The sequence below is a fragment of the Phenylobacterium sp. genome (genome assembly GCF_041913825.1).
In the GTDB taxonomy this organism is placed as follows: Bacteria; Pseudomonadota; Alphaproteobacteria; order Caulobacterales; family Caulobacteraceae; genus Phenylobacterium.
On the sequence record NZ_JAYSEO010000027.1, the window covers coordinates 1 to 51,947 of the forward strand.

A 51,947-nucleotide genomic window follows, 5' to 3' on the forward strand; every position below is an offset into this window, starting at 1 on the left:
TGGTGGGCGTCTCGCCGGAGGGCCTCACGGCGGCCCAGGTGTTCGGCGGCCAGACGACCACGCCGCCGCCGGCCACGGGCGGCGACACCGGGAACGGCGGCGTCGCCAACCCGCCGCCGGCCACGGGTGCGGGCCAGGTCCTGACCTGGACCGCCCACGGCGACACGCTGGCGGGCGGCGCGGGGGCCGACACGATCAACGCCAGCCAGGGGGCGGACAAGCTCACCGGCGGCGCCGGCGCCGACACCTTCGCCTTCCAGGCGATGCCGTGGAGCGCGGGCAAGATCACCGACTTCCAGGTGGGCGTCGACAAGCTGGACGTCTCGGCGCTCTACGCCGGCGGCTACAATGGCGCGAACCCGATCGCCGACGGCTACGTCCGGTTCGAGAGCGACGGCCAGGGCGGCACGAAGGTGATGCTCGACACCGACGCGGCCGGCACGGCGAACCCGTGGTCGTTCCACGTGGTCACCCTGGTGGGCGTCTCGCCGGAGGGCCTCACGGCGGCCCAGGTGTTCGGCGGCCAGACCGCCCCGCCGCCGTCTCCGGTGGTTCCCGGGGTGGTGCTGACGTCCACGAGCTACGCCGAGACCCTGACCGGCGGCGCGGGCGCCGACACCCTGACCGCCTGGAACGGCCCGGACCGGCTGGTGGGCGGCGGCGGCGACGACCACTTCGTGTTCGACAAGCTGCCCTGGAGCGCCGGCCGTGTGGCCGACTTCACTCCTGGCGAGGACGTGATCGACCTGCGTCCGCTGTTCGACCAGGCCGGCTACCAGGGGACCAACCCCCTGGCCGACGGCTACCTCAAGCTGGAATCCGACGGGAACGGCGGCACCCGGGTGCTCGTCGACACCGACGGCGCTGGAACGGCCAACCCGTGGCCGTTCCACATCACGACCCTGGAGGGGGTGTCCCCGTCGAGCCTCACGGCTTCCGACTGGCTCTTCCAATAGGGTCGGAGCGGGCCTCCTCCCGACACAGGGGGCCCGTGTCCTGCGCAGGGCGAAGGCGCCGCTCCGGGTCCGGGGCGGCGCCTTTGTCGTGTCAGCGCCGCTGGCGTGTCAGGCGATCACCAGGCGCCGAGTTCGCGCAGCTGGCGGACGAGCTCCGGCGGCGCCTCGTCGAAGCCTTCCGCCGCCAGGTCCTCCGGCGCGTCCTTGGGCTCGAGGTAGCGCCAGCCCTGGAAGGCGCGGCGGGGCGTCGGCGCCACGCGGACGATCTCCTCGTCCAGGGTCACCTCGCAGCGGGCGTTCACCCCGTCGCCGACGGTGTCGACCGCGAGGATCCTCTGCCGGCAGAGGATCACGCCCTTGAAGACGCGGTAGAGCGATCCGCCCTCGATCATCTCGGCCGCCCGCTTCGGCGTCTGGCGCGTACGCAGCGTCCAGGGCTGGCCGGGCGCAGACTGGGTGCGCCGCCAATCCAGCAGGTCCTCGATGGTGTCCGCGCCGACGCAGAGCTTGATCATGTGAAGGGGCATGGCTTCCGCTTAGGCCCCGGCGGCGCGCGGCGCCAGTGCGGCGCCCCGCCTCACTCGGCCCAGCGCGGCTTGCGGCGCTCGAGGAAGGCGCGGACGCCCTCCTGCCCCTCGTCGCCCACCCGGGCGGCGGCGATGCGGTGGGCCGTGAGGTCGAGGAGCCCATGGTCGATGTCGCGGCCGTAGACCTCGGTGACCAGCCGCTTCGAGCCGGCGACCGCCTCCGGGCCACAGGCGAGGATCTCGCGGGCGATCCGGTCGCGGGCGGCCTCCAGCGCGGCGGCGTCCGGCACGACCTCGGTGACCAGGCCGACCTTTTCGGCGTAGGCGGCATCGAACACCCGGGCGGTGGCGAACAGGCCACGCGCGCTGCGGGGGCCGATCGCCTGGACGACGTAGGGGCTGATGGTGGCCGGCACGAGGCCCAGCCGGGCTTCGGAGAAGCTGAACTTCGCGTCCGCGGTGGCGATCGCCAGGTCGCAGGCCGCGGCCACGCCGGCCCCGCCGCCGAACGCGCCGCCCTCGACCAGCGCCACGGTGAGCATGGGCATGTCCCAGAGCTGCTTGAGCATCACCGCGAGGTCCATGGCGTCGGCGCGGTTGTCCGATTCCGAGCGGTCGGCGGCGGCGCGCATCCACTCGAGGTCGGCGCCGGCGCTGAACGTGCCGCCCGCGCCGCGGACGAAGACCACCCGCACGCCTTCGGCGCCGGCCAGCGTCCGGAACGCCTCTTCCATGGCCGAGATCAGGTCGGAGTCGAAGGCGTTCTTCCGCTGCGGCCGGTTGAGGGTGACCGTCGCCGCGCCCTGCATCGTGGCGTCGATGTCCACGAGGTTGCTGGTGGCGCTGGTGTCGGGGACCTCCACCAGGGGATCGACGATGGGATTGGTCATGACGGGCTCCTCGCAGGGCCAAAACACCGGTGGGCCCGCGCCGATGGTCGCGACCCAGGGCCAAGCCATAGCCGGGGCGGTGCGGCGGCGCTAGGCTCCGCTCCCGTGGGCAGACTCCCGGAACTCCACGATGATTCGGCGCTCGCCCGGCTGTTCGGCCAGGAGCGTGCGGAGGGCGACGCCACCTGGTTCTCCCTGCCCGGCGGCCAGACTCTCTATTCGGCGGGAGACCCGGCGGACCAGCTCTACTTCGTACGCGCCGGCCGGCTCGGCGCGTTCCGCCGCGAGGAGGGCCACGAGCCGCAGTTCCTGGGGGTGATCCGGCCCGGCGAGCCGGCGGGCGAGATGGCTCTGATCGCCGGCGCCCCGCACTCGGCCGACGTGGTGGCCCTGCGCGATTCAGAGATCTTCGCCCTGCCCCGAGACGCCTTCTTCGACGCCGTCGAGGCCGATCCCGCCGTCATGACCGAGCTTGCCCGGCTGATGATCCTGCGCACCCGCCAGGCGGCGCGCAGCGGCGCCGCGGGCGAACCCTCGGTGTTCGGCTTCACGCCGGTCGGCCAGCCCGGGCTGCTGCGGCCGCTGGTCGAGCGGCTGGCGGTGGAGATCGGGCGGCTCGGCTACTCCGTCACCTGCGTCGGTTCCGAGGCGCAGAGCGCGCCCACCGAATGGTTCTCCGAGGTGGAGCGGACCCACGACTTCGTCCTCTATCTCGCCGAGACCACCGACCTCGGCTGGCGGCACACCGTCTCGCGCCAGGTGGACCGACTGTTCCGGGTAGGCCGCGGCGACCGCCGCCCGCCCCGGGCGACTCCGAACGCCTACTTCTCCGCCCCGCTGCAGGCCCAGCAGCTCGTCGACCTGATCCTGCTGCAGCCCGCGGGCGCCGCGGCTCCGAGCGGCTCCGAGGCCTGGATGGACGCCGTCCAGCCGGCCCAGGTCTACCACCTGAGGCGCGACCATGAGCCCGACCTCGCCCGCATGGCCCGCGTGCTCACCGGCCAGTCCGTGGGACTCGTGCTCTCGGGCGGCGGAGCCCGGGCCTACGCCCACGTCGGCGCGATCCGTGCGCTGCGCGAGCGCGGCGTGCCCATCGACTATGTGGGCGGCGTCTCCATGGGCGCGATCATCGCGGCCGGCGTGGCCATGGGCTGGGACGACACCGAACTGCACCGCCGGATTCAGGAGGCCTTCGTCACCTCCAGCCCGCTGGACGACATCGCCCTGCCGATCCTGGCCATGACCCGGGGCGAGAAGGTGGGCCATCGCCTGGCCGAGCACTTCGGCGACACCCAGATCGCCGACCTGTGGCTGCCGTTCTTCTGCCTCTCGTCGAACCTCACCACCGGGACCTACCACCTCCACCGGCGGGGCCTGCTGCGGAAGGCGCTCAGGGCCACGATCTCGCTGCCCGGCGTGCTGCCACCGGCCACCGAGGGCGACCACGTGCTGGTGGACGGCGCGGTGCTGAAGAACTTCCCCGCCGACGTGATGCGCGCCGCCCAGCCCGGGCCGATCATCGGCGTGGACGTCACTGGGGGCCGCAGCATCACCGCCGAGCAGGTGGCCCGGCCGGAATCGGCCATGCGCTGGCTGATGTCCGGCCAGTGGCGAAAGGGCCCGCCGATCGTCTCGCTGCTCATGCGGGCGGCGACTGTCTCGTCGGGTCGCGACCTCGCCGCGGCGCGGGAGGCCACCGACGTGCTGGTCACCCCCGAGGTGGCGGCCGTGGAAATCCGTGACTTCGCCGCCTACGAGCCGGCGGTGGCCGCGGGTTACCGAGCCATGTGCGAGGCGCTCGACAAGCTAGAGCGGCCCGTCCAGGCGCTGCGCCGCCGCCCCAGCCTGGACGAGCGCGCCCACGCCGGGATGCTCATCGCCTCGGCAGGTTGATCACGCCTGCGACAAACCCGACAGCTCCGTTTGCGGTGCGCGCGGGAGGCCCCCATATTGGCCTTCCCTGTTCAACAGTTGAAAGGAGGTGATCCAGTGTCTCATAGTTTCATCCGTAGCTCGGTGACCGTGACCTGGACCTCCGCTGAGGTCCGCGCCTAACCACCGGTTCGGTGAAGGTTCGGGACCGTTCTGCGGACCGACTATGGAAAGGCCGCCCCAGCGATGGAGCGGCCTTTCGCTTGTCTGGTCCCTGCCCCCGGTCAGTAGGTGTAGCGGTTGCGCAGGACGGCCAGCTCCGTGGCGTCGATCCCCAGCTCCACGTCGAGGTAGCCTTCCACCCCGCCGTAGCGCCGATCCAGCTCGTCGAAGAAGGCCTCGAGATAGGCCCGGTCGACCCCCATCAGCACCTTCAAAGCGTCCGGCGGGACCGCGCTGACCATCGACGCGCCGCCGCGGCTGACCGGCGGCCGGTAGTAGGCGTTGGACAGTTCGAAGTCCTGAAGCACCGTCTCGCGCGGCACCCGCAGGGCCGTGAGGATCAGGGCGCTGAGCACGCCCGTACGGTCCTTCCCCGCGCTGCAGTGGTAGAGCACCGCCCCGTCCTCCGGCGCGATCAGCTTCTCGAACACCGTGCGAAACTGGTCCCGGTGGCTTCCGACGAGGGCCGGATAGAACCGGGTCATAAGCCGGCGCGCGCTCTCCGCGGTGGGGTTCGGGCCGAGCGCGGCCAGGAAGCCCGACTCGTCCATGCCGTAGTCCTTGGCCAGGATCGGCGGCGCGCCTGCGCCGACCCAGCGCGTCGGCTCCCGCGTGCGCTCGCCTGTGGAGCGCAGGTCGTAGATCATCCTCAGGCCGAGGCTCCGGACGAACTCGTAATCCGCAGGCGTCAGCCCGGAGAGTTCCGCGGAGCGGTAGATCGCGCCCCATCGCACCTGCCGGCCGTCAGCGGTGCGATATCCGCCGATGTCCCGGAAGTTGCTGGCTCCGGCCAGCGGCTGGACCCGCTCGGCCAGGCGGTAGACCTGGCCGTCCCGGGTCGAGAGCACGACCTGCACGGCCTTCGGCGACGCCGGCAGGAGGTGCCGGCCGTCGGCGTCGGCGGCCGAGCTGACGGTCATCAGCGGCCGGGGCGTGGTCGGGCTCGGCGCCGTCAGGACGTCCACCGTCTCGCCCGGCCCGGCCGTCCAGGTGACCAGCAGGCGGCCGTCCGCCTGCCGCACCAGATCCGCCTCGGTGACGGCGCAGAGGGCCGCCGGGGGAGCCGCGGCCGCCAGGGCCAGGCCGATGAGGAAGCTGCGAAGATCCATGTCAGTCCACCTCGCGGTCAGAAGGAAACCCGGACGCCCGCCATCCACCGGCGGCCGATCTGCTCCACCTCCGAGGGGTGGCTGACGTCGCCCTCGTAGGCGACGTAGGTCTCGTCGGTGAGGTTGTTCGCGTCGAGGTAGACGGACACCTGCTCGTTCACCGCGTAGCGCACGGACAGGTCGACGCTCTCGTAGGCCTTGCGGAATTCACCGCTGCCCAGGCTGTTCAGGGTGTCGATCCAGTCGTCCCGCCACTGGTGGCTGATGCGGACCGAGAGGCCGTGGTTCTCGTAGTAGAGCGAGGCGTTGGTGATCGTCTTGGACGTGCCGGGGAAGTCCTCCTTGCGCCCGTCGCCGGTCTCGAACTGCCCGTCGAGGAAGGTCACGCTGCCCTGGAAGCCGAAGCCGTCGAACGGGCCCGGCAGGAAGACGAACTGCTGCTGGTAGGCCAGCTCCAGACCATAGAGCTTGCCCTCGTCGCCATTCAGGGTGGTGGCGTACTGGTAGCCGGTGCGGTCCACCCCCGGCGTGTCGTAGAGGTCACCTTCCACCCGCGTGGTCGCCTCGTAGAGAACCTTGTCCACCGCGCGGTAGAAGGCCGACGCGGACACCACGCCCGAGCCCGGCAGGTAGCGCTCGAGAGAGACGTCGAAGCCCAGCGTCTTCTCCGGCTCCAGCGTCGGATTGCCGCCGGAGACGATCTGGCTGACGTCGTTGATCGACGCGCCCGCCCGGACCACGCCGAAGGAGGGTCGGGAAATGCCGGTCTGCACCGCGAGGCGCAGCAGCAGGTCTTCCTGCAGCTCGATCCTCGCGTTGATCGAGGGGAACAGGTCGGTGTCGGTGGTGGACACCGAGACCCGCGTGAGCGCCGCGCCCGCGCTCAGGAAACCGTCGATGGTCTGCTCCATCCACTCGACGCGCAGGCCCGCGACGATCTGGGCGGGGCCCAGGTCGAACTTGGCCGAGCCGTAGCCGGCCAGCAGCTTCTCGCCGATCTGGTAGGCGTTCGGCCCGCCCTGCGCCGGCGGTGTGTAAAGCCCCGCGGCCTGCAGCGCCGCGAGCGCCGAATCCAGATCCGCGCGAAGGCGCTTGTTGTCGATGTAGGTGGGGGCGAAGCCGGACGGGAAACCGGTCTCCCAGGGCTTGTCGGTGATGTAGTCGCCATAGTTCAGCGAGCGGCCCACCCGCGGCAGGAGCTGGGTGAGGACGGTGGTCGAGCCCGCCCCGAGCAGCGTGCCGTCCACGTCGCGGTCGTCGTACTGCAGGCCGAGCTTCAGCTCGACGTCCCGCCCGCCGAGCACGAAGGTCCGGGCGGCGTCGGCCTTGTAGACCATGGCCTCAGAGCGGGTGACGCCGGCGTACGGCAGGTAGAGGGCCAGGGGAAAGTTCGCCCCGGTGAGCGCCGCGACCGGCGCGCCGCGCACGAAGGATCCGGACGCCGCGCCCGGCGCCGTGGTCGCCAGGGAGAGGATCGGCAGGTTCACGTCGGAGCGGTCATAGCGGAGGGAGATCCGCTGGTTCGCCGCTGTCTGCTGCGCCATCACCAGCGGCAAGTCGGTGCCGTTCTCCGTCTCGGTGTAGTTGATCCGCCACTCGAGGCGCCAGCCGGCCACGTCCTCGTGGTCGCCGCCGAGCGTGTTGATCCAGTTGGAGTTGTCGTAATAGGCGTCGTTGACGGTGGCGCGGACCGGCACGCCGACGAGGTCGCCGGCGTCGGCGCCGCGGGTCCCCGAGAGGGCCGAGCCGATCTGGAAGACGTACTGGTTGCGCCGCTCGTTGTCCTTGAACTCGGTGTAGATCGACTTGGCGAAGAGGCGGTGGCCGTCCGCCGGGCGGAACTCCAGGCCGAGGATCCCACCGTTGCTCTCGCGGTCGACCAGGTAGTTGCGGACATCGATGGTGGTCGGCAGGCCCGCGGCGTCGTAGGCGAACTCGCGGTTGTCGGTGACCTGCTCACGCAGATAGTGCGAGGCGCCGGCGATGACGCCGAACCGCTCGCCGGACCAGGACGCGCGCGCCGCGAACTGCCGCTGGTCGCCGTCGCCGAGCTCCATCCGGCCCAGCCCCGCGTCGCCCTGGAAGGCGAAGCCCGCCTGGTCGAAGGGCGAGAAGGTGCGCAGGTTCACGCGCGCGACGATGGCGTCCGCGGGCAGGTCGGGCGTGATCGACTTGTTCACCTCGAGGGCCCGCAGGATGACCGCCGGCACCGCGTCGAAGCGGAAGGCCCGCTGCGTCCCGCCCTCATCCACCCCAATGATGTTGATCCCGTCCACCGAGACGCTGGTCCACCGGTTCGGCGCGCCGCGGATCTGCAGGTAGCGCTCCTGGCCCTGGTCGCGCTGGACGGCCACGGACGGCAGGCGCGCCAGGGCGGCGGCCGAGTTCTGGTCTGGGAACTGGCCGACGGTGTCCGCCGCGATCACGCTGATCAGATTGTCGGCGTTCCGCTGCTGGGCCACCGCCGCCTGCTGGGCGCCGACGATCGGGGCGGTGACGACGAGTTCCTCCACGGTGTCGTCTGCCGCAGCCGCCGCGGCGGCCATCAAGGCCCACATGGAAACTCCGCCCGCGAGCGCGACGGCGCCCTTGTTCCTCATCCGCATCGCCTATCCCCCGACTGTGCTGGACCGATGCGCGCCCTTAGCAAGCCGAACGGATGTCCGCGGTGACAGCCAGAAGAATTTCTAGTGACGCGTAGATGACCCGTTGTGTTTTCAATGCCTTATGCGACACCGCCGCTGTCCACGCGCGCGGTCTTGCGCGCTCACCGAACACTTGTTCCCATTCGGGCGGGGTCTGGTAGGCTGGTCGGCATGACGGACCCCGCCGCTTTCGAGGACCTGCCCGCGCGCGGGCGGCTTCTGGCGGAGGCCACGCACCTGCTGGCCCTCGAGGGGGCCGGCGCCATCACGGCGCGCGCGCTGGCCGCCCGCACCGGCCTCAGCTTGTCAGCCACGAACTATCACTTCGGCGGACGCGAGGGCCTGCTCGCCGCCTGTTTCGCGGAGGCGTGCGCCCGCGCCCGGGAGAGCCGCGCACGCTGGCTGGACCAGCTTCCCGCCGGTCCGGCGCCGGACGCCTGCCTCGGCTGGCTGCAGAGCCTGGCCCTCGAACCGCCGCACGGCGGCGACCATCCGCTTGCCCTGCTGCGGGAGCTGAGGCTCGCCGCCCGCCGCGACGCGGGCCTGCGCCCCCTCGCCGCCGCGGATCTGGAAGACGAGTCGCGGTTCTGGCGGGCGGCCGTCGTCCGCTTCGGCCGGGATACGGCGGAGGCGCCGCTGTTCGCCCACTTCGTCGCCGGGCTCGGCGGGGGCCACGCCGGCCCGCGGCTGGAGCTCGCCGAGCGCGCCTGGATGTTTGAGACCTGCCGCCGCTTCCTCGGCCGCCTGGACCACGACCGGGCGCGGACGTCCGGTTGGGACGGCTGGCGCCAGGCCAGGCTGGCGGCCGCGAGCGACTCCCGGCCGCCGGAGCAGATGTCGGAGGCCCGCCTTCGGCTGCTGGAGGCCTGCGTCGCCGTGGTTGGGCGGGGCGGACTGCCCGGCCTCACCCACCGGGCCGTCGCAGCCGCGGCGGGCGTGCCGCTCGCCACCGTGACCCGGAACTTCCCCACCCGCTCGGAGCTGGTGCGGGGAACGTTCTCGCACCTGCATGGGCGGGTTCAGACCCGAAGCCGCGCCCGCCAGGCTCCGGCCGGTCGGCTCTCGCCCGCCGCCCTGGCCGAGGAGATCGCCGGGGCCGTGTTCGACGAGGCGGGCGCGCCGGCCGCCGAGGTCATCGCGCTCGAGGAACTGATCGCCTACGCCCAGCGGGTTCCCGAGCTGAGGCGCGCGGCGGACTTCCTGCGGGCGTCGAGGGGCGAAGGCAGCGCGAGCGCCCTCGGCCGGCTCGAGACCGTCCGGCCCGACCTGGACACACTCGACGCCTACTTGCTCTCCACCGTCCTTCAGGGCGCGATCCGCGCCAGCTATGCGCGAGCGCCCGGCGCGCGGCGGGCCTGGCTGGAGCAGCAGGCCGAGCTGGCGCTGGCCCGGCTGTTCGCCTGACCGGCGGTCTCAGGGCCTCGTAGGGTCCCGGCGGTAGTCGCGCTCCTCGTAGTCGAACCAGTCGAAGTCGGCGCGCCGCCGGGTTCCCGCCGTATCCTGGCAGGCGACGCCCACGAAGGCGCCGGTGAAGTTCGGCTGCCCGGGCGCGGTGGCCTCGTCGGAAAGGATCGAGGCGTCGAACACTTCCGGCAGCCAGGCCCATTCCGCCCCATCCGACGAGAAGCCGAACCGCAGGCGTTCGTAGTCCACCTCCACGCGCAGCCGGATGGGCCCGTCCGGAATGGGGAGCGGACGGGTGAAGGCGTCGGCCTGCGGCTGATCCGGCAGGGCCGACATCACCTGCAGCACACGGCCGAGTTCGGCGTCGTGCGTCACGTGCAGGTAATGGAACTTCGTCCCGCCGTAGTAGCAGACGAGGCCGGCGGCCTGCTGGAAGTGCTCGGGTGCGAACTCCATCAGGGTCTCGGCGGAGTAGCAGAACGCCTGCTGCCGCCGGGCTACCAGGGCCTGGCGGAACAGGCTGCCCAGGCTCTCCCGGCCAAACAGGCGCAGCCAGCCCGGCCGCTCCGTCAGGCTGAACAGCTCCTCCGGCCACGGCGAGCGCAGCCACTGAAAGTCGATCGGCAGGTCTGGGCCGTCGAAGTTGGCGCGCACGGGCGTCGCGGGCCAGGAATGCGGCGCAAGGCCCGGCGGCTCGGCTTCAAGTTCGGGGGCGCCCTGCCCGTCGCGCGTCCGCAACCAGCCGTCCTCGCTCCAGACCATGGGTTGGAGCGCCGTCTCGCGGCCCAGCACGCACCGGCCGCGGTTGGGCAGCGGCCGGCCGCAGAGGTAGGCCGCCCAGGTGGTCCCGTCGGGCATCTCCAGGAGGTCGGCGTGCCCGGCCCGTTGCAGCGGCGCGTCCGGCCGGTCGCGGCTGGTGATCACCGGCCCCTCGGGATGGAGTTCGTAGGGGCCGAAGAGATCGCGGGACCGCGCCAGGGTCACCGCATGGCCGAAGCCCGTGCCGCCCTCTGCGGTGACCAGATAGCACCAGCCGTCCCGCCGGTAGAGGTGCGGCGCCTCTGTGAGGCCCAAGGACGTGCCTTGGAAGATCACCCGGCGCTCGCCGACCAGCGCCCGGGCGGCGTGGTCGTATTCCTGCAGCACGATGCCGGCGAAGCGGTTGTGGCCCGCCCGATGGTCCCACAGCATGTTGAGCACGTAGCGGCGGCCGTCCTGGTCGTGGAAGATCGACGGGTCGAAGCCGCTCGAGTTCAGGAACACCGGATCGGACCAGGGCCCCTCGATCGCGGGCGCGGTCACCAAGTAGTTGTGGAAGTCGCGCAGCGAGGCGCCCGACGCGCCGCCGACGGTGGTCCGGCCGTAGCGCTTCACGTCGGTGTAGATCAACCAGAAGAGGCCGTCGGACCAGGTCAGGTCGGGCGCCCAGACGCCGCAGGAGTCCGGGTTCCCCAGCATGTTGAGCTGGCTTGGACGGGTCAGCGGCCGCGTCAGCAGCCGCCAGTTCACCAGGTCGCGCGAGTGGTGAATCTGCACGCCCGGGAACCACTCGAAGGTGGAGGTGGCGATGTAGACGTCGTCGCCAACCCGACAGACCGACGGATCGGGGTTGAAGCCGCGCAGGATCGGGTTGCGGATCACCGGGCGGTCCTCGCCGGGTCTCGGACGAGCGTCCAGAGCACCACCGCGCCCAGCAGGTCGAGCACCCCCAGGGCGACGAAGAACGGGTCGTAGCCGACGCTCGCCACGAGCCCGCCGATCAGCAGCGAGAAGATGAGCACGCCGAAGTTACCCATCATGCCTGCGAGCCCGGCCACGGTGGCCACCTCACTGCGGCGGAACAGGTCCGAGGACATGGTGATGACCGTCACCGACAGCGTCTGGTGGGCGAAACCGCCCAGGCAGAGCAGCGCGATAGCCGCGTAGGGGCTCTCCACCCGGCCGACGAACATCATGCCGGTCATCAGGATCGCGCCCAGGGTGAAGGCTCCGCGCCGGGCGTTGATCAGGCTGACGCCGCGTTTCTGCAGCCACAGCACCACCGTCGGACCGAACAGGCACCCGAGGTCGGCGGCCACGAAGGGCAGCCAGGCGAAGAGCGCGATCTGCTTCAGGTCGAAGCCGCGCGTACTGACAAGGTAGAGCGGGATCCAGAAGGACAGCGTCCCCCACGTGGGATCGGCCAGAAACCTCGGCAGGGCGATGCCCCAGAAGTTCCGCTGCCGCAGGAGCGACAGGATGGCCGGGCGGGTCGCGCTCTCGGTGAGGTGGGCCTCCTGCCCCGCCGCGATCCGCCCGCGCTCCTCGTCCGACAGGGCGGGATGTCGGTCGGGCGGCTGATAGAGCCTCAGCCAGAGGGCCACCCAGACGAGGCCGAGCGCGCCGGTGATCACGAACGCGGCGCGCCAGTTCCAGGTGAGGATCGCCCAGGCCACCAGCGGCGGCGCCAGCATCGAGCCCAGCGACGCGCCGATGTTGTAGACCCCGCCGGCCAGCCCCCGCTCCTTCGCGGGAAACCAGGTGGCGACAGCCTTCATGCCGGCCGGCTGGGCGGAGCCCTCGGCCAGCCCGAGCAGCGCCCTCAGCGCCGCGAATCCCTGCCAGCTCGAGCCCAGGGCGTGGGCCATCGAGATCACCGACCACGCCCCGGCGAAGATGGCGAAGCCCCACTTCAGTCCGATCGCGTCGAGCACGTAGCCGCAGACCGGCTGCAGCATGATGCCGAGCTGGAAGGCGCCGGTGATCCAGCCGTACTGCTCGGTGGTGATGTCGAGGTCGCCCATCAGGGTGGGCGCAGCCACGCCCATGGTCGAGCGGGTAAGGTAGTTGATGATCGCGCCCAGCATGACCAGGCCGATGATCCACCACCGCAGGGCCTTCAGTCGCGGCATGGCGCTCCCTCGCGCCGCTCTGCCGGCGGCTGCGTGGTAGCGGTATCACCGGAATGGCGGAGGCGTCTAGGGCATCCAGCCGCGGTCGCGGGCCGCGCGCTCGCCAGCCGCGTCCAGGGGATCGCCGGCGATCAGCTCGTCGATGGCCGACAGCACCAGGGGCGGCAGCTCCGAGGAGGCGGTCCGGTACTGGGTGGCGGCGGCCGGCCGCCAGGCCGTGGTGGCCCGCGCCACCCAGCCCTCAGGCTCGCGGCAGGCGACGCCGGCCAGCCGGTCCGGCGTACTCTGGAAGGCCCGGCAGTAGGCGCCCTGCTCATCGCGGAAGCTGAGCCCGACGCGTATCGGCGACGCCTCGGACGACAGGCGGCTGTCCAGGGCGTCGGCCAGGCCGCCGCGCGCCACCAGCCCGCCCTCGCCGGGCGCGAGCCCACCGGCCGGGCCGTGCGGGACCAGGAACCCGACGAACGCGCCGATCACCAGGGAAGCGGCCATGGCGGCGAACTGCACCTTGCCGAAGCGGCTTCGGTTCTCGTTGGCGGCGCAGGCGGCGAGAATCAGGTGATCGGGCGTGGGTTCGTCGGCGACCGGGCCGTAGACGGCGGCGATCCGCGCCCGCAGTCGGCGCTGCTGCTCCACCTCGGCGGCAAGGCGCGCGTCGGCGGCGAGTTCGGCCTCGAAAGCGGCGGCGTCGGTCGGGGGAAGCTCGCCGTCCACATAGGCGATCAGGCGTTCCTCACGGCTCATTGGGGGGCCTCCTGCAGATGGCCCATCAGGGCCTGTCGGCCACGCACGAGCCGGCTGGTCAGCGTGCCCTCCGGCACCTCCAGCACCTCGGCGGCCTCGCGGTAGGACAGCCCCTCTACCAGCACCAGGGCCACCGCCAGCCTCTGGTCCTGCGGCAACTTGGCCATGGCGGCCTCCACCTCGCGCGCGGCGAGCCGGGCCTCCATGTCGCCGGCGCCGTCCGAGCCGACGCGCGTTCCGTCCTCTTCCGGCGCGAGCACGGCGCCGCGTCGGGTGCGGGCGCGGCTCTCGTCGATCCAGGCGTTCTTCATGATCCGGAACATCCAACTGTCGAGGCGGGTGCCCGGCCGGTACTGATCCGTCCGCACGAGCGCCCGCTCCACCGTGAGCTGAACCAGGTCGTCGGCGTCGACGGTGTCCCGGGTCAACACCCGCGCCAGACGGCGCAGGCGCGGCAAGAGCGCGACGATCTGACTCCGGATGTCCGGCAAGGTCTCGCCTCGTCAGGGATGAAACGAACCAGAAGCTGCGTTTCATCCGTTAAGGTCCAAAGAACAAGAACGCTCGGCGATCCGGGCGGAGCCATGGGAAGATCGCAGGCATGCCGCAGCGCCGCCCGCAAAACCTGAGCCGCACAGCCCTGGCCCTCGGCGCGGCCGTGGCCCTGGCGCTGTCCGGGCCGGCCGGCGCCCAGAACGGCGGCGGGCAAGGCGGCGGCGGACCTCCGGGCGGGGGACCTCCCGGTGGCGGCCCTCCGGGTGGCGGCCCTCCTGCCGTCGGCGGGGGAGCCCCTCCGGGGGTCGGCGGCGGGGGACCTCCCGGCGTCGGCGGCGGTGGCGGACCGCCCGGCGCAGGGGGCGGCGCGCCTCCCGGTGTGGGCGGCGGCGGACCGCCCGGCGTCGGCGGTGGCGCGCCTCCGGGGGCCGGAGGCGGCGCACCGCCCGGGGTCGGCGGCGGATCTCCCCCCGGTGTGGGGGGCGGACCGCCCGGGCTTGGTGGCGGCGGGCCTCCAGGACAGAGCGGCGGCGCGCCCCCGGGGCTCTCCGGCGGCGCCCCCCCGGGCCTCGGCGGCGGAGCCCCTCCGGGCCAGGCCGGCGGCGGCCCTCCAGGACTCGGAGCAGGCGGACCGCCCGGCCAGGCGGGTGGCGGCCCGCCCGGGCTCGGCGGCGGCGGTCCTCCAGGACAGAGCGGCGGCGGGCCACCGGGTCAGGCCGGCGGCGGGCCGCCTGGGCTGGGCGGGAACGCGCCTCCGGGCCAGGCGGGCGGAAATGCGCCTCCGGGTCAGGCCGGAGCGCCCCCCGGCCTCGGCCAGGGTCCTGCGTCGGGCGCCCCAGGCCAGGCGCCTTCCGGCCCGCCCGGCCAGGCCCGCGGCGGACCGCCGGTCTTCGGCGGGCCGGACCCGATGGCCGCGCCGCCAGGCGGGGTCCGCGCCGCCGAGGCGCGCAGCGCCCGCGCGGAGGCCGCCCCGGGAGCGGCTGTGCAGGATCTCCAGGCGGCGGCGGTCATGGCCCGGCCCGTGGCCGAGGCAGCCCCCGTGGCGAGCCGCCGCGAACAGGCCCAGCGGCTGCTGCGCGACCATCCCGGACAGATCGAGCCGGATCCCCTCGGCCAGCCGATCGTCCGCGGCATGGTGCTGGCCATCGCGCCGACGGCCGAGGCCCTGGCCAAGGCGCGGCGGGCCGGCTTCGGCGTCGGCGCGCCCACCAAACACGCGACGCTCGGCATCGACGTCGTAGTGCTGACCGCCCCGCGCGGCGTGTCGGCCGTGGAGGCCGCCCGCCGGCTGCAGGCGCTGGACCCCGAGGGCCGCTACGAGTTCGAGCACGTCTATCAGCTCGGCGGCGGCGTGGGGATGGCGCAGAGCGCGCCCGCCGCCGGCGCGGCCGCCCGGGCGGCGGCGACGCCGGGCGTGCGGGTCGGCCTGCTGGACGGCTCGGTGGCCCGCGGTCAGCCGACGCTGGCCGGCGCGCGGCTCGTGCAGCGGGCCTTTGCACCGGGCGGCGCCAAGGCGACGGCGCACGCCACGGCCGTGGCCTCGCTGATCGCGGGCGCATGGGGACCGTTCGAGGGCGCAGCCCCCGGCGCCACCCTCTACGTGGCCGACGTCTACGGCCCCTCCCCGGTCGGCGGATCGGTCTCGGCCCTGGTGCGGGGCCTGGCCTGGATGGCCGAGAACCGCGTGCCGGTGATCAACATCAGCCTGGTGGGGCCGCCGAACCGGCTGCTGAGCGCCGCGATCCAGGCCCTGGTGGCCCGCGGCCACATCGTGGTGGCGGCCGTAGGCAACGATGGGCCGGCGGCCGAGCCGCTGTACCCGGCCGCCTATCCCGGCGTGGTGGCGGTGACCGGCGTGGACGCCCGGCAGCGGGTGCTGCCGGAAGCCGTGCGCGGGCCGCACGTGGACTTCGCCGCCCCGGGCGCCGACATGGCCGCCGGCGGCATGGGGACGGGCTTCGTGAAGGTCCGCGGCACCTCCTTCGCCGCGCCCATCGCCGCGGGCCGGCTCGCCCGCCTGCTGCCGCGGCCCGATCCCGCCGCCGCCGCCCGGGCCATCGACGCCCTGACCCGCCAGTCCGCCGACCTTGGGCCGAAGGGCCGCGATCCGGTCTACGGCCAGGGGCTCGTGGCCTTCGACGTGCGCACCGATCCGGCCAGCGTCGGCGCCCAGCGCACGGCCCTGCGCGGCCGCTGAAAATTCCGTCGCCGGGCGGGATGGAAGACGCCCGCCGCGTCGTTCGTGAGGACGGAGGGTTCGACACGCCCCTCGAAACCGCCTGCGGACGGAGCCCTTGCCGCCCGCGGGGCGACTGGCGCCGACGCGACGGACATGGAGAGACTCGGGGAGAGTCGTCTGGCGCGAGCCCAGCAGCGGGCCGCCGGCGGGGGCCGGCGGCCCGCGACGCGCGGGGACCATGACCTGCGAGGTCATGGACGAGGCGCGGCGGCGGGCTAAGGTCCCGCCATGCTCGCAACGCCCCGATCCGTCGGCGACCACCTGCGCCAATGGCGCCAGCGCCGCCGCATGAGCCAGCTCGACCTCGCCCTCGAGGCCGAGATCTCCACCCGCCACCTCAGCTTCGTCGAGACAGGACGGGCCCAGCCCAGCCGCGAGATGATCCTGCGGCTGGCCGAGCAGCTCGACGTGCCGCTGCGCGAGCGAAACGTGATCCTCGTCGCCGCGGGCTTCGCGCCGGTGTTCCGCGAGCGCGGACTGGACGACCCGGCCATGGCCGCAGCGCGACGGGCCGTCGACGTGATCCTGGCCGGTCACGAGCCCTACCCGGCGCTGGTGGTGGACCAGGGCTGGAACCTGGTGGCCGCCAACCGCATGGTCGCGCCGCTGCTGGAGGGCGTCGATCCGGGGCTTCTCGCACTGCCCACCAACGTGGTGCGGCTTTCGCTGCACCCCAGAGGGCTCGGCTCGCGCACGGTCAACGCCGGCGAATGGCGGGGCCACATCCTGGAGCGGCTGCGTCGGCAGGCGGAGCTGACCGCCGATCCCGCGCTGCTCGCCCTCTTGGACGAGGTGAAGGCCTACCCGGTCCCGCCCGCGCCCGACCGGCGGCCCGAGGACCTGGGCGGCGTGGCCATCCCCTTCCAGCTAATGCTAGGGGACCGCATGCTCTCGTTCTTCAGCACCACCACGGTGTTCGGTACGGCCGTGGACATCACCCTCTCCGAGCTGACCCTGGAGACCTTCTTCCCGGCCGATGCGGCGACGGCGGAGGCCCTGCGCGAGGCGCACGCGGCGCTGTCGCCCGCATGAGCGAAGCGGTCTTCGTCGTCGACGGCCCGACGGCGCGCGCGACCGCGCGCGCCGCCGGCCCATGGAACCCCGGCCTGATGCACGGCGGAGCGCCGTCGGCGCTGATCGCCTGGGCCGCCGAGCAGGTGGAGACGCCGGCGCCCATGCAGGTGGCGCGCCTCACGATCGACCTGCTGCGGCCGGTCCCGGTCGGCGCGCTGACGGTCGAGACCGAGGTGCTGCGGCAGGGTCGCAAGATCCAGCTCGTGCAGGTGCGGCTGCTCGCCGGTGGCGTCGAGGTCACCCGGGGCGCGGTGCTGAAGGTGCGGCGCGCCGAACTGGACCTGCCGGCGGAGGTCGGCGCGCCGGCCCTGGATCATCCGCGGCCCGAGGACCTGCCGGAGCCGCCGCCGTTCAACGGCCCAAACGCCTTCGGCTCCTGTTTCGAAATCCGCAGCGCCTTCGGCGGCTTCGGGCATCTGGGGCCGAGCGCCTCGTGGTTCCGGGTGACGGCGCCGATGATCGCCGGCCAGGCGAACAGCCCGGCCATGCGCGCAGCCGCGATCGCCGACTTCACCAATGGCATCTCCTCCGTCCTGCCGTTCGAGCGCTGGACCTACATCAACGGCGATCTGACGGTGAGCCTGTCGCGGCCGCCGCAGGGCGAGTGGATCCTGTCGAACGCCGAGAGCTGGATCAGCCCGGAGGGGGTCGGCCTGGCCACGACCCGCCTGGCCGATGTTTGCGGCTATTTCGGCCGCGCCGTGCAGACCCTGGTGGTCGAGGCTCGCTAGCGGCAGGACGCACTCGGTCATGCGCCCCCTGCCCGGCTCCGGACCCGATCAGAACGAGACGCAGGCCGCCTGGGTGATCAGCAGCACGGCGTCCTGCGAGAACCGCTTCTTGTAGGCCTCGCGCACCGCCTCGATGCGGGCGGGTGCGTCGCCGTTCTTGGGCAGCACGATCAGCACCACCTTGGCCGCCTCGCGGATCAACTGGTTCTCCGAGCCGCGCCACTGGCCGCCGCCGTCCATGATCGTCAGGCCGTCAGGGAAGCGCGGGGTGATCTCCTCGTCAACGAAGCGGGTGAAGACGGCGTCGGAGACCCGGGCCTGCTCGCCCACGTTGCGGCCGAAGAACAACTGCGCCGTGCGCAGGTGCTCCTGCCCGACCGGGCACGGCGAGGCGGCCTCCGCCATCGGCACGGGCGCGCTCGCGCACCCTGCCAGAAGCAGCGCCAGTCCGATGCCCCCTGCCCGCCTCATCCGCCGATCAGCTCCCGCCCGATCAGGAAGCGCCGGATCTCATTCGTTCCAGCGCCGATGTCGTAGAGCTTGGCGTCCCTGAGGAGCCGCTCCACGGGAAACTCCTTCGTGTAGCCCGCCCCACCTAACGCCTGAATCGCCTCGAGCGCCACCTTCACGGCGTTCTCGGACGCCATCAGGATCGCGCCGGCGGCGTCGAAGCGGGTGGTGAGGCCCGCGTCGCAGGCCCGGGCCACGGCGTAGACGTAGGCCCGCGCCGAGTTGAGGGCGACGTACATGTCGGCGACCTTGCCCTGCATGAGCTGGAAGGAGCCGATGGGCTTGCCGAACTGCTTGCGGTCGCGGACGTAGGGCAGGACCACGTCCAGGCAGGCCTGCATGATGCCGAGCGGGCCGGCGGACAGCACCGCGCGCTCGTAGTCGAGGCCGCTCATGAGCACGCCGACGCCGCCGTTCTCGGGGCCCATGACGTTCTCTTCCGGAATCTCGCAGTCCTCGAACACCAGCTCGGCGGTGTCAGAGCCGCGCATGCCCATCTTGTCGAGCTTGGGACTGACCGAGAACCCCTTGAAGCCCTTTTCCACCAGAAAGGCCGTGATGCCGCGGGAGCCGTCGTCCGGCGAGGTCTTGGCGTAGACCACCAGGGTGTCGGCATGCGGGGCGTTGGTGATCCAGAACTTCGTGCCGTTCAGCACGTAGCGATCGCCGCGCTTCTCCGCCCGCAGGCGCATGGAGACCACGTCGGAGCCCGCGCCCGCCTCGCTCATGGCCAGCGAGCCCACGTGCTCTCCGCTGATCAGCTTGGGCAGGTAGCGCTGCTTCTGCTCTTCGGTGCCCCAGCGGCGGATCTGGTTCACGCACAGGTTGGAGTGGGCTCCGTAGCTCAGGCCGACCGAGGCCGACGCGCGGGACACCTCCTCCATGGCCACCACGTGCTCGAGGTAGCCCAGGCCCAGGCCGCCGTAGGCCTCCTCGACGGTGATGCCGTGCAGGCCGAGTTCGCCCATCTCGGGCCAGAGCTGGCGGGGGAAGCTGTTGGTCTGGTCGATCTCGGCGGCGATCGGCGCGATCCGGTCGGCGGCGAAGCGCGCGGTGGTGTCGCGGATGGCGTCGGCGGTCTCGCCGAGGCCGAACTCGAGGGTAGGTCCGTGGTTCGGGATCATGCGGCGAGCGTTAGCATGCGCCGCCGAAGCCCGCGAGACGGCAGGCGCCCTAGCCGCGCGGCTCGGGGTCGCCCCGCTCGGCCGCCTGGCCGAGCCGCTGGAGCAGCAGGAACAGCGCGATGGAGAAGAAGCCCACGCCGGCGACGCAGGCGAGCGCGCCCACGACCTTCGGCGTCATCCAGGCCGGCTCACCGCCGGCCGCCTGGGCGTTGACGGCCCAGAAGAGGCCGCCGGCGAAGAATGCCAAGCCGAGCACCGCCAGGCTGACGAGGGAGAGGTAGCCCTCCTTCGGCTTGCGGAGCGGCTGGACCGGAGTGGGCGCGAAATCGAATGGGGCCAGATCGTCGATGACCACCCGCTCGCCCTCGCGCGCGGGCTCGGCCGGAGCGTCGGCCGCCTCGTCGTTGGCCGGCATGGGCGGCGCGAACAGGTCGGCCCCCGGTTGGGCGTCGGCCGCGGTTGCTGGCGTCGATTCCGGCTCGGCCGCGTCCGGGGCCGCCGGGGCGTCCTCCGGCGGCGGAGCAAGCTCGAAGGCCTCTGCGGCGGGCGCGGCCAGAGGCGCGGCCGCGGGCGCCTGGTCGTGCAGCGCCTCGACGCTGATCGGCGGGGCGAAGTCGGCCTGCGGCCGCGCCTCCTCGGGCGCAGGCTCCGCGATCGCGGGCTCTGGCGCGGGTGCGATCGCCGGCTCGGATTCCGGCAGGGTCTCCAGCCGCGCCTCGGAGGGCGGAGCAAGCTCTGCCGTCTCGTCCTTGAACACGGTGGCGAGCCGGGCGGTGACCGCCTCGGCTGCGGCGGTGACGGGGCTTTCGTGGGTCTCTGGCGGAACCGGCGGCGGCGCGGCCTCGTCCGCGCGCAGCACCCGCACCGCCTCGCCGTCGAGCGAGGTCACCACCGGCGCCGGCGGCTCGGCCGGGACCAGGGCCTCGGCGGCCTCGTCCAGGTCGGGCTTCAGGATGGCGGACGGGACCGGCACCCAGCCGTCGTTCGGCGGAGTGAGGAACAGGGTCTTCTCGGCCGAGCGGCGGCGGACCAGGGCGTCGATGACGATCACCTCGCCCTCGAACTCGGCCTTGCGCCACAGCTCCATGCTGCAGGCGGCCTGGATCAGCGCGCCCTCGTTGACCAGCTTCAGCACCCGGCTGCGGCGGAAGTTCAGGAGGCCGATGTTGAAGGCGAAGGCGCAGAGCGCGTCGAACTGGTTCTGGGTGAGCGGAGTGAAGGTGAGCTCGTTGACCGCCTTCGAGACCGTCAGCAGGTCGTACAGCAGCAGAGCCTCGGCGTCGGATTCCGACACCTCCGCGCCCTGGCGCGCCGTCAGGGTGTGGCCGTAGCCGATCGTCCACCGCCCGTCGGGCAGTTGGGCGGCCTTGCGGCGATAGCCCTCGAACCGCTTGGTCAGCTCGATCGCGGCCCGGGAGACCTGGTGGCGCGGCGTCATACCCTCACTGACCCATTTCGACACAGACGCCGGGGCGTCCCGCCGGGACCAGCAAGGCCCGGACCGTCAGCTTAACCCGCTAAGGGTTTACAACAGGATGAGCGCGGCGAGGCCCAGGAAGGCGAAGAAGCCGGTGAAATCCGTGAGGAAGGTGACGAACACGGACGAGGAGACCGCCGGGTCGCGGCCGGCTCGTTCGAGGGCGAGCGGGATCAGTGCGCCGCCCAGGGCGGCGACGAACAGGTTGATGACCAGCGCCATGCCGAAGGCCACGGACAGGAGCACGTGGCCGAACAGCAGGTAAATCACGACGCCGGTGAGGACCGCCAGCGCCGCGCCGTTCATCAGGCCCACCAGCATCTCTCGCAGGACCGTACGGCCGGCGTTGACAGCGGAGAGCTCGCGGCTGGCCAGGGCGCGCACGGCGACCGCCAGGGTCTGGGTGGCGGCGTTGCCGCCGAGCGAGGCCACGATGGGCATCAGAACGGCCAGGGTCACCAGCTTGTCGATCTCGCCCTCGAAGCCGCGGATCACGCTGGACGCCGCCGCGGCCGTCACGGTGTTGAGCAGCAGCCATGGCAGGCGCGAGCGGACGATACCGAACACGCCGGCGTCGCGGCCGGCGTCGGACACGCCGGCGAGCGCGAGGATGTCCTCCTCGCGCTCCTCCTGGATGACGCCGACGATGTCGTCGACGGTGATCTGGCCCACGAGCCGCCCGCCCGCCTCGACCACCGGCGCCGAGATCAGGTGGTACTTGTCGAAGATGTAGGCGACCTCTTCCTGGTCCATGTCGACCGCGATCTCGGTCACCTGCTCCATGATCTGCGCGAGCGGCGTCTCGCGCCGGGCGCGCAGCAGGTGGCTGACCGGGACGGCGCCCACGGGCTTGTAGGCCGGATCCACCACATAGACGTCGAAGAACAGCTCGGGCAGATCGTCCTCTTCCCGTCGGAAGTGGTCGATGGCCTGGCCGACCGTCCAGAACTGCGGCGCCGCCACCACCTCGCGCTGCATCAGCCGGCCGGCGGTCTCGTCCTCATAGGCGAGCGAGGTCTCGATGGCCGCCCGCTCCACCTCGGGCATGGCGGCGAGCACCTGCGCGCGCATGTCCTCCTCGAGGTCGTCGACCACGTCGGCGGCGTCGTCGGAATCCATCTCGCCGAGCGCCTTGGCGAGCGTGGCCGGCGAGACGTGCTCGAGGATCTCCTCGCGGATCTCGGTGTCGAGCTCGTTGATGACGTCGCCCAGCACCTCGGGATCGAGGTGCGGGAGGAGCTCCTCGCGATCGTCCGCGGAGAGGAAGCCCATCAGGTCGGCGATGTCCTCGGCGCGCAGGGCGCCCAGCAGCTCGCGCAGGCGCTCCGAATCGCCGCGGTCCAGCGCGTCGGCCACCATCCGGACGAATTCGGGATTGAAGGCGTAGTCCTCGCCGAGCGCGAGGTCTTCCAGGTCTTCCTCGGCCTCGTTCGCCTTGTCCATCCGCTCGGGATCGTCATCGCGTACCATGCGGACCTCCCTGCGCGACGTGATGGACGGACTCTGGCTTAGCCGATCGAATGATCCTGATTCACTGGCGCCGTCGAGAAGCCCTGCTTCGCAGGGCTCCCGCTTCGACGCGAAGCGCCTCCACTAATCCTGCGCAGCCCGGCGGGCGAAGCAGGATGGTGCGGTCGAGAAGACTCGAACTTCCACGGGTTGCCCCACAGCGACCTCAACGCTGCGCGTCTACCAATTCCGCCACGACCGCTCGTGGTGAGGCGCGGCAGGTAGCAAACGCCGATGGGTTTGTGAAGGGCGGCTTTCGCCCCTATTGGCCGCCGCCCGCCATGAAGTCGTAGACATTGGCCTCGCGGGTCACCGCGATGGAGATGCGGTCTTCGTTGATCTGGATCTCGCCGCGCGCCACCGGGTGGTTGTTGGCCAGGATCCAGACCTCTTCGTTCACCGTCGCGTCCAGGGGAATCACCGCACCGCGGCCCATGCGCAGGAGCTGCTGCATGGGGAGCTGCGCGCGCCCCAGCACCACCTGGATATCGACATTGACCGCCTTGACCTGGCTCACGAACCCACGCCCTCGACGACAGCGAAAACCCGACTCGATGGACGGCTTCCACTCCGCCGCCCGGACGCCCACATTCGTTCAACATGCTTGACCACGTGTTAAACCCCGAACCGAACGCCGTGCTTTTCGGCCGCGAAGACGCCGCTCCGGCGGGCTGGGCCGTTTCGGCGGGATACGTGCCCTACCCCGAGGCGGTGGCGGCCATGGAGGCGCGCGCCGAAGCGATAGCGGAAGGCCGCGCGGGCGAGCTCGTCTGGCTGCTGGAGCATCCGCCGCTCTACACCGCGGGCATCTCGGCCAAGGCCGGCGACCTGCTCGATGCGAATCGCTTCCCCGTGTTCAGGTCCGGCCGCGGCGGGCAGTTCACCTATCACGGCCCGGGCCAGAGGGTGGCCTATGTCATGCTCGACCTGACGAAGCGCCGGCGCGACGTGCGGGCCTTCGTGGCCGCCCTCGAGGCCTGGGTGATCGGGGCGCTCGACGCGTTCAACGTGAAGGGCGAGATGCGCGAGCACCGCGTGGGCGTCTGGGTGGAGCGCAAGGCCCCCGGCGCGCCTTCGCGGGAGGAAAAGATCGCCGCCATCGGCGTGAAGCTCAGGAAATGGGTCAGCTTCCACGGCGTCGCGCTCAACGTGGAGCCGGATCTCTCGCACTTCTCCGGCATCGTGCCCTGCGGGGTTACTGAGCACGGGGTGACCAGCCTCGTGGACCTGGGGCTGCCGGTAACCATGGACGAGGCCGACGCGGCCCTGAAGGCGAGCTTCCGCCGCGTGTTCGGCGAGGTCGCCGACGCGCCGCCGCCGCTCTAGAGGCGGGCTCGGCTCAGGCCAACGCCGTCCGCAGCGGGTTCGGCCCGTAGCGATTCGTCCCCAGCTCGCCCGGCATGACGCCGAGCTCGACGCCCGCCCAGACGAGCACCAGGAAGAAGACGAAGTCGAGGAAGCCCACCGGGTGCGGCCAGACCGCGACCACGGCCGCGAGAATCAGCGCCGCCCACCATCCGGAGCGGCCGCGGTCGTGAAGACGCTTCGAGAGCACGCAGGCGCCGCAGTAGACGAGCGCGGGGTAGACGAACCAGCCGGTCAGCCAGTGCAGCGTCGCGCCCACCAGGGCCTCGTAGAGGGCCGCAGCGCCCAGCAGGGCGAGCGCGGCGAGCCAGGATGGCGCGCGCGGCGCGCGTCCGGCGGCGGAGAAGAAGAGCTCGCTCCAGGCGATCTGCCCGTTCATGCGAGCCCTTATAGCGCAGCTCGCTTAAGCGAACTCCACCAGGACCTCGTCGGCGGCGACGCTGTCGCCGGACCTGGTGTTCACCGCCTTCACCACGCCGTCCACCTCGGCCCGGATGATGTTCTGCATCTTCATGGCCTCGAGCACCACGACCACCTCGCCGGTCTTCACCTCCTGCCCGGGGGCGACGTCGACGCTGACCACCAGGCCGGGCATGGGCGAGAGCACCATCTTCGAGGTGTCGGCCGCCTTCTTCGGCGGCAGCTTCTCGTGTAGCTCCGCCGAGCGCGGAGTCAGCACCAGGACCTGGGCCTGGGCGGCGCGGTGGCGGATCACATAGCCTTCGGCGGCGGGCCGCACCTGCGCCGTGAACAGCACGCCGTCGAGCACGCCGCGGAACGTCGGCTGGCCGGGGCGCCACCGCACCTCGCCGAGCCGCAGGGTCCGGCCCTCGTCGAGAAACTCGATCGTCCCATCGCCGGCCCGCACCGTCCGCTTGGTCCCGTTCTCGGCCACGATCCACTCCGAGCGGATCAGCTCGGGCGCGCCGCGGCTGAGATAGGTGCGGTGCATGGCGCAGGCGACGGCGACCATCACGTCCCGCTGGAAGTCGGTGGGCGGCGTGCCGTGGAAGCCGTCGGGGAACTCGTCCTTGATGTAGCTGGTGGAGAGCTTGCCCGACCGGAAGCGCTCCTGGTCCATGACCGCGGCCAGGAAGGGCACGTTGTGGCCCAGCCCCTCGATGTGGAAGTCCTCAAGCGCCCGGCCCATGGCCGCGATGGCCGCTTCCCGGGTGGGCGCCCAGGTGGAGAGCTTGGAGATCATCGGGTCGTAGAACATCGAGATCTCGTCACCCTCGCGAACGCCGGCGTCGTTGCGGACCACCGCCTCCGCCCCCTTCCCCTCGCCCGGCGGGTCGTAGCGCACCAGCCGGCCGATGGACGGCAGGAAGCCGCGGTACGGGTCCTCGGCGTAGATTCGGCTCTCAATGGCCCAGCCGTTGATCTTCAGGTCCTTCTGCGCGAACGGCAGGGGCTCGCCGGCCGCCACGCGGATCATCTGCTCCACCAGGTCGATCCCGGTGATCAGCTCGGTGACCGGGTGCTCCACCTGCAGGCGGGTGTTCATCTCGAGGAAGAAGAACGACCGGTCCTGGCCGGCGACGAACTCCACCGTGCCCGCCGAGTCGTAGCCGACGGCCTTGGCCAGGGCGACGGCCTGCTCGCCCATGGCCTTGCGGGTCTTCTCGTCGAGGAGCGGGCTCGGCGCCTCCTCGATGACCTTCTGGTTGCGGCGCTGGATCGAGCACTCGCGCTCGAACACGTGGACCACGTTGCCGTGCTTGTCGCCCAGCACCTGGATCTCCACGTGCCGGGGACTCTCGATGAACTTCTCGATGAAGATGCGGTCGTCGCCGAACGAGGCCTTGGCCTCGGCGCGCACCGCCGGAAAGCCCTCCTCCACGTCCTTGCGGTTCCAGGCGACCCGGATGCCCTTGCCCCCGCCGCCGGCCGACGCCTTGATCATTACCGGATAGCCGATCTCCTCGGCGATGCGGATGGCGTGGTCGGTGTCGTCGATCTCGCCCACGTGGCCGGGCACGGTGGAGACGCCGGCCTTCGCGGCGAACTTCTTCGATTCGATCTTGTCGCCCATGGCCTCGATGGCCTTGGGATTGGGCCCGATGAAGACGATCCCCTCCGCGGCCAGTCGGCGCGCGAAGCCGGCGTTCTCGGACAGGAAACCGAAGCCCGGGTGCACCGCCTGCGCCCCCGTCTGCCGGACCGCGTCTACGATCTTGTCGGCCACCAGGTAGCTCTCGGACGCCGGCGCGCCGCCGATGAACACGGCCTCGTCGGCCATTTCCACCGCCATCGAGTCGGCGTCGGCCTCGGAATAGACCACCACGGTGGCGATCCCCATGCGGCGGCAGGTCTTAATGATGCGGACGGCGATCTCGCCGCGATTGGCGATCAGGATCTTGGAGAACATTCCGGTCTTCACGGGAGCCCTTTAAGCGGCGACGGGCGGACCTTAGATTGGCGTCCATGAGCACGCCAGCGGTCTCCCCTTCCGGTTTCGATCTCTCGTCGCCTAACCCTGAGGAACGCAAGCGGCTGGAGGCGGGCCTCTCCCAGGAGGAGGCGGACGTCCTCCTCCACCACGGCACCGAGGCGCCGTTCTGCGGCGGGCTGCTCGATCAGAAGGACGACGGCGTCTACTGCTGCCGCCTCTGCGCCCTGCCGCTATTCCGGCACAAGACCAAGTTCGAGAGCGGCACGGGCTGGCCCTCGTTCTGGGCGCCGTTCGACGAGGCGCACGTTAAGGCGGTGCGCGACACCTCGTACGGCATGATCCGGATCGAGACCCGCTGCGCGCGCTGCGACAGCCACCAGGGCCACGTCTTCCCCGACGGACCGCCGCCGACCCGCCTGCGCTACTGCATCAATTCGGTGTCGCTGGAGTTCGTGCCGGATGGCCACCCGCTGCGCGACCCGCTCGGCCGCGGCGACAACGCCCATCTCCAGGCGGCCGAGTAGCGCCTGTCCGAGCCGGTTCCCCGCCCGCTCGCCGTCTCCAGCCTGTGGGCGCTGGGCGCCTGCCTGCTGGCCGTCGCCTGGCTCGCCTGGAAGCAGCTCGCCGTCCCCTCGCCCCGGGACCTGCCGTTTCGCGGGGTGACGGGCGCCGCCTCGCGGGCCGAGCAGGCGCAGGCCGCGGCCCTCCTGCGCGACGCCTATGCTGTGCTCCGTTCGGACGACTTCCAGCGCAACCTGCTCACGCTGGAGCGGCGCTATCCCGAGGTCTACGCCAACCGCCGCACAGGTGAGGTCCCCCTCGCCCGGGTGGCCGCCTGGACCGCGAACGAGACCTGGGGCTCGCGCTACGCCCCGCTGGATGTCGAGCTGGTCGGCGGCGCCGACGCCCGTGACCCGCGGCGCGAACACGCCAGCGCCGGCGGCTACATCGAGACCGGGGTCTATGCCGGCATGAGCCTCGGTCGGGCCCACCTCGACCAGTACGCCTCGGACGATCAGGTGGAGCGGTCCTGTGCGGTCAACGTGGCGGCACACGAGCTGGCCCACACCATCTCCGTCACGCCGTTCTTCTTCACCAACGCCTTCACCGACACCACCACCGGCGAGAGCCGGATCCCAGACCGAGCCCTCGCCGCCACGCCGGTGGCGAGCTACCTGATCGGCGCGGTCGCACAATGCACCTGGCTGGCGCGCCAAGGTCGCGTCGCACCCGACGAGGTCGGCGCCTGCGTCGAGGTGTTCGGGACGCGCAGCATGAACTGGCTGCGCTGCGGCGCCTTCGCGGCCGGCGGCCCGGTCGCGCCGCGCGCCGGCCTGCCGCCGGCCATGCCGCCGCTCTAGTCGCCCTTCCGGCGGCGACGGGCGATGGCGCCCCGCGGGAGGCTGTGGGACTCGGCGTCGTCCCACATCAGGTGCTGCAGGATCTGAAACAGGAAGGCGGTGGACCAGCCGATCAGCAGCATCCCGTTGATCGCCTCCAGGACGCCCACGATCCGCCAGGCTTCCGGCAGCAGGGCCCCCGTCTCCCCGACCGTCGAATAGGCGCTGGTCGAGAAGTAGAGCGCCTGCTCAAGCGTGCCGAGCATGCCGGTGCGCCAGTAGATCAGCGCGTAGAGCCAGATCTCGACACCGTGCAGGACGAACAGCCCGAGCACGATGCCCAGCGGCACCAACAACCGGTCGAGCGTGATCCACCGGGCCAGCCGCCGCAGGTGCCAGCGGACGAGCGCCTGCAGCGCGTCGAGGCCGACGAGGTGGATGACGATCGTCGCCGAGACGATCGCCGTTGCGATCCAGAGCTGGTGAAACAGCATGCCCATCGTGCCGAGCCTCCGCGGAGCATGCTGGCTCCGCCTTGATCCAGCACAAGCCGGCGCTCAGGCGTCCAGGCGGGCGAAGGCCAGGCGGATGAAGTCGATCGACCGGTCGGGGTAGAGCCCGTCCTCGAGACACCAGGCCAGGGACAGCACGGCGTGGGCGCAGACCCACTGGAGCAGCCGGCGCGGATCCAGGTTGGCCTGCCGGGAAACCAGGGCCAACTGCCGCTCGAGCCGGCCGGGCGACAGCGGCGTGGCCATCTCCGGATTTCGGAAGATGTTCGCGTAGTCGTAAGCCCGCTCGCCGATCACCCCCTTGGGGTCGATGGCGAGCCAGCCCCGGGGCCCGAAATGCAGCACGTTGTCGTGGTGCATGTCGCCGTGCAGCAGCCGCACGTCCCTCGGCTCAGCCAGCAGCGTCTGCGCCAGTCGGCGCCCACGGGCGAAGACCTCGTCCTGGGCCACCTGTCGTTCCACCGACCGGAACCAGTCCTCCAGCCGGATCAGGCCCTGGGGCGGGGCGCCGGCGCGCGGGCGATGCAGTTCGGCCAGGACCCGGCAGAGCACCTCGGTGGCGGCGTCGTCCCGGCCGGCGGCCACCCAGTCCTTTAGCGCCTCGGCGGCCGAGGCGCGAAGCATCAGGAGGGCGTGGCCCTCCTGCGCGAGCACGGGCGCGGCCCCCTGCCCCGCCCACCAGGCCATGAGCTCCGCCCCCTTCACCTCCTCGTGGTAGAGGGCGAGCTTCAGCATGCAGGGCTCGGCGCCGCGGCGGACCGGCTGCAGGAGACTCCGCGTCCACACGGTCTGGAACGGCCAGCCGTCCAGCTCCAGGCCCCATCGGGCGAGCCACGGCGCGATGTCTGTGGATTCCGCCTCCATGCGACGAATCGCCCCCAAAGCTTGGCCGGTTCCCCGGCGTTACCCTCGCGGCCAATCCGAGGAAACACCCCCATGAAGCTGACATCCGCCCAGGCCCGCGCGCACGCCGACGAGGTGCGCGAGACCAGCCTCACCATCCTTCGCGGCCTGATCCCGGTCGAGACCATCGACCGGTGGAACGCCGCCTTCCAGCCGCTTCTGCAGGACGCCATCCGCCGTGAGGGCGACGACCCGAACCGCGGCGCGAACCGGTACTACGTCACCCTCCCCTTCCAGGACCTCTGGGCCGACCCGCAGATCGTCGACAACAACGCCATCATGGCGGTGGTGGAGGAACTGGTGGGCGCCGACGGCGTCATGTGCCAGCTCGCCACCGACACACCCTGCCTGGGCTCGGAGTACCAGGACCTGCACCGCGACACCCAGCTCCTGTTCCCGGAGAGCGGCGTCGAGACGCCGCCCTACCAGCTCGCCGTCAACTTCCCGCTGATCGACGTCACCGACGAGACCGGGCCCATGGAGTACGCGCCTGGCACCCACATGATGTCCAAGGCCGACGGCATGCGCGCCGTCGAGACCGGCGAGATCCCGCTGGTGAAGGGCTACATGAACCGCGGCGACGTGATGATCCGCGACGTGCGCCACATCCACCGCGGCACCCCCAATCCCTCGTCCACCCCGCGCCCGATGGTGGTGATCGGCTACTCGCGACGCTGGCTGTTCCGCCCCGAGGTGAACATCCGCGTCCCGGCCGAGGTGCTGGTGTCGATGCCCGAGCGGGCGCGGCGCTGGCTGCGGTTCAATCCGGTGTTCGAGACCAAGGCCGAGGCGGCGGCGCGCGAGGAGAGCTACCGGGCCTTCGCCTACTAGATCGACTGGTCCTCGACCCGCACGAGCGCCCAGCAGCCGCGCCGCTCGAACTCATAGGTGACCATGAAGGCGTCGCTGTCGGGCAGGCTCAGCGTCACTCGGGTCCGCTGGCCCTGGGCCTCGGTCTTCATCCTCATGCGCTCGGCGGCGCGCTCGCGGCCGTTCGGCACGACCGGATAGCTGAGCTCCGTCTTCGGCTTCCGCGCGACCGTCGTCTCCGGCGTGCCGGCCGGATCGTAGTCGGTGGTCACCACCGTGGGCGAGGTGAACTCGCGCTGGAACGCCACGTCCTCGCTGAACCGCGCGAAGAACGAGCCGAAGTCGGCCGGGCACGTGGATTCGGGCGTCGTGGCGCAGCCGGAGAGCGCCAGCGCAGCGGCCAGGGGAATCAGGCGGCGCATGGAGGGAGGCTGTCCCTTCTCCCGCGTGGGGAGAAGGGACGCGGTTCGCCTCAGGTCCGGCGGGTCGTGGTGCGGGTGGACGCGGAGTCCTGGCCCGTGTTGCCGGCGCCGGTCGCCGGGCCGTCGCGGCTCATCAGGGTCTCGGTGGCGCTGTCGCCGAAGCCCGAGCCCGAGCCGGTGACGGGGTTCGAGGCCACGCGCAGATTGTTCTGCACATGGTCGACGCCGGAGATGTCCTCGACCAGCCGCTCGGCGCGGTGCTTGGCCTGACGGTTCTCCACCGTGCCGGACAGCGTCACCTCGCCGCCCTCCACCTTCACGTCGATGTTCGAGGCGTCGAGCCAACTGTCGTCGGCGAGGCGTTCGTGGACTTCCTCGCTGATCCGCTCGTTGGAGCGCTTGTAGCCCTTCGGCCCACGTCCACGGTGGCCACGGTCCTCCATGCGCCAGTCGCGGCCGTAGTCCTCGCGGAAGCCGCGCGGCTCGTCGCCGCGCGAGCCTTCCATCAGGCTGTCGCCGCGGAACCAGTTGGAGATCTTCTGGCCGGCCCGGCTCAGGAAGTCGCCCGCGCGGTCCATGGGATCGCGGCCGCCGCCGCGGTCGTCGCCCTGGCGGCCGCCATCGCCGTAGCCGCGTTCGAAGTCGTATCCGCCCGTGCCGCCGGAGGCCGTGCCGCCGTAGGCCGGGCGCATGTTACCCTGCCGGTAGTCGCCGCGGTCGGCATAGGCTTGGCCGTAGCTGTCGGCGCCGTAGCCGCCGCCGTAGGACTGACGGCCGCCGCCGAAGCCTTCGCGTCGGGCGTCGTAGCCGCCGGGCACTTTGCCGTACTCGCGGCCGCCCATGCCGTACTCCTCGCGGTAGATCGGCTGGCGGTCGTCGTCGCCGTAGTAGCGCCCGCCCGAGGAATAGTCCTGGCCGCCGCGGGTGTAATCCTCGTTTCGGAACGCCGGGCTCGGCCCGCCGTAGTCGCGGCCTTGCCAGTCGCGGCCGTGCACGGCGCCCTGGTCCTGGGTGCGGAAGGCGGGGCTGGTCCCCTGATAGTCGCGGTCCTGCCAGTCGCCGCCGCGCCCGCCACCGCCGCCGCCCATGCTCCGGCCCTGGTAGCCGCTGGAGCGGCCGCCGCCCGCGCCACGGCCGTAGCTGTCGCCGCCGCCGTAGGTCCCGCCGCCGGAGCTCATGCCCGTGCCGCGGGTGTAGTTCTCGCCGGTCTCGCGCTCGCCGAACACCCGGTCGCGGTCAGGCCCCTCGAAGCGGGCGCCGAACTCGTCGTCGCCGGCGCCGAAGCTGCGCCCCTCGCCGCGGCTGCGGTAGTCGAAGTCGTAGCCGCCGCGGTAGTCCTCGCGGCCGCCGCGCTGGTCGTCGTCGCGTCCGTAGTCGCCGCCCCGTCCGTAGCTCTCCGACCGGCGCCAGTCGCGGTCCCGCATCTGACGGTCGCGCTCGTCCATCCATCTGTCGGCCATGGGGCAGTCCTCCGTGTTTCAGGCTCTCAGGGCGCAAGCGGCCCTGTGGGCACAACACGGGTCGGCGATGGACGTTCCGACCAAGGACGCCGCGCTCTCGGCTTCGTGAGGAGGACTTGCCGGAGGCCTAGAGCGGGATGTTGTCGTGCTTCTTCCAGGGATTGGAGAGCTGCTTGCCGCGGAGGTTCTTCAGCGCGTTGACGATCCGCCGGCGGGTGCCGTGCGGCATGATCACGTCGTCGATGTAGCCGCGCGACGCCGCCACGAACGGATTGGCGAAGCGGGCCTTGTACTCGGCCTCCCGCTCCGCGAGCTGCTCCGGCGTCTGGTTCCGGAAGATGATCTCCACCGCGCCCTTGGAGCCCATCACCGCGATCTCGGCGGTCGGCCAGGCGTAGTTCACGTCCCCCCGGATGTGCTTGGAGCTCATCACGTCGTAGGCCCCGCCGTAGGCCTTGCGGGTGATCAGGGTAATCTTGGGCACGGTGGCTTCGGCGTAGGCGAACAGCAGCTTGGCGCCGTGGCGGATCAGGCCGCCCTGCTCCTGCTTGGTGCCCGGCATGAAGCCCGGCACGTCCACGAAGGTGACGATCGGGATCTCGAAGGCGTCGCAGAAGCGCACGAAGCGCGCCGCCTTGCGGCTGGCGTCGATGTCCAGCACGCCGGCCAGCACCTGCGGCTGGTTGGCGACGATCCCCACCGGCTGGCCGTCCATCCGGGCGAAGCCGCAGATGATGTTCTTGGCGAAGTCGGGCGACACCTCGAAGAAGTCGGCCTCGTCCACGACCTTCAGGATCAGCTCCTTCATGTCGTAAGGCTTGTTGGGATTGGCCGGCACCAGGGTGTCCAGGCTCATCTCCTCGCGGTGCGGGTCGTCGAAGCTCTGCCGCACCGGCGGCTTCTCGCGGTTGCAGCTCGGCAGGAAGTCCACCAGCCGGCGGACCTGGGTGAGCGCCTCCAGGTCGTTGTCGAAGGCCCCGTCCACCACGCCCGACTTCATGGCGTGGATGCGATAGCCGCCGAGGTCCTCGTGGGTGACGTCTTCGTGGGTGACGGTCTTCACCACGTCGGGGCCGGTTACGTACATGTAGCTCGTGTCCTTCACCATGAAGATGAAGTCGGTGATCGCCGGCGAATAGACGTCGCCGCCGGCGCACGGGCCCATGATGACGCTGATCTGCGGGATGACGCCGCTGGCCAGGGTGTTCTCAAGGAAGATGTCGGCGTAGCCCGCCAGGCTCTCGACGCCCTCCTGGATGCGCGCGCCGCCGGCGTCGAACAGGCCGATGATCGGGGCGCCCATCTTCAGCGCCTGGCGCTGGACCTTCAGGATCTTCTGCGCGTGGGCGCCCGACAGCGAGCCGCCGAAGACCGTGAAGTCCTTCGAGAACACGAACACGGTGCGGCCGTTGATCCGCCCCCAGCCGGTGACCACGCCGTCGCCGGGGATCTTCTGCTCAGCCATGCCGAAGTCGACCGCCCGGTGCTCGACGAACATGTCGAACTCCTCGAACGAGCCCTCGTCCAGCAGCAGGTCGATGCGTTCGCGGGCGGTGAGCTTGCCCTTGGCGTGCTGGCTGGCGATCCGCTTCTCGCCACCGCCCATGCGGGCGTTGGCGCGCTTCCGTTCGAGCTCTTCCAGGATGTCCTTCAACGCGGGTCCTCTCCCTAGGCCCGCAGAGGCGTAGAGGGCTGCGCCGGGCTAGGCAAGCTCACGCCACGTCAGAGGCTTGGAGCGCCCGGCCCACGCCGCGCCGGCCGCAGCGTGCCGGCGGTCACGCCCCGGCGCAGCCGACCGGCGCATCCTGTCATCGGGGGGCTCAAACCAAGGAGCTATCGAGATGTTCAGGAACGAAATCAGCAAGGGCCTGACGCTCGCGACCGTCGCCGCAATCGCCACCTTCGCCGGCGCCGCTGCGACATCCGCCGCCGAGATCGAGGCCATGACCAAGCGCGTGAGCTACGCCGATCTCGACCTCACCCAGTCGGCCGGCGTCGCCGCCCTGCAGGGCCGGGTCAACGCCGCCGTCGTCGCTGTGTGCCAGGAATACGGCGTCATGCCGCTTCAGGACCGTCTCACCCAGCGCGGTTGCCGGATGCGCGCAATCGACGACGCCTCAAAGCAGGTTCGCCGCGCGATCGCCTCGGCCGAGCAACGGCAGCGGACCCACCTCGCGGCGCGCTGACGCGCTGAGCGCCTAGGCGGCGCCGAGGTTGCGGAACCAGCGCTCGAGCACCTGCGCCTCGCCGCGCAGACGCTCGGTCCGCTCCGCGGCCTCGGCGTCGACGCCCCACTTCTCCTCTTGCCAGCTCTCATCGACGCGGGACAGTTCGAAGGCCTCCTCGCCGGACAGCCAGCCACGCTGCAGGCCGAGGGCTAGGACGGCCGAGCCGAACAGCGAGGTCCCGAAGGCCAGCCCCGCCAGGCCGAAGTCGTCCAGCGCCAGCGCCAGCGCCTTCACCTCGGCGAGCGTCGCCGCTGGCTGGCTCTGGTGGACGATGCCGGCGGCCCGGACGAAGCTCAGGCCGAGCTCCTGCTCGGCGCGAGCCAGGACGGGCCCCCAGCGCTCCTGCTGCCGCTGCACGAGGCTCGCAGGTTGCTCGGCGAAGTAGCAGAGCACGTCGGTGCCGGCGAAACTCGCCACCTGGTCCGCAGTGGCCTCGCGGGCCTGCGGGATCGACTCGATGGCGGTGTTGGCAAGGCGCGTGGCGTGCATGGCGGCGAGCTCGATGTGCTCGCCCTGCCCGGCCCATTCCCCGGCCACCTGGTCGGCCGCGGCGCGGGTGGGCAGGACCAGACGCCCACCTTTCGGCGTGCGGACGGCGCGCGCGTCCAGCACGACGCCGAACCCGCCGTCGGCCTCCACGACCTCCACGGTCTTGTAGAAGCGCCGTGGCTTCTCGCCCGGCTCGTGAAATCCTTTTTGCATCCGGCCTGAATGGGGACGGCGGCCGCCGAGCGCAAGCCGGCTCAGCGGCGTTTCTTGCCGAACGGCTCCGGGTCCGCCTCGTGCTCGTCGAAGCCGAAGCGGTCGAAGCCGGCCTTCATCTCCGGACTGAGCGGCGCCTCGAGGATCAGGGTCCCGCGCGACGGGTGCGGGATCTCGAGCCGGCGCGCATGGAGCTGCAGCTTCAGCCCCTCGGACAGGGCCGCCGAGGTCTCGTTGCGGTACTTGGGGTCGCCGAGGATCGGGTGGCCCATGGCCAGCATGTGGGCGCGAAGCTGGTGCGTCCGGCCGGTGTGCGGCCACAGCGCCATCCAGGCCACCTTGTCGGCGGCGCGGCTCAGCGTCACGAACTCGGTCTCGGCGGACTCGGCGTTGGGGTCCTTGGGCTCGGCAGGGACCATCATTTCCCGGTCGCCGACGCCACGCTTCACGAGCGGCAGCTCCAGCACGCCCTCGCCCGGCTTGGGCAGGCCGGCCACCAGCGCCCAGTAGGTCTTCTGCGTCCGGCGCCGAGCGAAGGCGCCGGCCAGCTTGGCGGCCGCGCCCGGCGTCTTGCCGAGCACCAGGACGCCCGACGTGTCCCGGTCCAGCCGGTGAACGAGCCTCGGCCGCTCCAGCCCCTCGCCCCAGGCGGACAGCAGCCGGTCGACGTGCTTCGAGGTCTTGGTCCCGCCCTGGACCGCGAGGCCGGACGGCTTGTTGAGCGCCAGCACCTCCTCGTCCTCGTAGAGCACCAGCGAGCGGGCGAAGGCCGCCTCGCGCGGATCGATCTGCCCCTTGTCTCGTGGCGGCGGGGCGTCCGGCAGCGGCGGCACACGGACCTGCGACCCGGCCGACAGCCGCGTGTCGGGCTTGGCCCGGGCGCCGTCCACGCGGATCTGGCCCGAGCGGGTGAGCTTCTGGATCTGCACGTGGTTCAGGTGCGGCCAGCGGCGCTTGAACCATCGGTCCAGGCGGACGCCGTCCTCGCCGTTGTCAACGTAGAGGGTGCGGACCTCCCTCATGCGAACACCCGGCGCGCGGCGAAGAGGCCGGCGAACAGCGCCAGCGTGGAAAGCGCCACGGAGGCCACGGCGTAGAGCGCCGCCGCGCCGAGCGCGCGCCGCTCGAGCATCAGGGCGAGCTCCAGCGAGAAGGCCGAGAACGTGGTGAAGCCGCCCAGGACGCCCACGCCGAGCAGCAGGCGCCAGCGCTCCTGGTCGGCGCCGCCACGCTGGGCGAGCACACCCGCCAACAGGCCCATGAGGAGGCCGCCCAGGATGTTCACCGCGAAGGTGCCGTACGGCCAGCCGCCGCCAAAGGCGCGGCCGGCCTGAACGCCCACCAGGTAACGGGCCATGGCGCCCAGCGCGCCGCCCAGCCCGACGTAGAGGAGAGTCTGCATCGAGCCGCTTATGCGCCGCCGCGGGCGCGACCGCTAGGCCGGGGCGCCGCGCAGGCTCTGGCGAAGGGCGCGCGGATCGTAGACGTCGACGCCCGGCGGCCGCGGGCCGCGGCCCATGAACACCTCGATGGTGGCCGTCGCGGCGGGGCCGCCGCCCAGGTTGAAACCGGTGCCGACGCCGACGCCGACGCTCGAGCGGCGTCCGAAGTCCATGCCGCCCACCCCGAAGCTGACGCGCGGCCCGCGGTTCGGCTGCCCCTCCAGCAGGCGGTCGGAGACCCGGAACCAGTCGTAGCCCTCGGCGACGGCGAGGTCGGCCGCGCGCAGCAGGGCGTAGTCGCTCACCTGCGCCGGCGGAGCGCCTGGACCGCCGCGGAACGTGATGCGGTATCGGCCGGGCTCGATCCGGTACTCGGAGTACCCCACGGCCTGCGGGCCCGTGGCCGGCTGGTAGGCGGTCGGCGTGCTGGCGCAGCCGGCCAGCGTCAGGGCGGCGAGCGCGGGAAGGACGAGGCGTTTCATCTCAGGCTCTGGTTCGTGCGGAAAAGCCGTTCTGGTTCCGCTGCTTGCCACCCGAAACGGGCGGATTGGCGGCGCCGTTCCGATTCAGCCGAGCTTCAGCGCCGCGAGCAGCTTCGCCATGTCGGCCGGGACCGGCGCCTCCAGGCGCATCTCGCCGCCGCCCGGATGCGGGAAGACCAGTGCGAGCGCGTGCAGCATCAGGCGCGGGACGGCTTGGCCGCTCACCACCAACGCGCCGCCATAGCGCACGTCTCCGGCGATCGGCCGGCCGAGAGACGCGAGGTGCACGCGGATCTGGTGCATGCGTCCGGTCTCGGGATCCACCTCCAGCAGGGCGGCGCCCTGCCCTTCGGCGAGCGTGCGGAAGCGGGTGCGCGCCGCCTCGGCGTCCGGGTGGTCCGGCGCGCAGACGCGCATGTAGGCCTCGCGGCCGATCTCCTCGCGCCGCAGCGGCCTGTCGACCACACCCTCGCGCGGCTCGGTCGCGCCCGGCGTCACGATGGCGCGGTAGGTCTTGGCGAACTTCCGCGCCATCATCGCCTTGCCCAGGAAGCTCGCGGCCGGCTGGGTCTTGGCGGTGAGGATCACGCCCGAGGTGTCTCGGTCGAGCCGGTGGATCAGCCGTGGCCGCGCCTTGCCCGGCCTGGCGAAGGCCCAGAGCATCTCATCCAGGGTGTTGACCTGCCCCCGCCCCCCCTGGCTGGACAGGCCGGCCGGCTTGTTCAGGGCCAGGATGTGCGGGTCCTCATAGATCACCAGGGACCGGACGAGGTCGACTTCCTCGCGGCTGAGCTGAACGGGACGCTTTGGGACTTTCACCCACCCCGTTTAGCGGAGCAGGCCCCGCTTCGTCATCGCCCAGGCGTACCACGCGAAGAAGACGCAGCCGGCGAAGATCACGAGGTTCATGGTCATCGCCATCTGGCCCATCACCGCGGCGCCATCGGACAGGGCGTAGGTGTAGAGCAGGCTGAGCAGGAAGGCGGCCAGGGAGATCAGGAACACCGGCAGCGCCAGGCGCCGCCTGGCCAGGAGCAGGACCGCGCCCAGCAGCCCGCCCCAGACGCCGACCGCCCACACGCCTGTCATCCAGGCCGGCATCGCGTTGAAGTAGGAGATCTGCGCCTCGGTCATGCCGGCCGCCCGCAGCCATGCGTCGCCCTGCAGGTGGGTCATGGTGTAGTCGAACGCGCCGTAGCCGTTCCACAGGATGGCGAGCGCCCCCACCAGCCACAGGTGCCAGGGCGTCGAACCGCGGGCGGCGCCCGCGTGAGTGGTCGTCGTCATGTGCTTCCCCCCTAAGGATGCGGGGTCAGCCTACGCCTGACGATTTGGAAGAACAATGGTTGGCGATCAGTCGCCGCCGGAGCGCTCTTTGCGCAGCGCCGCCCACCGCTCCAGCCGCTCCTTGATGCGCGCCTCGGAGCCCTCCCCCCGGGGCTGGTAGAACTGGCGCCGGGCCATGCCGTCCGGGAAGTAGTTCTGGCCCGAGAAGCCGCCCTCGGCGTCGTGGTCGTAGGCGTAGCCCTTGCCGTAGCCCAGGTCCTTCATGAGCCGCGTGGGGGCGTTCAGGATGTGGCTGGGCGGCATCAGCGAGCCCGTCTCCTTGGCGGCCTTCATGGCCGCCTTGTAGGCCACGTAGACGGCGTTGGACTTGGGCGCGGCCGCCAGGTGGACGACGAGCTGGGCCAGCGCGATCTCGCCCTCCGGCGACCCGAGGAAGTCGTAGGTGTCCTTCGCCGCGTTGGCCAACACCAGCGACATGGGATCGGCCTCCCCGATGTCCTCCGCCGCCGCCCGGATCAGCCGCCGGGCGATGAACAGCGGGTCCTCTCCACCCTGCAGCATCCGCGCCAGCCAGTAGAGCGCCGCGTCCGGGTCGGAGCCGCGGATCGACTTATGGAGGGCGGAGACGAGGTTGTAGTGCTCCTCGCGGTCCTTGTCGTACGCGGGACTCCGCTTCTGGAGAATCTGGCCGAGCTCCCGGGTGGTGAGCGGCCGGGCCGAGCCGATGTTGAACAGGGTCTCGGCGAGCGTCAGCAGGTAGCGGCCATCGCCGTCGGCCAGGGCCACCAGGGCGCGCCGTGCGTCCGCATCGAGCGGCAGCGGCCGCCCCTCGAAGGCCTCGGCCTTCGCCAGCAGGCTGTCCAGCGCCTCCTCGTCCAGGCGCTTCAGGACGAACACTTGGCAGCGGGAGAGCAGCGCCCCGTTGAGCTCGAACGACGGGTTCTCGGTGGTCGCGCCCACGAGGGTGACGATCCCCTCCTCCACGAAAGGCAGGAAGCCGTCCTGCTGGGCGCGGTTGAAGCGGTGGATCTCGTCGACGAACAGCAGGGTGGCCTGTCCCGCGGCCCGGCGCACCCTGGCCTGCTCGAACGCCTTCTTCAGGTCGGCGACGCCCGAGAACACCGCCGAGAGCTGCTGGAACTCGTACCCGGCCGCCTTGGCCAGCAGGCGCGCGATGGTCGTCTTCCCGGTCCCCGGCGGGCCCCAGAGGATCATCGAGGCGAGGCGCTTCGCCTCGGCCATGCGCCCGATCGGCCCATCCGGCCCCAGCAGATGGTCCTGCCCCACCACCTCGGCCAGCGTCTGCGGGCGCAGCCGGTCGGCGAGCGGCGACGGGGCGGACGGGGTCAGCCCGGCGGCTTCGAAGAGGTCAGCCATGGGCTGCCTCTAGCATGCTCACGCCCGGTAGGTCGCGGTCACGAGCTGTCCGTTGCGCTGGATCGTGATCTGCCAGAGCGGGACCCGTGCCCCGAGCACTGAGGCGAGGTCGCGGGTGGAGCTCACGTCGCGACCGTTCACCGCCCGGACGATGTCGCCCGGGCGGAAGCCGGCGTTCATGGCAAACCCGCGGCCGACGTTGGTGATCAGCACCCCGGGGCCGGCGAAGACGTCGATGCCGAGCTCGTCCGCGACGGCCGGCGAGAGGTTCACCACGGTCGCGCCGTTCAGCGGGTTCTGGCCGCTGATCACCCGCTCGTCGCGGGCCGGGGTGGCCGGGGGCGCCTCGGCGCGCAGGCTGAGCGGCAGGTCGCGCTCGCCGCGGCGGACGGTGATCCGCACCGTGTCGCCCGGCCGGCTGTTGCCGACGGCGTAGTTCAACGTGGCGGCCTCCACCACGGGCTCGCCGTTGACGCTGGTGACCACGTCCCCCTGCCGGACGCCGGCGCGGTCCGCTGGGCCGCCCGGCCAGACGTCGGCCACCAGCGCGCCGGTCGGGCGCGGCAGGCCGAGCGTACGGGCGATCTCGGCGTCGACGTTCTGCAGGCGGGCGCCGAGCCACGGCCGCACGACCGCACGGCCGCCGCCCACCGCCGTCTCCACCGCGCGGCGCACGACGGCCGCCGGCACCGCGAAGCCGACCCCCGACGAGGTGCCGGAGCGCGAGAGGATGAAGCTGTTGATGCCGATCAGGTCGCCGTCCATGTCGACCAGCGCGCCGCCGGAGTTGCCAGGATTGATGGCCGCGTCCGTCTGGATGTAGGCCGTGGCCGCGTCGCCCGTGGGATCGGCGGTGCGGTTCAGGGCCGAGATGATCCCGTTGGTGACCGTCTGGCCGACGCCGAACGGGTCGCCGATGGCCAGCACCAGGTCGCCCACCTGGGCGTCGGAGGTGTCGTCGATAGCAAGCGTCGGCAGGCGCTCGCCGGCCGGGACGTCGATCTTCAGGACCGCGATGTCGGTGCGCGGATCGGCCAGCAGCACGCGGGCGGTGAACTCGCGCCGGTCGGCCAACGAGACGGTGATCTCCTGGCCGCCCTGAACCACGTGGTTGTTGGTGACGATGACCCCGTCGGCGCGGACGATGACGCCCGAGCCCAGGGAGCCCTGCACGCGGGCCCGCGGCGCGCCCAGGCCGAACAGCTCCCAGAAGGGGTCCGTCTGCGCGCGCACCAGCCGCTTCGACGAGATGTTGACCACGGCGGGGGCCGCCCGCTGCACCACGGGCGCGAAGGACTGCTTCATGGCCACCGCGCTCGCCGGCGGGGAGCGGTTCGGCTGGGCCAGCGACGGCTGGGCGGAGGCGAGGCCGGCGTGGCCGACGAGGGTCAGGGCGAGGACGGAAACGAGGACGCGGTGCGCGCGCATGGTCTCTCCGGGAAAACCGCGAAACGCTTGGCTATTTCCGGAGGTTTCAGGCGCAAAAATGGCGTCGCTTCAAGCCCGCACAGGCTGTGCGTCCGGAGCCTTCGCCACGCCCAGCGCGAGCGCGAAGGCCCCCGCCAGCATGCCGGCGGCCAGGTAGATCGCCAGGCCGGGCGCGTGCAGCGTCGCGTCGTGTCGAATCGACCAGGCGAACACGAGTCCGAATAGTGGCGGCCCTGCCACCGAGGCGATGCCGGTGAGGCTCTGGTTCGCGCCTTGAAGCTGCCCCTGCTCGTGCGGCTGCACGCGCCGGGTCATCAGGCCCTGCAGCCCCGGCATCAGGAAACCGACGCCGGCGAAGATCGGCGCCCCCAGAAGGTAGAGCCAGCCCGTCGACGCCGCGCCGTACCAGGCGAATCCCAGGACCCCGCAGGTAGCGCCGAGCAGGACGGCGTTTCGCTCACCGATCCGGGCAACGACCGGCCCCACCAGGAACATCTGCACGATCACGCCCAACACGCCGGTGAGCAGGAAGGTCAGGCCGAGCACGCCCGGCGACCAGCCGTACCGGTAGGTGGTGTAGAGGACAAAGATGGTCGGCAGCACCATGTGCGAGATCTGGAACAGGAACCCCACGCCGGCGAGGCCCAGCAGGCCGGTGCGCGAGCGCAGGAGCCGCAGCGCGCCCAGTGGATTGGCGCGGCTCCAGTCGTAGGTCTTGGCCCGCCGTTCCGGCGGCAGGGACTCCGGCAGGATAAAGAAACCGTAGAGCGCGTTCGCGAAGGTCAAGCCGGCCGCCACCAGGAACGGGAGCCTGAGGTCGAACTCACCCAGCGCCCCACCCAGCGTCGGGCCGATGATGAAGCCGAACGAGAAGGCCGAGCCCATCCAGCCGAACACCTTCGCCCGCTGGTCCGGCGGGGTTACGTCGGCGAGGTAGGCGTTGGCGGTGGAGAAGCTGGCGGCGGTCGCCCCGTTCACCACCCGGCCGACGAACAGCCACCAGAGCGTCGGCGCGAAGGCCATGAACAGGAAGTCGACGCCCAGGCCGATCAGCGACAGCAGCAGCACGGGGCGGCGGCCATAGCGGTCGGAGAGCATCCCCAGCATCGGCCCGAAGACGAGCTGCATCAGCCCCCAGGTGGTGGCGAAGAGCACGTTCCACTCCGAGGCCGCGGCGGTGTCGCCGCCGGTCATCTCGCGGATCAGGTTGGGCAGGATCGGGATCATGATCCCGAAGCTGACCGAGTTGATCAGGGCGCTCGCGAAGATGAAGCCGAACCCGGCCTGTCGCCGGGCCGGACCCCGTCCACCGCGCGGCGGCTGCGGCGCCACCTCGGGCGCGACCTCGGTCTGCTGCGGCGTGATCTCGGCCATCGTCTATCCCCCCGGAAGCGGCGGACCTTCGAACAAAGCGCCACGGGCGCAACGACGTTATGCGGCGTCTTCCAGAGCCCCGAGCAGCACCTGCCACCACTCACCGAGGCGCATGAGGAGAGCCTGGTCGGGGAAGCCGTGCCGGGCCGCGCTGCCGGCCGGCAGCCGGTCGAAGCCGCGGTGTTCCACGCTCACCCGCGTCTCGCCGCCGACCGCCTCGAACCGGACCTCGACCTCGGTGGTCAGCTCCGGCGGGAAGTTCGCCTGCCGCCAGGAGAAGACCAGCCGGACCGGCGGCTCCCAAGCCAGGATGCGCCCGATCTCGAAAACCCTCCCGTCGGCGAGCGTCTCGGTGAGCCGTCCCCCCTCCCCCGGCTCGAAGGCGAGGCGGCCGGGGGCGCGCGGCGTGGTCTGGAAAAGGCCGTTCGGCCGCCACCAGGCGTCGATCTCCTGGGTGAAGGCCGCGAACGCGCGCTCGGGCGAGGCCTTCACCCGAAGGGCGACGTAGACCTTCGAGGTCATCCGCCGCCCTCGACATGGGCCTTGAAGGCGGCGAGCTGCTCGCTCCAGAGCCGCTCGCTCTCCTCCAGCCATCGCAGCAGGTGCACCATGGGTTCCGGCCTCAGGGCGTAGACGCGCACGCGCGCGTCGAACTCGGGGTGGCTCTCCTCCACGAGGCCGCTGGCGCGCAGAGTCTTCAGGTGGCGGCTCATGGCGGGCGGGGTGAGCGCCAGCGCCCGGGCCAGCTCGCCTGCCGGCCGGGGGCGCTCGGCCAGCAGCTCCACCACGCGGCGGCGGTGCGGATCGGCGAGCGCCGCCAGCGTCCGGTCCACGGCGGCCGCGGCTGCGGTCAAACCCAGCCCTCGATCTTCAGACCGCTGGCGGCCTCGGCTTCCTCGCGCGTGGTGGCGCGGAGGGTCTGGCCGACCGTCCAGACGTGGCCTTCCGGGTCGCGGCAGCGGTAGGTGCGGTCGCCGTAGAACTGGTCCGCCGGGGCCATGACGATTTCGAAGCCGGCGGCCCGAGCCCGCTCGCAGTGCGCGTCCACGTCCTCGTCGACGTGGATGTGGATCGTCTGGGTGTTCTTGCCGCCGACCGAAGCCGGGCTACGGGTGTCGTCCGACCACTCGGTCCCGACCATCACCACGCTGTCACCGAAGCGCATCTCGGAGTGCACGAGGTTGCCCTCCGGGTCCTCGATCAGCATGAACAGCTCGAAGCCGAACGCCTGCTCCAGGAACTTCAGCGCGGCCTTTGGATCGCGATAGCAGATGGCGGAGGTCAGGCTGGGACGGTTGGCCATGGCGGGTCTCCCTCGGGTGCGCCGTCGTCCGTCGGGCGCGGCAGTTACTTTCACACACCGCGAATAGTTCACGCATATCGCAACTATTCCGTCAAGTGCTGGGAACCCGGCACGAAAAAGCCCCGGACCTCTCGATCCGGGGCTCGATCTTGTGGCTCGGCGGACGCTTAGGCGTCGGCGAAGTTGGCCTCGGCCGTCGGGCCGGAGTCCTTGCCCTTCTCGGCGGGGTCGCGGTCCACGAACTCGATGACCGCCAGCGGGGCGTTGTCGCCGTAACGATAGCCGGCCTTCAGCACCCGCAGGTAGCCGCCGTTGCGCTCGGCGTAACGCGGGCCGAGGACGGCGAACAGCTTGCCGACCTGTTCCACGTCACGGACGTGGCTGATCGCCTGGCGGCGCGCGTGCAGGTCGCCGCGCTTGGCGAGCGTGACCAGCTTCTCGACGAAGGGACGCAGTTCCTTCGCCTTCGGCAGGGTCGTGACGATCTGCTCGTGCTTGATCAGGCTGGCCGACATGTTCGCGAACATGGCGGTGCGGTGGGCGGTCGTACGACCGAGTTTGCGGTGAGCTTTACCGTGACGCATCTCTGAATCTCCTTGGCCTTCCGGCCCGCCGACGTCCCCAATCTCCCGGGGCGCCCTGCCTGAACAAGTCCCGGCCTGCTCCCGCCCGGGTCAACACGAAGCGCCGGGGCCCTCCACCACTGTTGCGGCTTCTTCGGGCCCGGACCGCCTTGGAGCGGCCCGGAGTCGGCGCGGTAGCGGATTACATCTGGTCTTCGAACTTCTTGGCCAGCTCTTCGATGTTCTCGGGCGGCCAGTTCGGCACGTCCATGCCGAGGTGCAGGCCCATGCCGGCGAGGACTTCCTTGATCTCGTTGAGCGACTTGCGGCCGAAGTTCGGCGTGCGCAGCATCTCGGCTTCCGTCTTCTGGATCAGGTCGCCGATGTAGACGATGTTGTCGTTCTTCAAGCAGTTCGCCGAACGGACGGAGAGCTCGAGCTCGTCCACCTTCTTCAGCAGCGCCGGGTTGAACGGCAGCTCCGGCTTGGCCTCGCCCTCGACCTTCTTCTTCGGCTCTTCGAAGGTGATGAAGATCTGCAGTTGGTCCTGGAGGATGCGCGCGGCATAGGCCACGGCGTCAACGGGGCTGACCGCGCCGTTGGTCTCCACTTCCATGATCAGCTTGTCGTAGTCGAGGCTCTGGCCCTGGCGGGTGGGCTCGACGCGATAGGCGACGCGCTTGACCGGGGAATACAGGGCGTCGACGGCGATCAGGCCGATCGGCGCGTCTTCCGGGCGGTTCATTTCAGCCGGGACATAGCCCTTGCCGGTGTTGACCGTGAACTCCATGCGCACGGTGGCGCCGTCGTCCAGGGTGCAGAGCACGTGGTCGCCGTTCAGGATCTCGATGTCGGCCGGGGCCTCGATCTGGCTGGCGGTGACCGCGCCCGGGCCGGTGGCCCGCAGCGTCATGCGCTTCGGCCCTTCGGAGTGCATCCGGACGGCGAGTTGCTTGATGTTCAGGACGATGTCGACGACGTCCTCACGCACGCCTTCCAGCGAGGAGAACTCGTGGACCACGCCGTCGATCTGCACCGCAGTCACGGCGGCGCCCTGCAGCGAGGACAGCAGCACGCGGCGCAGGCTGTTGCCCAGCGTCACGCCAAAGCCGCGCTCGAGCGGCTCGGCCACCAGACGCGCCTTGCGGCTGGCGTCGGCGCCGGGCTCGATCTGCGGCTTCTCGGGACGGATGAGCTCGTTCCAGTTTCTTTCGATCACGTATGGGTGTCCCTTGGAACGCAGGATCGCCGGCCGCGGTCGCGGTCCGGCGCCTTGAATTGCAGTACTTTATTACTCAGACGCGCCGGCGCTTCGGCGGCCGGCAGCCGTTGTGCGGAATCGGGGTCACGTCGCGAATGGTGGTGATCGTCATGCCGACCGCCTGAAGCGCGCGGAGCGCCGACTCACGGCCCGAACCGGGGCCGGAGACGTTCACTTCCAGCGTCTTCACGCCGTGCTCGGCCGCCTTCCGGCCGGCGTCCTCGGCCGCCATCTGGGCGGCGTACGGGGTCGACTTCCGGGAGCCCTTGAAGCCCATCATGCCGGCGCTCGACCAGGAGATCGTGTTCCCCTGAGCGTCGGTGATGGTGATCATGGTGTTGTTGAACGAGGCGTTCACGTGCGCCACGCCCGAGGTGATGTTCTTGCGCTCGCGGCGTTTGACGCGCGCCGGTTCCTTGGCCATCGGAGTTGGACTCTCTTACTTCTTCTTGCCGGCGATCGGCTTGGCCGGACCCTTGCGGGTGCGGGCGTTGGTGTGGGTGCGCTGGCCGCGGACCGGCAGGCCCTTCCGGTGACGCAGGCCGCGGTAGCAGGCCAGGTCCATCAGGCGCTTGATGTTGACGGCGGTCTCGCGACGAAGGTCGCCCTCGACCACGTAGTCGCGGTCGATGGCTTCGCGGATCTGCAGGACCTCCTGGTCGGTGAGCTGATTGACGCGACGCGCGTCCTCAATGCCGACCTTCTGGACGATCTCGCGGGCCTTCGCCTCGCCGATGCCATGGATGTACTGAAGCGCGATCACGACGCGCTTGTTGGTGGGAATGTTGACGCCAGCGATACGGGCCACGTGGGAAAATCTCCTGATCACGCAAAGGAAGCGCAAACAGCGCCCCGGCCCCCCTCGCCCGAAGGCACAGGCCGGCGCGTCCCTCGCGCTCTTTCGCGGAAGCGCCTCGTTATAGGGATCGGCGGGCCTCCGTCAATGCGGAATGCGCCCATTTGTGAACGAAATGTCGCCAGCGCAAGGGCTGCCCCTCGCGCGGGTGGCACACGCTCCTACCGCCCGGCCCCTCCGGACATGGTTAAGAGGATGCATGAAGCGCCGGCGGGGCGCAATTGGGGCGCGCCGCCGCGCCTGAACCTCAACCTTCCTCGATGGTTAGGGTTGCGGTGACGAGGAGGCCAAGGACGGTGCGGATCCTGATCATCGGCGCGACCGGCTTTATCGGATCGGCCGTCGCCGCCCGGCTGAAGTCCGATGGACACGAGCTGTGGGCGGTCACCCGCCGCCGCGGCCCGCTGGCCGACCGCGTGCCCGCCGACCGCCGGATAGAGCTCGACATGGCGCGCGCCACGACCCCGGCGGCCTGGGCGCCGCACCTCGAGGGCGTGGACGCGGTGGTGAACTGCGCGGGCGTCCTCCAGGACGGAGCCGCCGATTCGACCTCGGCGGCGAACCGCGACGGGCCCGCCGCCCTGTTCGCGGCCTGCGAGGCGGCCGGGGTGCGCCGGGTGATCCACTTCTCGGCCATGGGCGTCGACAAGGGCGGGCTTTCCACCTTCTCCGACACCAAGCGCGAGGGCGACGCGGCGCTGACCGCCCGTGACCTCGACTGGGTGATCCTCCGGCCCTCGGTGGTGGTCGGCCGCGCGGCCTACGGCGGCGGCGCCCTGTTCCGCAGCCTCGCCGCCCTGCCCTTCCTGCCGCGGCAGGACCAGGCCGGCGACCTGCAGGTCGTCCAGCTCGACGAGGTGGTGGAGACCGTCCGCTTCTTCCTCGATCCCGCGGCGCCGGGCCGGGTCGCGCTGGAGGTCGCAGGCCCCGAGCGCCTGTCGTTCGAGCAGGTGGTGGGCGCCTACCGCCGCTGGCTCGGCTATCGTCCGGCCCGGCCGGCGCCGGCTTTGTTCACGGGGCTGATGTACCGGCTGGGCGACGTGGCGGGCGCGCTGGGCTGGCGGCCCCCGATCCGCAGCAACGCCCGGCGAGAGATGGTCCGCGGCGCGGTCGGCGACAACAGCGCGTGGACCCGCATCACTGGCATCCAGCCCCGATCGCTGGGCCAGGCGCTGATGGCCGAGCCAGCCTCGGTGCAGGAGCGCTGGTTCGCCAACCTCTACCTGATCAAGGCTCTCGTCTTCCTGGTCTTCGCCGGGTTCTGGCTGGCCACGGCCTTCATCTCGCTCGGCCCGGGCTACGGCCTCGGCCTGGAGATCATGGCGCGGACGCCGGCCGCGCCCCTCGCCGCCCCCGCGGTGATCCTGGGCGGGCTCGCCGACCTCGCCATCGGCCTCGCCATCGCCTGGCGGCGGACCACGCGCCTCGGGCTGATCGCCGCCCTTCTGCTGTCGTTCGGCTATCTCGTCATCGGCAGCGTCCTGGAACCGGTGCTCTGGCTCGAGCCCCTGGGTCCCATGACCAAGATCTTCCCGATCGCGGCGCTGAACCTGGTCGCGCTGGCCATCCTGGACGACCGCTGATGAGCGCCTACTTCATCCTGAAATACCTGCACGTGATCGGGGCCACCGTCCTGCTCGGCACCGGCGCCGGGATCGCCTTCTTCATGCTGATGGCGCACCGGACGGGCGACCCGAAGGTGATCGCCGCCACCGCGCGCACCGTCGTCGTCGCCGACTTCCTGTTCACCACCACGGCGGTCATCGCCCAGCCGATCACCGGCCTGCTGCTGGCGCGGGAGGTGGGCTACCGTCTGAGCGAGGGTTGGATCGTGCTCTCCATCGCGCTCTACGTCTTCACCGGCGCGTGGTGGCTTCCGGTGGTCTGGATCCAGGCCCGTTTGCGCAGGCTCGCGGCGGCGGCGGATGCAGCGGGAGAGCCCTTGCCCGCCGCCTACCATCGCTGGTTCAAGGTGTGGTTCGCCTTCGGCTTCCCCGCCTTCCTGGCGGTGCTGGGCATTTTCTGGCTGATGATCGCCCGGCCGTCGTTCGAGCTTTTCGGATGAGCCGGCTCGCCACCCGGCTGCTGCTGGGCGCGCTGGCCGGGCTGACCGGCACGGCCGCCATGACCGCCTGCATGGCCCGGCTGCATCAGGCGCTGCCGGTGCAGGAGCGCTATCCCCTGCCGCCGCGCGAAATCACCGGCGCGCTGGCCCATGAGGCGCGGGGCGAGCGGCGAGACGAACTCGGCGACTGGGCGGTGGCCGCACACTTCGGCTTCGGCGCTGTGGCGGGCGCGCTGCTGTCGGCGCTGCGTTTCCCGGCCAGGCCGCTGCCGATGGCGGCCGCCGGCGTCGGCGTCTGGGCGGCCAGCTATTTCGGATGGGTCCCGGCGCTCGGCATCCTCACGCCCGCGCACCGGCATCCGGCGCGCCGCAACGCGCTCATGTCAGCCGTGCACCTGGTCTGGGGCGCCGTGGCCGCCCTGACCCTGTCGGAGCTGCATCATGCCCGGCGAACCATGTTCGCACCGGGCCCCCTGCAGGATCGCCCGGCCTAGCGGCCGGCGGCGTCCAGCGCCGCGTCGATGGCGCCGGCCACCTGGTCGATGGAGCCCATGCCGTCCACCTGCACCAGCTTGCCGGCGTTCTCGTAATACGGCAGCAGCGGCGCGGTCTGGGTGTTGTAGGCCGTGAGCCGGACCTTGAAGCTCTCCGGATTGTCGTCCGGGCGGCCGCTCTCGGCGAAACGGCCGGCGATGCGCTGCATCAGCGCCTCGTCGTCCACCTTCAGGCGCACCACCAGGTCGATCTGGCGGCCGCGGCCCTTGAGCATGATGTCCAGCGCCTCCGCCTGGGCGAGCGTGCGCGGGAAACCGTCGAAGATCGCGCCGCCGGCGGCCTCGGCCTCGGGCAGGCGGCTCTCGATGAGCTCGATGACGATCTCGTCCGAGACCAGCTCGCCGCGCTCCATGATGCCGGCCACGCGCTGGCCGAGCTCGGACCCCGAGGCGATGGCGGCGCGCAGCATGTCCCCGGTGGACAACTGCACCATGTTGCGGGTCTCCACCAGGCGCTTGGCCTGGGTGCCCTTCCCCGCCGCCGGCGGCCCGAACAGGATCAGATTCATCAGCGCCCCTCCGCGCCGGCCCTCTTGCCGGGGCCGGCGTCCTTCCACTGGCGGCGGCTCAGCGGCCGCGCGCGCCCCGCAGCTTGGATTTCTTGATCAGGCCTTCGTACTGGTGGGCCAGCAGGTGCGACTGGATCTGGGTCACCGTATCCATCGTCACGCTCACCACGATCAGGATCGAGGTGCCGCCCAGGTAGAAGGAGACGTTGTAGAAGCCGATCAGCGCCTCCGGCAGCAGACAGACCAGGGCGATATAGGCCGCGCCGATCACCGTCAGGCGGGTCAGCACGAAGTCCAGGTACTCCGCCGTCCGCTTGCCCGGCCGGATGCCCGGCAGGAAGCCGCCGTACTTTCGCAGGTTCTCCGCGGTGTCGTCCGGATTGAACACGACCGAGGTGTAGAAGAAGCAGAAGAAGACGATCAGGGCGCCGTACATCACCATGAACGCCGGGCGTCCGTGCTGAAGCTGACCCGTCGCGGCGGGCAGCCACTGCAGCCAGGTCGGCAGGTCGCTGTTGGCCGCGAAGCCCATCACCGTGGTCGGCAGCAGCAGCAGCGACGAGGCGAAGATCGGCGGGATCACGCCGGCGGTGTTGATCTTCAGCGGCAGGAACGAGGTGTCGCCGCCGAACATGCGATTGCCCTGCTGGCGCTTCGGGTACTGCACGAGCAGCCGGCGCTGGGAGCGTTCCATGAAGACGATGGCGACCGTCACGGCGACGATCAGGATGGCGATCAGCAGCAGCGCGCCGCCGCTCATCGCCCCCGTGCGGGTCAGGGAGAACGCCTGGTAGATGTACTGCGGCAGGACCGCGACGATACCGGCGAAGATGATCAGGCTGATCCCGTTGCCGACGCCGCGGCTGGTGATCTGCTCGCCCAGCCACATCAGGAACATCGTGCCGCCGGTCAGGGTGACGACGGTGGCGATGATGAAGAACGGGCCGGGGTTGTCCACGAGGCCGGGCGAGTTGGCCAGCCCCATGGCGATGCCGAACGACTGGAAGACCGCCAGGATCACCGTCAGGTAGCGGGTGTACTGGTTGAGCGTCTTGCGCCCCGCCTCGCCGCCTTCCTTCCGGAGCTTCTCCCACGGCGGATAGACCGTCCCCAGGAGCTGCACGATGATCGATGCCGAGATGTACGGCATCACGTTCAGGGCGAAGATGGCCATCCGTTCGACGGCGCCGCCCGAGAACATGTTGAACATCCCGAGGATGCCCTGGGCCTGGCCCTGGAAGGCCTGTTGCAGGGCCACCGGATCGATGCCGGGGATCGGGATGTAGCACCCGAGGCGATAGACGATCATCGCCCCGAGGGTGAACCAGATGCGCTTGTGGAGCTCCGTCGCCTTGGAAAAGGCGCCGAAGTTCATATTGGCGGCGAGCTGCTCAGCGGCCGAAGCCATTCACCGTATCCCCTGACTCGTTGTCCTGCTCAGATAGGACACCCCGGCCCCTATAGCGAGGCCGGGATGGTCGCAGGTCGAGCTTAGGCTTCCGCCGCGGCGGCTTCCGGCTTGGTGGTGGTCACCGAGCCGCCGGCCTTTTCCACCGCCGCCCGCGCCGAGGCGGTGGCCGAGTAGACCGTGATGTTGATCTTGGAGGTCAGCTCGCCCTTGCCGAGCAGCTTCACGCCGTCCTTGGCGCGGCGCAGAACGCCAGCCTTCACCAGGGCCTCGGCGTCGATCGCCTGGCCGGCGTCGAGCTTGCCCGCGGCGATCGCCTGCTCCAGGCGCCACAGGTTCACTTCGGCGAATTCCTTGGCGAACGGGTTGTTGAAGCCCCGCTTCGGCATCCGCATGTGCAGCGGCATCTGGCCGCCCTCGAAGCCGGCGATGGCGACGCCCGAGCGCGCCTTCTGGCCCTTCACGCCACGGCCGCCGGTCTTGCCCTTGCCCGAGCCCGGGCCGCGGCCGACCCGCATGCGGTTCTTGGTGGAGCCTTCGCGCGGGGAAAGTTCGTTCAGCTTGCTCATTTGCCTCTCCTTGGAGATCTGGCGCCGGGGCGCAGGCCCCGACTCGGCGGATGTGCGGCCCTCCCCTTGCGGATACGGGCCAAAACGGATCGAGGGGGTTGAACCCTGCCAGAGCGGCGGATGCAACCCCCTCGACTGATTTCCTGGGTCTTCCGCTGGGAAGACCGGACCTTCCGGAGGAAGGCTCGTCCTACTCGACGATCTCCACCATGTGGGCGACCTTGGCGATCATCCCACGGACGGCGGGGGTGTCCTCGAGGGTCGACACGCGACCGACGCGGTTCAGCTTCAGGCCGGCGAGCGTGGCCCGCTGGTCCTTGGTCCGGCGGATCGGGCTGCCGGTCTGACGAACGGTGATCGTAGCCATCTTGTACCTTACCCTTCCGCGTCCGCGGCGGGCTGGGCCGCCGAGGCGCCGTCGGCGCGACGGCCGATCACGTCGGAGACCTTCTTGCCGCGCTTGGCCGCGACCTGACGGGGCGAAGACTGGGCCTTCAGCGCCTCGAAGGTCGCGCGCACCATGTTGTAGGGGTTGGACGAGCCGACCGACTTGCCGACGACGTCCTGCACGCCCAGGGTTTCGAGCACCGCACGCATCGGACCGCCGGCGATGACGCCGGTGCCCGGAGGCGCCGTGCGGACCATGACCTTGCCCGCGCCCCAGCGGCCGTAGCCGTCGTGGTGCAGGGTGCGGCTCTCGCGGAGCGGCACGCGGACCATGGACTTCTTGGCTTCCTCGGTCGCCTTGCGGATGGCTTCCGGCACTTCACGCGCCTTGCCGTGACCGAAGCCGACGCGGCCCTTCTGGTCGCCGACCACCATGAGGGCGGCGAAGGAGAACCGGCGGCCGCCCTTCACGGTGGCCGCGACGCGGTTGATGTGGACCAGCTTCTCGACGATTTCGCTGTCGCGC

At 71.2% G+C, this 51,947-nt stretch carries 55 protein-coding genes and 1 tRNA gene (1 of these 56 running past the window's edge); 14 read left to right on the plus strand and 42 right to left on the minus strand.

The window, feature by feature from the left end; all coding sequences use genetic code 11:
- Positions 1 to 956: type I secretion C-terminal target domain-containing protein (locus tag ACE3Q8_RS18970; protein WP_374471884.1), on the plus strand; the 956-nt coding region annotated here is incomplete at its 5' end.
- Between the two features lie 116 nt (positions 957 to 1,072).
- Here the strand turns inward: ACE3Q8_RS18970 and ACE3Q8_RS18975 are convergent.
- Complete coding sequence (locus ACE3Q8_RS18975; RefSeq protein ID WP_374471886.1) at positions 1,073 to 1,483, minus strand: DUF1489 family protein; 411 nt, start codon at positions 1,481 to 1,483, stop codon at positions 1,073 to 1,075.
- Between the two features lie 50 nt (positions 1,484 to 1,533).
- Complete coding sequence (locus ACE3Q8_RS18980; protein WP_374471888.1) at positions 1,534 to 2,373, minus strand: enoyl-CoA hydratase-related protein; 840 nt, start codon at positions 2,371 to 2,373, stop codon at positions 1,534 to 1,536.
- 105 nt (positions 2,374 to 2,478) lie between these two features.
- Here ACE3Q8_RS18980 and ACE3Q8_RS18985 point away from each other — a divergent pair, with 105 nt between their 5' ends.
- Complete coding sequence (locus tag ACE3Q8_RS18985) at positions 2,479 to 4,266, plus strand: patatin-like phospholipase family protein (RefSeq protein ID WP_374471890.1); 1,788 nt, start codon at positions 2,479 to 2,481, stop codon at positions 4,264 to 4,266.
- Between the two features lie 263 nt (positions 4,267 to 4,529).
- On the opposite strand, the gene ACE3Q8_RS18990 is transcribed toward ACE3Q8_RS18985, so the two are convergent.
- Both ACE3Q8_RS18990 and ACE3Q8_RS18995 read right to left on the minus strand, forming a co-directional pair.
- Positions 4,530 to 5,576, minus strand: coding sequence for a tyrosine-protein phosphatase (locus ACE3Q8_RS18990; protein ID WP_374471892.1), 1,047 nt, complete (start codon positions 5,574 to 5,576; stop codon positions 4,530 to 4,532).
- Between the two features lie 17 nt (positions 5,577 to 5,593).
- A complete protein-coding gene (locus ACE3Q8_RS18995; protein WP_374471894.1) occupies positions 5,594 to 8,176 on the minus strand; it encodes a TonB-dependent receptor in 2,583 nt (860 codons plus the stop codon).
- Positions 8,177 to 8,392: 216 nt separating this feature from the next.
- Between ACE3Q8_RS18995 and ACE3Q8_RS19000 the strand changes: the two genes are divergently transcribed.
- Positions 8,393 to 9,625, plus strand: a complete 1,233-nt coding sequence (locus ACE3Q8_RS19000) for a TetR family transcriptional regulator (protein WP_374471896.1) — start codon at positions 8,393 to 8,395, stop codon at positions 9,623 to 9,625.
- Between the two features lie 9 nt (positions 9,626 to 9,634).
- Here the strand turns inward: ACE3Q8_RS19000 and ACE3Q8_RS19005 are convergent, their stop codons facing one another.
- From ACE3Q8_RS19005 to ACE3Q8_RS19020, 4 genes are all read right to left on the minus strand, one after another.
- A complete protein-coding gene (locus ACE3Q8_RS19005) occupies positions 9,635 to 11,266 on the minus strand; it encodes a glycoside hydrolase family 43 protein (RefSeq protein WP_374471897.1) in 1,632 nt (543 codons plus the stop codon).
- Complete coding sequence (locus ACE3Q8_RS19010) at positions 11,263 to 12,516, minus strand: MFS transporter (protein ID WP_374471899.1); 1,254 nt, start codon at positions 12,514 to 12,516, stop codon at positions 11,263 to 11,265. Before ACE3Q8_RS19010 ends, ACE3Q8_RS19005 begins: the two co-directional genes overlap by 4 nt.
- Positions 12,517 to 12,582: 66 nt before the next feature.
- Positions 12,583 to 13,260 carry an anti-sigma factor gene (locus ACE3Q8_RS19015; RefSeq protein WP_374471901.1) on the minus strand — a complete coding sequence of 226 codons (678 nt, stop codon included), beginning with the start codon at positions 13,258 to 13,260 and terminating at the stop codon, positions 12,583 to 12,585.
- Positions 13,257 to 13,751, minus strand: a complete 495-nt coding sequence (locus tag ACE3Q8_RS19020) for an RNA polymerase sigma factor (RefSeq protein WP_374471903.1) — start codon at positions 13,749 to 13,751, stop codon at positions 13,257 to 13,259. Before ACE3Q8_RS19020 ends, ACE3Q8_RS19015 begins: the two co-directional genes overlap by 4 nt.
- A gap of 911 nt (positions 13,752 to 14,662) precedes the next feature.
- Here ACE3Q8_RS19020 and ACE3Q8_RS19025 point away from each other — a divergent pair.
- The 3 genes from ACE3Q8_RS19025 (at position 14,663) to ACE3Q8_RS19035 (ending at position 17,799) form a co-directional block, all read left to right on the plus strand.
- Positions 14,663 to 15,952, plus strand: a complete 1,290-nt coding sequence (locus ACE3Q8_RS19025; protein WP_374471905.1) for a S8 family serine peptidase — start codon at positions 14,663 to 14,665, stop codon at positions 15,950 to 15,952.
- A gap of 270 nt (positions 15,953 to 16,222) precedes the next feature.
- On the plus strand, positions 16,223 to 17,026 hold the full coding sequence (locus ACE3Q8_RS19030) for a helix-turn-helix domain-containing protein (protein WP_374471907.1): 804 nt from the start codon (positions 16,223 to 16,225) through the stop codon (positions 17,024 to 17,026).
- Positions 17,023 to 17,799, plus strand: a complete 777-nt coding sequence (locus ACE3Q8_RS19035) for a thioesterase family protein (protein ID WP_374471909.1) — start codon at positions 17,023 to 17,025, stop codon at positions 17,797 to 17,799. The genes ACE3Q8_RS19030 and ACE3Q8_RS19035 overlap by 4 nt, the downstream gene beginning before the upstream one ends.
- A gap of 48 nt (positions 17,800 to 17,847) precedes the next feature.
- Here ACE3Q8_RS19035 and ACE3Q8_RS19040 read toward each other — a convergent pair whose 3' ends face one another.
- The 6 genes from ACE3Q8_RS19040 to ACE3Q8_RS19065 all read right to left on the minus strand — a co-directional run bounded on the left by ACE3Q8_RS19040 (position 17,848) and on the right by ACE3Q8_RS19065 (position 22,975).
- The gene (locus ACE3Q8_RS19040; RefSeq protein ID WP_374471997.1) at positions 17,848 to 18,204 is read right to left on the minus strand and encodes a DUF3574 domain-containing protein; all 357 of its coding nucleotides are present in this window, start codon (positions 18,202 to 18,204) and stop codon (positions 17,848 to 17,850) included.
- 62 nt (positions 18,205 to 18,266) lie between these two features.
- Complete coding sequence (locus tag ACE3Q8_RS19045) at positions 18,267 to 19,433, minus strand: isovaleryl-CoA dehydrogenase (RefSeq protein WP_374471911.1); 1,167 nt, start codon at positions 19,431 to 19,433, stop codon at positions 18,267 to 18,269.
- A 49-nt stretch (positions 19,434 to 19,482) separates the two neighbouring features.
- Positions 19,483 to 20,871: a lysozyme gene (locus tag ACE3Q8_RS19050; protein ID WP_374471913.1), complete on the minus strand. Its 1,389-nt coding sequence runs from the start codon at positions 20,869 to 20,871 to the stop codon at positions 19,483 to 19,485.
- Positions 20,872 to 20,958: 87 nt separating this feature from the next.
- On the minus strand, positions 20,959 to 22,380 hold the full coding sequence (gene mgtE / locus ACE3Q8_RS19055; RefSeq protein ID WP_374471915.1) for a magnesium transporter: 1,422 nt from the start codon (positions 22,378 to 22,380) through the stop codon (positions 20,959 to 20,961).
- A gap of 156 nt (positions 22,381 to 22,536) precedes the next feature.
- Positions 22,537 to 22,621: transfer RNA gene (locus ACE3Q8_RS19060), tRNA-Leu, on the minus strand.
- 60 nt (positions 22,622 to 22,681) lie between these two features.
- The gene (locus ACE3Q8_RS19065) at positions 22,682 to 22,975 is read right to left on the minus strand and encodes a FliM/FliN family flagellar motor switch protein (protein WP_374471998.1); all 294 of its coding nucleotides are present in this window, start codon (positions 22,973 to 22,975) and stop codon (positions 22,682 to 22,684) included.
- Positions 22,976 to 23,019: 44 nt separating this feature from the next.
- Here ACE3Q8_RS19065 and lipB point away from each other — a divergent pair, with 44 nt between their 5' ends.
- Positions 23,020 to 23,745, plus strand: coding sequence for a lipoyl(octanoyl) transferase LipB (lipB, locus tag ACE3Q8_RS19070; protein ID WP_374471917.1), 726 nt, complete (start codon positions 23,020 to 23,022; stop codon positions 23,743 to 23,745).
- Between the two features lie 13 nt (positions 23,746 to 23,758).
- Here lipB and ACE3Q8_RS19075 read toward each other — a convergent pair whose 3' ends face one another.
- Together ACE3Q8_RS19075 and ACE3Q8_RS19080 are read right to left on the minus strand one after the other, a co-directional pair.
- On the minus strand, positions 23,759 to 24,163 hold the full coding sequence (locus ACE3Q8_RS19075; protein ID WP_374471918.1) for a DUF805 domain-containing protein: 405 nt from the start codon (positions 24,161 to 24,163) through the stop codon (positions 23,759 to 23,761).
- A 24-nt stretch (positions 24,164 to 24,187) separates the two neighbouring features.
- Positions 24,188 to 26,155, minus strand: coding sequence for an acetyl-CoA carboxylase biotin carboxylase subunit (locus ACE3Q8_RS19080; protein ID WP_374472000.1), 1,968 nt, complete (start codon positions 26,153 to 26,155; stop codon positions 24,188 to 24,190).
- Between the two features lie 56 nt (positions 26,156 to 26,211).
- Here ACE3Q8_RS19080 and msrB point away from each other — a divergent pair, with 56 nt between their 5' ends.
- Positions 26,212 to 26,703 carry a peptide-methionine (R)-S-oxide reductase MsrB gene (msrB, locus tag ACE3Q8_RS19085; protein WP_374471919.1) on the plus strand — a complete coding sequence of 164 codons (492 nt, stop codon included), beginning with the start codon at positions 26,212 to 26,214 and terminating at the stop codon, positions 26,701 to 26,703.
- Positions 26,704 to 26,838: 135 nt separating this feature from the next.
- Positions 26,839 to 27,540 carry a hypothetical protein gene (locus ACE3Q8_RS19090; protein ID WP_374471921.1) on the plus strand — a complete coding sequence of 234 codons (702 nt, stop codon included), beginning with the start codon at positions 26,839 to 26,841 and terminating at the stop codon, positions 27,538 to 27,540.
- Here the strand turns inward: ACE3Q8_RS19090 and ACE3Q8_RS19095 are convergent.
- Both ACE3Q8_RS19095 and ACE3Q8_RS19100 read right to left on the minus strand, forming a co-directional pair.
- Positions 27,537 to 28,019: a hypothetical protein gene (locus ACE3Q8_RS19095; protein WP_374471923.1), complete on the minus strand. Its 483-nt coding sequence runs from the start codon at positions 28,017 to 28,019 to the stop codon at positions 27,537 to 27,539. The genes ACE3Q8_RS19090 and ACE3Q8_RS19095 overlap by 4 nt on opposite strands.
- Positions 28,020 to 28,076: 57 nt before the next feature.
- Positions 28,077 to 28,895 carry an aminoglycoside phosphotransferase family protein gene (locus ACE3Q8_RS19100; RefSeq protein ID WP_374471924.1) on the minus strand — a complete coding sequence of 273 codons (819 nt, stop codon included), beginning with the start codon at positions 28,893 to 28,895 and terminating at the stop codon, positions 28,077 to 28,079.
- A 72-nt stretch (positions 28,896 to 28,967) separates the two neighbouring features.
- Here ACE3Q8_RS19100 and ACE3Q8_RS19105 point away from each other — a divergent pair, with 72 nt between their 5' ends.
- Entirely contained in the window at positions 28,968 to 29,765 is a 798-nt protein-coding gene (locus tag ACE3Q8_RS19105) for a phytanoyl-CoA dioxygenase family protein (RefSeq protein ID WP_374471926.1), read from the plus strand.
- Here the strand turns inward: ACE3Q8_RS19105 and ACE3Q8_RS19110 are convergent.
- The 3 genes from ACE3Q8_RS19110 to ACE3Q8_RS19120 all read right to left on the minus strand — a co-directional run bounded on the left by ACE3Q8_RS19110 (position 29,762) and on the right by ACE3Q8_RS19120 (position 33,280).
- Positions 29,762 to 30,166, minus strand: a complete 405-nt coding sequence (locus tag ACE3Q8_RS19110; protein ID WP_374471927.1) for a hypothetical protein — start codon at positions 30,164 to 30,166, stop codon at positions 29,762 to 29,764. The genes ACE3Q8_RS19105 and ACE3Q8_RS19110 overlap by 4 nt on opposite strands.
- A 50-nt stretch (positions 30,167 to 30,216) precedes the next feature.
- Complete coding sequence (locus ACE3Q8_RS19115) at positions 30,217 to 31,626, minus strand: BON domain-containing protein (RefSeq protein ID WP_374471929.1); 1,410 nt, start codon at positions 31,624 to 31,626, stop codon at positions 30,217 to 30,219.
- Positions 31,627 to 31,753: 127 nt separating this feature from the next.
- Complete coding sequence (locus ACE3Q8_RS19120; protein ID WP_374471931.1) at positions 31,754 to 33,280, minus strand: acyl-CoA carboxylase subunit beta; 1,527 nt, start codon at positions 33,278 to 33,280, stop codon at positions 31,754 to 31,756.
- Positions 33,281 to 33,467: 187 nt separating this feature from the next.
- Between ACE3Q8_RS19120 and ACE3Q8_RS19125 the strand changes: the two genes are divergently transcribed.
- Positions 33,468 to 33,812 carry a UrcA family protein gene (locus ACE3Q8_RS19125; protein WP_374471932.1) on the plus strand — a complete coding sequence of 115 codons (345 nt, stop codon included), beginning with the start codon at positions 33,468 to 33,470 and terminating at the stop codon, positions 33,810 to 33,812.
- 12 nt (positions 33,813 to 33,824) lie between these two features.
- On the opposite strand, the gene ACE3Q8_RS19130 is transcribed toward ACE3Q8_RS19125, so the two are convergent.
- The 16 genes from ACE3Q8_RS19130 to rpsM all read right to left on the minus strand — a co-directional run bounded on the left by ACE3Q8_RS19130 (position 33,825) and on the right by rpsM (position 45,881).
- Positions 33,825 to 34,556: an ATP12 family chaperone protein gene (locus ACE3Q8_RS19130; protein ID WP_374471934.1), complete on the minus strand. Its 732-nt coding sequence runs from the start codon at positions 34,554 to 34,556 to the stop codon at positions 33,825 to 33,827.
- Positions 34,557 to 34,597: 41 nt separating this feature from the next.
- Positions 34,598 to 35,578 carry an RluA family pseudouridine synthase gene (locus ACE3Q8_RS19135; protein ID WP_374471936.1) on the minus strand — a complete coding sequence of 327 codons (981 nt, stop codon included), beginning with the start codon at positions 35,576 to 35,578 and terminating at the stop codon, positions 34,598 to 34,600.
- A complete protein-coding gene (gene crcB / locus ACE3Q8_RS19140; RefSeq protein WP_374471938.1) occupies positions 35,575 to 35,958 on the minus strand; it encodes a fluoride efflux transporter CrcB in 384 nt (127 codons plus the stop codon). The genes ACE3Q8_RS19135 and crcB overlap by 4 nt, the downstream gene beginning before the upstream one ends.
- 33 nt (positions 35,959 to 35,991) lie before the next feature.
- Positions 35,992 to 36,480 carry a hypothetical protein gene (locus tag ACE3Q8_RS19145; protein WP_374471940.1) on the minus strand — a complete coding sequence of 163 codons (489 nt, stop codon included), beginning with the start codon at positions 36,478 to 36,480 and terminating at the stop codon, positions 35,992 to 35,994.
- Positions 36,481 to 36,564: 84 nt separating this feature from the next.
- Positions 36,565 to 37,299 carry an RluA family pseudouridine synthase gene (locus ACE3Q8_RS19150; protein ID WP_374471941.1) on the minus strand — a complete coding sequence of 245 codons (735 nt, stop codon included), beginning with the start codon at positions 37,297 to 37,299 and terminating at the stop codon, positions 36,565 to 36,567.
- Between the two features lie 9 nt (positions 37,300 to 37,308).
- A complete protein-coding gene (locus ACE3Q8_RS19155) occupies positions 37,309 to 37,767 on the minus strand; it encodes a hypothetical protein (protein ID WP_374471942.1) in 459 nt (152 codons plus the stop codon).
- A 66-nt stretch (positions 37,768 to 37,833) separates the two neighbouring features.
- Positions 37,834 to 39,144, minus strand: coding sequence for a replication-associated recombination protein A (locus ACE3Q8_RS19160; RefSeq protein ID WP_374471944.1), 1,311 nt, complete (start codon positions 39,142 to 39,144; stop codon positions 37,834 to 37,836).
- A gap of 18 nt (positions 39,145 to 39,162) precedes the next feature.
- The gene (locus ACE3Q8_RS19165) at positions 39,163 to 40,572 is read right to left on the minus strand and encodes a Do family serine endopeptidase (protein WP_374471945.1); all 1,410 of its coding nucleotides are present in this window, start codon (positions 40,570 to 40,572) and stop codon (positions 39,163 to 39,165) included.
- 69 nt (positions 40,573 to 40,641) lie between these two features.
- A complete protein-coding gene (locus ACE3Q8_RS19170; protein WP_374471947.1) occupies positions 40,642 to 41,946 on the minus strand; it encodes a TCR/Tet family MFS transporter in 1,305 nt (434 codons plus the stop codon).
- Positions 41,947 to 42,003: 57 nt separating this feature from the next.
- Positions 42,004 to 42,468 (minus strand): SRPBCC family protein, encoded by a 465-nt coding sequence (locus tag ACE3Q8_RS19175; protein ID WP_374471949.1) that lies wholly within the window; start codon positions 42,466 to 42,468, stop codon positions 42,004 to 42,006.
- Entirely contained in the window at positions 42,465 to 42,800 is a 336-nt protein-coding gene (locus ACE3Q8_RS19180; RefSeq protein ID WP_374471951.1) for an ArsR/SmtB family transcription factor, read from the minus strand. The genes ACE3Q8_RS19175 and ACE3Q8_RS19180 overlap by 4 nt, the downstream gene beginning before the upstream one ends.
- Positions 42,797 to 43,249: a VOC family protein gene (locus tag ACE3Q8_RS19185; protein ID WP_374471953.1), complete on the minus strand. Its 453-nt coding sequence runs from the start codon at positions 43,247 to 43,249 to the stop codon at positions 42,797 to 42,799. Before ACE3Q8_RS19185 ends, ACE3Q8_RS19180 begins: the two co-directional genes overlap by 4 nt.
- Positions 43,250 to 43,416: 167 nt before the next feature.
- Entirely contained in the window at positions 43,417 to 43,833 is a 417-nt protein-coding gene (gene rplQ, locus ACE3Q8_RS19190; RefSeq protein ID WP_374471955.1) for a 50S ribosomal protein L17, read from the minus strand.
- A gap of 181 nt (positions 43,834 to 44,014) precedes the next feature.
- Positions 44,015 to 45,031 carry a DNA-directed RNA polymerase subunit alpha gene (locus tag ACE3Q8_RS19195; RefSeq protein WP_374471957.1) on the minus strand — a complete coding sequence of 339 codons (1,017 nt, stop codon included), beginning with the start codon at positions 45,029 to 45,031 and terminating at the stop codon, positions 44,015 to 44,017.
- A gap of 76 nt (positions 45,032 to 45,107) precedes the next feature.
- Positions 45,108 to 45,497 (minus strand): 30S ribosomal protein S11, encoded by a 390-nt coding sequence (gene rpsK / locus ACE3Q8_RS19200; RefSeq protein WP_056018114.1) that lies wholly within the window; start codon positions 45,495 to 45,497, stop codon positions 45,108 to 45,110.
- A 15-nt stretch (positions 45,498 to 45,512) separates the two neighbouring features.
- Complete coding sequence (gene rpsM, locus ACE3Q8_RS19205; protein WP_374471958.1) at positions 45,513 to 45,881, minus strand: 30S ribosomal protein S13; 369 nt, start codon at positions 45,879 to 45,881, stop codon at positions 45,513 to 45,515.
- 344 nt (positions 45,882 to 46,225) lie between these two features.
- Between rpsM and ACE3Q8_RS19210 the strand changes: the two genes are divergently transcribed.
- The 3 genes from ACE3Q8_RS19210 to ACE3Q8_RS19220 are packed head-to-tail and all read left to right on the plus strand — an operon-like array spanning position 46,226 to position 48,488.
- Positions 46,226 to 47,512 carry an SDR family oxidoreductase gene (locus ACE3Q8_RS19210; RefSeq protein WP_374471960.1) on the plus strand — a complete coding sequence of 429 codons (1,287 nt, stop codon included), beginning with the start codon at positions 46,226 to 46,228 and terminating at the stop codon, positions 47,510 to 47,512.
- Positions 47,512 to 47,994 (plus strand): DUF2269 family protein, encoded by a 483-nt coding sequence (locus ACE3Q8_RS19215; protein ID WP_374471961.1) that lies wholly within the window; start codon positions 47,512 to 47,514, stop codon positions 47,992 to 47,994. Before ACE3Q8_RS19210 ends, ACE3Q8_RS19215 begins: the two co-directional genes overlap by 1 nt.
- Positions 47,991 to 48,488: a hypothetical protein gene (locus tag ACE3Q8_RS19220; RefSeq protein ID WP_374471962.1), complete on the plus strand. Its 498-nt coding sequence runs from the start codon at positions 47,991 to 47,993 to the stop codon at positions 48,486 to 48,488. Before ACE3Q8_RS19215 ends, ACE3Q8_RS19220 begins: the two co-directional genes overlap by 4 nt.
- On the opposite strand, the gene ACE3Q8_RS19225 is transcribed toward ACE3Q8_RS19220, so the two are convergent.
- The 5 genes from ACE3Q8_RS19225 to rpsE all read right to left on the minus strand — a co-directional run.
- Positions 48,485 to 49,057 (minus strand): adenylate kinase, encoded by a 573-nt coding sequence (locus ACE3Q8_RS19225; RefSeq protein WP_374471964.1) that lies wholly within the window; start codon positions 49,055 to 49,057, stop codon positions 48,485 to 48,487. The genes ACE3Q8_RS19220 and ACE3Q8_RS19225 overlap by 4 nt on opposite strands.
- Before the next feature lie 58 nt (positions 49,058 to 49,115).
- A complete protein-coding gene (secY, locus tag ACE3Q8_RS19230; RefSeq protein WP_374471965.1) occupies positions 49,116 to 50,465 on the minus strand; it encodes a preprotein translocase subunit SecY in 1,350 nt (449 codons plus the stop codon).
- Between the two features lie 83 nt (positions 50,466 to 50,548).
- Positions 50,549 to 51,034 carry a 50S ribosomal protein L15 gene (rplO, locus tag ACE3Q8_RS19235; RefSeq protein WP_374471967.1) on the minus strand — a complete coding sequence of 162 codons (486 nt, stop codon included), beginning with the start codon at positions 51,032 to 51,034 and terminating at the stop codon, positions 50,549 to 50,551.
- Positions 51,035 to 51,224: 190 nt separating this feature from the next.
- Positions 51,225 to 51,401: a 50S ribosomal protein L30 gene (rpmD, locus tag ACE3Q8_RS19240; RefSeq protein WP_332049725.1), complete on the minus strand. Its 177-nt coding sequence runs from the start codon at positions 51,399 to 51,401 to the stop codon at positions 51,225 to 51,227.
- A gap of 8 nt (positions 51,402 to 51,409) precedes the next feature.
- Positions 51,410 to 51,947 carry the 3' portion of a 30S ribosomal protein S5 gene (gene rpsE, locus ACE3Q8_RS19245; protein WP_374471969.1) on the minus strand. 50 nt of this gene lie beyond the right edge of the window, so only the last 538 of its 588 coding nucleotides appear in the window; the start codon falls outside the window, past its right edge; it ends in the stop codon at positions 51,410 to 51,412.

Excerpts from the sequence above, each read along its gene's own strand:
- ACE3Q8_RS19135 (WP_374471936.1), bottom strand. The coding sequence starts at position 35,578 with ATGAGGGAGGTCCGCACCCTCTACGTTGACAACGGCGAGGACGGCGTC.
- ACE3Q8_RS19130 (WP_374471934.1), bottom strand. The coding sequence starts at position 34,556 with ATGCAAAAAGGATTTCACGAGCCGGGCGAGAAGCCACGGCGCTTCTAC.
- rplQ (WP_374471955.1), bottom strand. The coding sequence starts at position 43,833 with ATGCGTCACGGTAAAGCTCACCGCAAACTCGGTCGTACGACCGCCCAC.
- ACE3Q8_RS19030 (WP_374471907.1), top strand. The coding sequence starts at position 16,223 with ATGCTCGCAACGCCCCGATCCGTCGGCGACCACCTGCGCCAATGGCGC.
- ACE3Q8_RS19035 (WP_374471909.1), top strand. The coding sequence starts at position 17,023 with ATGAGCGAAGCGGTCTTCGTCGTCGACGGCCCGACGGCGCGCGCGACC.
- ACE3Q8_RS18975 (WP_374471886.1), bottom strand. The coding sequence starts at position 1,483 with ATGCCCCTTCACATGATCAAGCTCTGCGTCGGCGCGGACACCATCGAG.
- ACE3Q8_RS19095 (WP_374471923.1), bottom strand. The coding sequence starts at position 28,019 with ATGGGCATGCTGTTTCACCAGCTCTGGATCGCAACGGCGATCGTCTCG.
- rpmD (WP_332049725.1), bottom strand. The coding sequence starts at position 51,401 with ATGGCTACGATCACCGTTCGTCAGACCGGCAGCCCGATCCGCCGGACC.
- ACE3Q8_RS19185 (WP_374471953.1), bottom strand. The coding sequence starts at position 43,249 with ATGGCCAACCGTCCCAGCCTGACCTCCGCCATCTGCTATCGCGATCCA.
- ACE3Q8_RS18995 (WP_374471894.1), bottom strand. The coding sequence starts at position 8,176 with ATGAGGAACAAGGGCGCCGTCGCGCTCGCGGGCGGAGTTTCCATGTGG.
- ACE3Q8_RS19165 (WP_374471945.1), bottom strand. The coding sequence starts at position 40,572 with ATGCGCGCGCACCGCGTCCTCGTTTCCGTCCTCGCCCTGACCCTCGTC.
- ACE3Q8_RS19025 (WP_374471905.1), top strand. The coding sequence starts at position 14,663 with ATGGCCGCGCCGCCAGGCGGGGTCCGCGCCGCCGAGGCGCGCAGCGCC.
- msrB (WP_374471919.1), top strand. The coding sequence starts at position 26,212 with ATGAGCACGCCAGCGGTCTCCCCTTCCGGTTTCGATCTCTCGTCGCCT.
- ACE3Q8_RS19080 (WP_374472000.1), bottom strand. The coding sequence starts at position 26,155 with ATGTTCTCCAAGATCCTGATCGCCAATCGCGGCGAGATCGCCGTCCGC.
- ACE3Q8_RS19160 (WP_374471944.1), bottom strand. The coding sequence starts at position 39,144 with ATGGCTGACCTCTTCGAAGCCGCCGGGCTGACCCCGTCCGCCCCGTCG.
- ACE3Q8_RS19170 (WP_374471947.1), bottom strand. The coding sequence starts at position 41,946 with ATGGCCGAGATCACGCCGCAGCAGACCGAGGTCGCGCCCGAGGTGGCG.
- ACE3Q8_RS19175 (WP_374471949.1), bottom strand. The coding sequence starts at position 42,468 with ATGACCTCGAAGGTCTACGTCGCCCTTCGGGTGAAGGCCTCGCCCGAG.
- ACE3Q8_RS19075 (WP_374471918.1), bottom strand. The coding sequence starts at position 24,163 with ATGAACGGGCAGATCGCCTGGAGCGAGCTCTTCTTCTCCGCCGCCGGA.
- ACE3Q8_RS19125 (WP_374471932.1), top strand. The coding sequence starts at position 33,468 with ATGTTCAGGAACGAAATCAGCAAGGGCCTGACGCTCGCGACCGTCGCC.
- ACE3Q8_RS18990 (WP_374471892.1), bottom strand. The coding sequence starts at position 5,576 with ATGGATCTTCGCAGCTTCCTCATCGGCCTGGCCCTGGCGGCCGCGGCT.
- rpsK (WP_056018114.1), bottom strand. The coding sequence starts at position 45,497 with ATGGCCAAGGAACCGGCGCGCGTCAAACGCCGCGAGCGCAAGAACATC.
- secY (WP_374471965.1), bottom strand. The coding sequence starts at position 50,465 with ATGGCTTCGGCCGCTGAGCAGCTCGCCGCCAATATGAACTTCGGCGCC.
- mgtE (WP_374471915.1), bottom strand. The coding sequence starts at position 22,380 with ATGGTACGCGATGACGATCCCGAGCGGATGGACAAGGCGAACGAGGCC.
- ACE3Q8_RS19045 (WP_374471911.1), bottom strand. The coding sequence starts at position 19,433 with ATGATCCCGAACCACGGACCTACCCTCGAGTTCGGCCTCGGCGAGACC.
- ACE3Q8_RS19050 (WP_374471913.1), bottom strand. The coding sequence starts at position 20,871 with ATGACGCCGCGCCACCAGGTCTCCCGGGCCGCGATCGAGCTGACCAAG.
- ACE3Q8_RS19215 (WP_374471961.1), top strand. The coding sequence starts at position 47,512 with ATGAGCGCCTACTTCATCCTGAAATACCTGCACGTGATCGGGGCCACC.
- lipB (WP_374471917.1), top strand. The coding sequence starts at position 23,020 with ATGCTTGACCACGTGTTAAACCCCGAACCGAACGCCGTGCTTTTCGGC.
- ACE3Q8_RS19015 (WP_374471901.1), bottom strand. The coding sequence starts at position 13,260 with ATGAGCCGTGAGGAACGCCTGATCGCCTATGTGGACGGCGAGCTTCCC.
- ACE3Q8_RS19105 (WP_374471926.1), top strand. The coding sequence starts at position 28,968 with ATGAAGCTGACATCCGCCCAGGCCCGCGCGCACGCCGACGAGGTGCGC.
- ACE3Q8_RS19155 (WP_374471942.1), bottom strand. The coding sequence starts at position 37,767 with ATGACGACGACCACTCACGCGGGCGCCGCCCGCGGTTCGACGCCCTGG.
- ACE3Q8_RS19010 (WP_374471899.1), bottom strand. The coding sequence starts at position 12,516 with ATGCCGCGACTGAAGGCCCTGCGGTGGTGGATCATCGGCCTGGTCATG.
- ACE3Q8_RS19145 (WP_374471940.1), bottom strand. The coding sequence starts at position 36,480 with ATGAAACGCCTCGTCCTTCCCGCGCTCGCCGCCCTGACGCTGGCCGGC.
- ACE3Q8_RS19115 (WP_374471929.1), bottom strand. The coding sequence starts at position 31,626 with ATGGCCGACAGATGGATGGACGAGCGCGACCGTCAGATGCGGGACCGC.
- ACE3Q8_RS19000 (WP_374471896.1), top strand. The coding sequence starts at position 8,393 with ATGACGGACCCCGCCGCTTTCGAGGACCTGCCCGCGCGCGGGCGGCTT.
- ACE3Q8_RS19225 (WP_374471964.1), bottom strand. The coding sequence starts at position 49,057 with ATGAATCTGATCCTGTTCGGGCCGCCGGCGGCGGGGAAGGGCACCCAG.
- ACE3Q8_RS18980 (WP_374471888.1), bottom strand. The coding sequence starts at position 2,373 with ATGACCAATCCCATCGTCGATCCCCTGGTGGAGGTCCCCGACACCAGC.
- ACE3Q8_RS19100 (WP_374471924.1), bottom strand. The coding sequence starts at position 28,895 with ATGGAGGCGGAATCCACAGACATCGCGCCGTGGCTCGCCCGATGGGGC.
- ACE3Q8_RS19040 (WP_374471997.1), bottom strand. The coding sequence starts at position 18,204 with ATGGCGGAGGCCGCCTCGCCGTGCCCGGTCGGGCAGGAGCACCTGCGC.
- ACE3Q8_RS19110 (WP_374471927.1), bottom strand. The coding sequence starts at position 30,166 with ATGCGCCGCCTGATTCCCCTGGCCGCTGCGCTGGCGCTCTCCGGCTGC.
- crcB (WP_374471938.1), bottom strand. The coding sequence starts at position 35,958 with ATGCAGACTCTCCTCTACGTCGGGCTGGGCGGCGCGCTGGGCGCCATG.
- rplO (WP_374471967.1), bottom strand. The coding sequence starts at position 51,034 with ATGAGCAAGCTGAACGAACTTTCCCCGCGCGAAGGCTCCACCAAGAAC.
- ACE3Q8_RS19220 (WP_374471962.1), top strand. The coding sequence starts at position 47,991 with ATGAGCCGGCTCGCCACCCGGCTGCTGCTGGGCGCGCTGGCCGGGCTG.